46 protein-coding genes (2 of these 46 cut by a window edge) are annotated in these 57,671 nt (G+C 67.1%); 30 read left to right on the top strand and 16 right to left on the bottom strand.

The window, feature by feature from the left end; genetic code table 11:
• The 7 genes from IFT60_RS01630 to IFT60_RS01600 all read left to right on the top strand — a co-directional run.
• Positions 1-940, top strand: partial view of an extracellular solute-binding protein gene (locus IFT60_RS01630; protein WP_374001287.1) — the 3' portion only. Its footprint begins 365 nt before the window's first position; the window shows 940 of its 1,305 coding nt (coding positions 366-1,305); its start codon lies beyond the left edge, outside the window; the stop codon is at positions 938-940.
• A gap of 11 nt (positions 941-951) precedes the next feature.
• Complete coding sequence (locus IFT60_RS01625; RefSeq protein WP_192048755.1) at positions 952-1,866, top strand: carbohydrate ABC transporter permease; 915 nt, start codon at positions 952-954, stop codon at positions 1,864-1,866.
• On the top strand, positions 1,863-2,696 hold the full coding sequence (locus tag IFT60_RS01620; RefSeq protein WP_192048753.1) for a carbohydrate ABC transporter permease: 834 nt from the start codon (positions 1,863-1,865) through the stop codon (positions 2,694-2,696). The genes IFT60_RS01625 and IFT60_RS01620 overlap by 4 nt, the downstream gene beginning before the upstream one ends.
• Positions 2,697-2,715: 19 nt before the next feature.
• Entirely contained in the window at positions 2,716-3,858 is a 1,143-nt protein-coding gene (locus IFT60_RS01615; protein ID WP_192048751.1) for an ABC transporter ATP-binding protein, read from the top strand.
• A 160-nt stretch (positions 3,859-4,018) separates the two neighbouring features.
• Positions 4,019-6,784, top strand: a complete 2,766-nt coding sequence (locus tag IFT60_RS01610) for a TonB-dependent receptor (protein WP_192048749.1) — start codon at positions 4,019-4,021, stop codon at positions 6,782-6,784.
• Positions 6,785-6,855: 71 nt separating this feature from the next.
• Positions 6,856-7,815, top strand: coding sequence for a glycoside hydrolase family 43 protein (locus tag IFT60_RS01605; RefSeq protein ID WP_192048747.1), 960 nt, complete (start codon positions 6,856-6,858; stop codon positions 7,813-7,815).
• Between the two features lie 85 nt (positions 7,816-7,900).
• Positions 7,901-9,571: a phytoene desaturase family protein gene (locus tag IFT60_RS01600; RefSeq protein WP_192048745.1), complete on the top strand. Its 1,671-nt coding sequence runs from the start codon at positions 7,901-7,903 to the stop codon at positions 9,569-9,571.
• On the opposite strand, the gene IFT60_RS01595 is transcribed toward IFT60_RS01600, so the two are convergent.
• Positions 9,501-9,875 carry a group III truncated hemoglobin gene (locus IFT60_RS01595; RefSeq protein ID WP_192048743.1) on the bottom strand — a complete coding sequence of 125 codons (375 nt, stop codon included), beginning with the start codon at positions 9,873-9,875 and terminating at the stop codon, positions 9,501-9,503. The two genes, IFT60_RS01600 and IFT60_RS01595, sit on opposite strands and share 71 nt — an antisense overlap.
• Positions 9,876-10,030: 155 nt before the next feature.
• Here IFT60_RS01595 and IFT60_RS01590 point away from each other — a divergent pair, with 155 nt between their 5' ends.
• The 4 genes from IFT60_RS01590 (at position 10,031) to IFT60_RS01575 (ending at position 17,060) form a co-directional block, all read left to right on the top strand.
• Complete coding sequence (locus tag IFT60_RS01590; protein ID WP_192048741.1) at positions 10,031-11,821, top strand: FAD-binding oxidoreductase; 1,791 nt, start codon at positions 10,031-10,033, stop codon at positions 11,819-11,821.
• A gap of 69 nt (positions 11,822-11,890) precedes the next feature.
• Positions 11,891-12,652 carry a peptidylprolyl isomerase gene (locus tag IFT60_RS01585; protein ID WP_192048739.1) on the top strand — a complete coding sequence of 254 codons (762 nt, stop codon included), beginning with the start codon at positions 11,891-11,893 and terminating at the stop codon, positions 12,650-12,652.
• Positions 12,653-12,701: 49 nt separating this feature from the next.
• Positions 12,702-15,764: a peptidase domain-containing ABC transporter gene (locus tag IFT60_RS01580; RefSeq protein ID WP_192048737.1), complete on the top strand. Its 3,063-nt coding sequence runs from the start codon at positions 12,702-12,704 to the stop codon at positions 15,762-15,764.
• Positions 15,765-15,770: 6 nt separating this feature from the next.
• Entirely contained in the window at positions 15,771-17,060 is a 1,290-nt protein-coding gene (locus IFT60_RS01575; protein ID WP_192048735.1) for a sigma-54 interaction domain-containing protein, read from the top strand.
• Between the two features lie 331 nt (positions 17,061-17,391).
• Here IFT60_RS01575 and IFT60_RS01570 read toward each other — a convergent pair whose 3' ends face one another.
• From IFT60_RS01570 to IFT60_RS01520, 11 genes are all read right to left on the bottom strand, one after another.
• Positions 17,392-18,150 (bottom strand): PP2C family protein-serine/threonine phosphatase, encoded by a 759-nt coding sequence (locus IFT60_RS01570; protein WP_192048733.1) that lies wholly within the window; start codon positions 18,148-18,150, stop codon positions 17,392-17,394.
• A gap of 34 nt (positions 18,151-18,184) precedes the next feature.
• A complete protein-coding gene (locus IFT60_RS01565; RefSeq protein ID WP_192048731.1) occupies positions 18,185-18,469 on the bottom strand; it encodes a hypothetical protein in 285 nt (94 codons plus the stop codon).
• Between the two features lie 99 nt (positions 18,470-18,568).
• Positions 18,569-18,847: a hypothetical protein gene (locus IFT60_RS01560; protein ID WP_192048729.1), complete on the bottom strand. Its 279-nt coding sequence runs from the start codon at positions 18,845-18,847 to the stop codon at positions 18,569-18,571.
• Between the two features lie 51 nt (positions 18,848-18,898).
• On the bottom strand, positions 18,899-19,147 hold the full coding sequence (locus IFT60_RS01555; protein ID WP_192048726.1) for a hypothetical protein: 249 nt from the start codon (positions 19,145-19,147) through the stop codon (positions 18,899-18,901).
• Between the two features lie 73 nt (positions 19,148-19,220).
• The gene (locus IFT60_RS01550; protein ID WP_192048724.1) at positions 19,221-19,496 is read right to left on the bottom strand and encodes a hypothetical protein; all 276 of its coding nucleotides are present in this window, start codon (positions 19,494-19,496) and stop codon (positions 19,221-19,223) included.
• A gap of 59 nt (positions 19,497-19,555) precedes the next feature.
• Entirely contained in the window at positions 19,556-19,834 is a 279-nt protein-coding gene (locus IFT60_RS01545; protein WP_192048722.1) for a hypothetical protein, read from the bottom strand.
• A gap of 482 nt (positions 19,835-20,316) precedes the next feature.
• The gene (locus tag IFT60_RS01540) at positions 20,317-20,505 is read right to left on the bottom strand and encodes a hypothetical protein (protein ID WP_192048720.1); all 189 of its coding nucleotides are present in this window, start codon (positions 20,503-20,505) and stop codon (positions 20,317-20,319) included.
• A 254-nt stretch (positions 20,506-20,759) separates the two neighbouring features.
• Positions 20,760-20,963: a hypothetical protein gene (locus IFT60_RS01535; RefSeq protein WP_192048825.1), complete on the bottom strand. Its 204-nt coding sequence runs from the start codon at positions 20,961-20,963 to the stop codon at positions 20,760-20,762.
• A gap of 94 nt (positions 20,964-21,057) precedes the next feature.
• On the bottom strand, positions 21,058-21,309 hold the full coding sequence (locus IFT60_RS01530; protein WP_192048718.1) for a hypothetical protein: 252 nt from the start codon (positions 21,307-21,309) through the stop codon (positions 21,058-21,060).
• Between the two features lie 17 nt (positions 21,310-21,326).
• Positions 21,327-21,626, bottom strand: a complete 300-nt coding sequence (locus IFT60_RS01525) for a hypothetical protein (RefSeq protein ID WP_192048716.1) — start codon at positions 21,624-21,626, stop codon at positions 21,327-21,329.
• A 56-nt stretch (positions 21,627-21,682) separates the two neighbouring features.
• The gene (locus IFT60_RS01520; RefSeq protein WP_192048714.1) at positions 21,683-21,970 is read right to left on the bottom strand and encodes a hypothetical protein; all 288 of its coding nucleotides are present in this window, start codon (positions 21,968-21,970) and stop codon (positions 21,683-21,685) included.
• A gap of 338 nt (positions 21,971-22,308) precedes the next feature.
• On the opposite strand from IFT60_RS01520, the gene IFT60_RS01515 reads away from it, so the two are divergent.
• Positions 22,309-24,369: a serine/threonine-protein kinase gene (locus IFT60_RS01515; RefSeq protein WP_229510627.1), complete on the top strand. Its 2,061-nt coding sequence runs from the start codon at positions 22,309-22,311 to the stop codon at positions 24,367-24,369.
• Between the two features lie 25 nt (positions 24,370-24,394).
• On the opposite strand, the gene IFT60_RS01510 is transcribed toward IFT60_RS01515, so the two are convergent.
• Complete coding sequence (locus IFT60_RS01510; protein ID WP_192048712.1) at positions 24,395-25,498, bottom strand: formylglycine-generating enzyme family protein; 1,104 nt, start codon at positions 25,496-25,498, stop codon at positions 24,395-24,397.
• Between the two features lie 137 nt (positions 25,499-25,635).
• Here IFT60_RS01510 and IFT60_RS01505 point away from each other — a divergent pair, with 137 nt between their 5' ends.
• From IFT60_RS01505 to lldD, 8 genes are all read left to right on the top strand, one after another.
• Positions 25,636-26,160, top strand: a complete 525-nt coding sequence (locus IFT60_RS01505; protein WP_192048819.1) for a DUF4399 domain-containing protein — start codon at positions 25,636-25,638, stop codon at positions 26,158-26,160.
• 21 nt (positions 26,161-26,181) lie between these two features.
• Positions 26,182-26,622 carry a DUF4399 domain-containing protein gene (locus IFT60_RS01500; protein ID WP_192048710.1) on the top strand — a complete coding sequence of 147 codons (441 nt, stop codon included), beginning with the start codon at positions 26,182-26,184 and terminating at the stop codon, positions 26,620-26,622.
• A 6-nt stretch (positions 26,623-26,628) separates the two neighbouring features.
• The gene (locus IFT60_RS01495) at positions 26,629-28,593 is read left to right on the top strand and encodes an HD domain-containing phosphohydrolase (protein ID WP_192048708.1); all 1,965 of its coding nucleotides are present in this window, start codon (positions 26,629-26,631) and stop codon (positions 28,591-28,593) included.
• A 24-nt stretch (positions 28,594-28,617) separates the two neighbouring features.
• Positions 28,618-30,036 carry an efflux transporter outer membrane subunit gene (locus IFT60_RS01490; protein ID WP_192048707.1) on the top strand — a complete coding sequence of 473 codons (1,419 nt, stop codon included), beginning with the start codon at positions 28,618-28,620 and terminating at the stop codon, positions 30,034-30,036.
• 12 nt (positions 30,037-30,048) lie between these two features.
• A complete protein-coding gene (locus tag IFT60_RS01485) occupies positions 30,049-31,650 on the top strand; it encodes an FHA domain-containing protein (RefSeq protein WP_192048705.1) in 1,602 nt (533 codons plus the stop codon).
• Between the two features lie 10 nt (positions 31,651-31,660).
• On the top strand, positions 31,661-33,046 hold the full coding sequence (locus tag IFT60_RS01480; RefSeq protein ID WP_192048703.1) for a beta-barrel domain-containing protein: 1,386 nt from the start codon (positions 31,661-31,663) through the stop codon (positions 33,044-33,046).
• 372 nt (positions 33,047-33,418) lie between these two features.
• Positions 33,419-34,735, top strand: coding sequence for an MFS transporter (locus IFT60_RS01475; RefSeq protein WP_192048701.1), 1,317 nt, complete (start codon positions 33,419-33,421; stop codon positions 34,733-34,735).
• A gap of 296 nt (positions 34,736-35,031) precedes the next feature.
• Positions 35,032-36,165, top strand: coding sequence for an FMN-dependent L-lactate dehydrogenase LldD (gene lldD / locus IFT60_RS01470; protein WP_192048699.1), 1,134 nt, complete (start codon positions 35,032-35,034; stop codon positions 36,163-36,165).
• A 23-nt stretch (positions 36,166-36,188) separates the two neighbouring features.
• On the opposite strand, the gene IFT60_RS01465 is transcribed toward lldD, so the two are convergent.
• Both IFT60_RS01465 and IFT60_RS01460 read right to left on the bottom strand, forming a co-directional pair.
• Positions 36,189-42,593, bottom strand: a complete 6,405-nt coding sequence (locus IFT60_RS01465; RefSeq protein WP_192048697.1) for a YDG domain-containing protein — start codon at positions 42,591-42,593, stop codon at positions 36,189-36,191.
• Positions 42,594-42,660: 67 nt separating this feature from the next.
• Entirely contained in the window at positions 42,661-44,259 is a 1,599-nt protein-coding gene (locus IFT60_RS01460; protein ID WP_192048695.1) for a ShlB/FhaC/HecB family hemolysin secretion/activation protein, read from the bottom strand.
• Between the two features lie 421 nt (positions 44,260-44,680).
• On the opposite strand from IFT60_RS01460, the gene IFT60_RS01455 reads away from it, so the two are divergent.
• The gene (locus IFT60_RS01455; protein ID WP_192048693.1) at positions 44,681-45,223 is read left to right on the top strand and encodes an OmpA family protein; all 543 of its coding nucleotides are present in this window, start codon (positions 44,681-44,683) and stop codon (positions 45,221-45,223) included.
• Positions 45,224-45,325: 102 nt separating this feature from the next.
• Here the strand turns inward: IFT60_RS01455 and IFT60_RS01450 are convergent, their stop codons facing one another.
• Complete coding sequence (locus IFT60_RS01450) at positions 45,326-47,116, bottom strand: serine/threonine-protein kinase (RefSeq protein ID WP_192048691.1); 1,791 nt, start codon at positions 47,114-47,116, stop codon at positions 45,326-45,328.
• 359 nt (positions 47,117-47,475) lie between these two features.
• On the opposite strand from IFT60_RS01450, the gene tssA reads away from it, so the two are divergent.
• The 9 genes from tssA to tssH all read left to right on the top strand — a co-directional run.
• The gene (gene tssA, locus IFT60_RS01445) at positions 47,476-48,552 is read left to right on the top strand and encodes a type VI secretion system protein TssA (RefSeq protein WP_192048689.1); all 1,077 of its coding nucleotides are present in this window, start codon (positions 47,476-47,478) and stop codon (positions 48,550-48,552) included.
• A gap of 59 nt (positions 48,553-48,611) precedes the next feature.
• On the top strand, positions 48,612-49,118 hold the full coding sequence (gene tssB / locus IFT60_RS01440; RefSeq protein ID WP_192048687.1) for a type VI secretion system contractile sheath small subunit: 507 nt from the start codon (positions 48,612-48,614) through the stop codon (positions 49,116-49,118).
• 17 nt (positions 49,119-49,135) lie between these two features.
• Positions 49,136-50,623 carry a type VI secretion system contractile sheath large subunit gene (gene tssC, locus IFT60_RS01435; protein WP_192048685.1) on the top strand — a complete coding sequence of 496 codons (1,488 nt, stop codon included), beginning with the start codon at positions 49,136-49,138 and terminating at the stop codon, positions 50,621-50,623.
• A gap of 96 nt (positions 50,624-50,719) precedes the next feature.
• Positions 50,720-51,214: an Hcp family type VI secretion system effector gene (locus IFT60_RS01430; RefSeq protein ID WP_192048683.1), complete on the top strand. Its 495-nt coding sequence runs from the start codon at positions 50,720-50,722 to the stop codon at positions 51,212-51,214.
• A 153-nt stretch (positions 51,215-51,367) separates the two neighbouring features.
• Positions 51,368-52,216 (top strand): type VI secretion system accessory protein TagJ, encoded by an 849-nt coding sequence (locus IFT60_RS01425; RefSeq protein WP_192048681.1) that lies wholly within the window; start codon positions 51,368-51,370, stop codon positions 52,214-52,216.
• Positions 52,209-52,718, top strand: a complete 510-nt coding sequence (gene tssE / locus IFT60_RS01420) for a type VI secretion system baseplate subunit TssE (protein WP_192048679.1) — start codon at positions 52,209-52,211, stop codon at positions 52,716-52,718. The genes IFT60_RS01425 and tssE overlap by 8 nt, the downstream gene beginning before the upstream one ends.
• Entirely contained in the window at positions 52,715-54,592 is a 1,878-nt protein-coding gene (gene tssF / locus IFT60_RS01415) for a type VI secretion system baseplate subunit TssF (RefSeq protein ID WP_192048677.1), read from the top strand. The genes tssE and tssF overlap by 4 nt, the downstream gene beginning before the upstream one ends.
• A complete protein-coding gene (gene tssG, locus IFT60_RS01410) occupies positions 54,577-55,617 on the top strand; it encodes a type VI secretion system baseplate subunit TssG (RefSeq protein ID WP_192048674.1) in 1,041 nt (346 codons plus the stop codon). The genes tssF and tssG overlap by 16 nt, the downstream gene beginning before the upstream one ends.
• A 27-nt stretch (positions 55,618-55,644) precedes the next feature.
• On the top strand, positions 55,645-57,671 hold the 5' portion of the coding sequence (gene tssH / locus IFT60_RS01405; RefSeq protein ID WP_192048672.1) for a type VI secretion system ATPase TssH. 700 nt of this gene lie beyond the right edge of the window; the window shows 2,027 of its 2,727 coding nt (coding positions 1-2,027); its start codon is at positions 55,645-55,647; its stop codon lies off the right edge, out of view.

The raw sequence follows: 57,671 nt of genomic DNA, 5'->3' as shown, positions 1-57,671 counted from the left end.
CGATTACTTCCCGCGCCAGTGGGAAAAGTCGCACTACGGCGGCGCCAACTACGCGATCCCGCTCGACCTGCACCCGCTGGTCCTGTACTACAACAAGAACCTCGCAGGCCAGGCCGGGCTGCTCGATGGCGTCGGCACGTTGAAACCCATCGTCGGCTACGAGGCGCTCACCGCCGCGTTCAAGGGCGTGCGCGCGCGCACCGGCAAGGCCGGGCTGGCGATGGAATCGGGGCAGGGCTCGTACGCAATCTGGCGCCTGTGGCTGTCGCTGCTGGCCCAGCGCAAGGCGCCGCTGATCGAGAACGGCCGGTTCGCCTACGGCCGCGCCGGCGTCGAGGAGCTGGCCAAGGTCAGCGCCTGGTTCACGGACGGCTACGCGCCCGCCGGCCTCGATTACCCGGCCTCGACCAGCCAGTTCATGGGCGGCGGCGCCGGCTTCATGATCAACGGCGTGTGGGAAGTGCCGGAACTGGTGCGCGCCACAAAACAGGGCACGCTCGGCTTCGACTATGGCATCGTGCCGCTGCCGCGCCTGTACCGGGACGCCAGCGTCTGGACCGATTCGCACGCATTCGCGATTCCCGCCAACGAGGGCAAGCCGATGCCGCCCGAGCGGCTGCGCGCGGTGCTCGCCTTCATGGCCTACGTCAGCCGCCATTCGATGGGCTGGGCCGAGGGCGGCCACGTGCCTGCCTACCGCCCGGTGGCCGAGTCGGCCGCGGCGCGCGCGCTGATGCCGAATGCGCTGTATGCATCGGCGGCGCAAAACGTCGTCTACGACCCGGACGGCTGGTACATGGGGGCGGCCGGCCCGGTCGAGTCGATGGCGTCGAAATTCATGCCGGGCGCGCTGTCCGGCCAGCTGACCCCGGCCGAGGCGCTCGGGATGTTCGAAAAAGAAGCCTTGCGCCTGCTGCGCAAACGTCCACCGCGCTATTGAAGGAGATGCGGATGTCGAGAGAAGCCGCGCGTTTGAATCCCGCTGCATTGCCGCTTCCTGCCGCGGCACCGCCGCGCAGCGCCCGCACCGAGGGCTTGCCCGCCATGCTGCTGCTGGCGCCCTTCGTGCTCGCCTTTTTGCTGTTCTTCCTGGGACCTGCGCTGCAAACCCTGTATCTGAGCCTGACCGAAAGCAGCCTGACGCGCACCAGCGCCTTTGTCGGCCTGGCCAATTACGCGACGCTGGTTCAGGACCCCTCGTTCTGGGCTTCGCTCGGGAACACCTTTTATTTCGCCTTGCTGACCGTGATCCCGCTGACGGGCATCGGGCTGGTGATGGCGCTGCTGGTGCACCGCTTCGTGCGCTTTCAATCCTGGCTGCAGGGCGCCTTCTTCCTGCCCTACGTGCTGCCGATCTCGGTCATGACCCTGATCGCCGACTGGATGCTGCAACCCTCGTCGGGCATCATCAACCACCTGGTCGGCGGCCAGCGCGCCTGGCTGTCCGACGTGCACTGGGCGCTGCCGGTGGTCGCCATCGGCACCGTCTGGTGGACCGTCGGCTTCAACATGCTGATGCTGCTGGCCGGCCTGCGCAACATCCCGGCCGAACAGTACGAAGCGGCGGCGCTCGATGGCGCGCGCGGCTTCACGCTGTTCCGCGCGATCACCTGGCCGGCCCTGAAACCCGTGTTCGGCACCGCGCTGCTGCTGCAGCTGATCGCCTCGCTGAAGGTGTTCGGGCAGACCTATATCCTCACCAGCGGCGGCCCTTACAACACCAGCCGCGTCACGCTGCACTACATGTATGAAACCGCGTTTACCCAGAGCGACGCCGGCTATGCGGCCGCGGTCGCGATGGCCTTCATGTTCGTGGTGATTGCACTGACCTTGCTGGCGCGCCTGGTGGCGGGGAGGTCCTCGTGAAGCATCGTTCCCAACTCTGGTGGAGCATCGCCGCCGTCTCCTGCGCCGTGCTGCTGGCCGCGCTGTGGGCCTTCCCGCTGCTGTGGGCGGTGTCCACCGCGCTGCGCCCCGAACACGAAACGGTGTCCGCCACCTTCCACTGGCTGCCCCAGGTCTGGACCCTGGACGCGTTCCGCAAGACGCTCAGCGCCGGCAACCTGCCGCGCTGGCTGTTCAACAGCGCACTGGTGTCGCTGCTGGTGACCGTCGTGACGATGGCGATCAGCCTGGGCGCGGCCTACGCGTTCTCGCAGCTGCGCTTTCGCGGGCGCGGCGTCCTGTTCGCCCTCGCGATGCTTGCCTTCCTGCTGCCGTTCGAGGCCTTGCTGGTGCCGCTGTTTCGCACCATGCACCAACTCGGCATGATCAACAGCTACGCCGGGCTGGTGCTGCCGCAGGTGGTGTCGCCGGTCGTGATCTACGTGTTCAAGCAGTTCTTCGACGGGATCCCGGCGGACTTCCGCGAGGCCGCCGTCGTGGACGGCGCCAACCCGCTGCGGGTGCTGTGGAGCGTCTACCTGCCTTTATCCGGCAACATCGTGTGGGCGATGGCGATCGTGACCTTCATCGGGGCGTGGAACAACTTCCTCTGGCCCTTCATCATCGTCACCTCGAACGACATGATGACGATCCCGCTCGGCCTCACGCAAACCTACGACGCCTTTGGCGTGCGCTATGCGCAGCTGATGGCGGCGGCGCTGATCGGCGCACTGCCCGTGGGCCTGGCCTATGTGGTATTCCAGCGCCGCGTGACACAGGGTTTCCTCGCCGCGAGCGGACTCAAAGGCTAACTATTCAGGAGCAAGATACATGGCATCGGTCAGCCTTCGCGGCATCAAAAAGCAGTACGACAACAACAGCGTCCTCAAGGGCATCGACCTCGACATCGCCGACGGCGAATTCGTCGTCTTCGTCGGCCCCTCGGGCTGCGGCAAGTCGACCCTGCTGCGCATCATCGCCGGCCTGGAAGACATCAGCGACGGCACGCTCGAAATCGGTGGGCGCGTCAGCAATACGATCGAACCGGCACGGCGCGGCATCGCCATGGTGTTCCAGAGCTATGCGCTGTATCCGCACATGAGCGTGTTCGACAACATGGGCTTCGCGCTGAAGCTGGCCAAGGTGCCGAAGGCGGAGATCGCCGAGCGGGTAGGGCGCGCCGCCGAGATCCTGCAGATCGGGCACCTGCTCGATCGTAAACCCAAGGCCCTGTCCGGCGGCCAGCGCCAGCGCGTGGCGATCGGGCGCGCCATCGTGCGCAAACCCGAAGTCTTCCTGTTCGACGAGCCGCTGTCGAACCTCGACGCCGCGCTGCGCGGCCAGACCCGCGTCGAGCTGGCGCGCCTGCACCGCGAGCTGAAAAGCACCATGATCTACGTGACACACGACCAGGTCGAGGCGATGACCCTGGGCACGAGGATCGTGGTCCTGAACGGAGGGCGCATCGAGCAGGTCGGCACCCCCTTCGACCTCTACGAACGCCCGGCCAACAAGTTCGTCGCCGGCTTCCTCGGTTCGCCGCGCATGAATTTTTTCGAAGCCACGCTGGCCGGGCAGTCCGGGCGCAGCACCGCCGTGCTGCTGGCGGGCGGCGCGCAGGTGCAAGTGGCGGCCGACGTCGCGCGTGCGCAGGCGGGTGCGCGCGTCACCCTTGGTATCCGGCCCGAACACCTGCAGATCGGCCGCGCCGGCGGGCACGATGGCGCCATCGGCGCCATCGTCGCCCTGGTCGAGTACCTGGGCGACGTGACCCTGGTGTATGCCCACGTCGACGGCGTCGAAGCCGGCGACATGGTGGCGGTGAAATGCGATGCCGATACCGCGCCGCCGCGTCCGGGCAGCCGGGTCGAGCTGGTGTTCCCGGCCACGCGCGCCTTCCTGTTCGACGCGGAGGGCGAGGTGTTCGCGCCCGGATGGGTCGAGAGCACGGCGGCGCCGCTGTCCCAAGCTTGACACTCCAGGCATGACCCTGCATGCCATGACGATTTCGGATAGCTCTTGCGCGTTTCGTTATTGGTGACGGATCTGTTGCTCTCTTAATATGTGTAACGGCCCAAGCCGGCATTGACCGGCAGGCGGGTGACCACCTTCTTATAATATTCAGGAGACATGCATGACACGACTGAAAGTCAAGCCGATCTGCGCCGCCATCATGCTGATGACGGCCTACGGGGCGCCGGCGTTCGCCCAGACCACGGAAACCACCCCGGACGCGACGGCGGCCACTGAAGCTGCCGGGCAGGCACCGGCGGTGGTGCAGGTCACCGGCCTGCGCCAGAGCCTGCGTTCGGCGGAAGCGATCAAGCGCGACGCGGTGCAGGTGGTCGACGCCATCAACGCCGACGACATCGGCAAGTTCCCCGACCGCCAGGCCGGCGACGCCTTGCAGCGCGTGGCCGGCGTGCAGGTCGGGCGCGATCGGGGCCAGACCGATACCGTCATCATTCGCGGCCTGCCAGACGTCACCACTACCATCGACGGCAACGAAATCTTCACCGCCGCCGGGCGCCGCCTGTCCTACCAGGACTTGCCGGTGCAGTCGATCGGCGGCATGGAAGTTTACAAGTCGGCCACCGCCAACCAGTTCGAGGGCGGCATCGCCGGCGCCGTCAACATCCGCCTGCGCTCGCCCTTCGACGCAAAGGGCTTCACCGCCACCGGCTACATCGAGGACCGCTTCCAGAAGACCAACGGCAGCAGCGCCACCAAGGACCGGCACAATCCCGGCGGCGGCTTCCTCGTCTCGAACCGCTGGAACACAAGCGTCGGCGAGATGGGTGCGCTGTTCGACGTCGCCGTCAACCGCGAAAACTGGGCCTATCCGGTGCAGTGGGTCGACCGCCCGACCAACGTGTTTTCGGTGCGCCCGGACGGCACCGCGACCCGCCTTGGAGACCGCCCACCCTTCGCCACCGCCCCCGGCGAAGTGCTGGGCCAACTGCCCAACATCGGCGGCATCTACAACAGCGGCAAGCGCGAGCGCCAGAGCGTACACGGCGCCTTCCAGTGGAAGATCAGCCCACAGCTCCAGGCCAGCGCCCAATACCTCGGCATGGGCTATCAGGGCCGCAACGCGGTCAACTACATCCTCAACATCGTCACCTGGGCGCCGCGCCTGACGAACGTGGTGCTGGCGCCCCAGGGCAGCCATTGCAACACGCCGATGGGCGTAATCTGCCCGATCCTGTCGGCCAATGCGCCGGCGGCGCGCTTCGACGTCGGCCCCTACGACTTCGACCCCTACACGGCGACGAGCACCTGGGGCCAGGACGAGCGCACCACGACCCATTACCTCAATCTCGGCCTGCGCTACGCGAACGGTCCGCTGACGGTCAATTCGTCGCTCGGCTACACCCGTTCCAAGTTCGTCAACGACACCATCATCGTCGACCAGCAGGTCCCGAACGCCAGCTCCAGCGTCTTCGCCTATGGGGCCGACGGCCATGGCGGCTACACCTCGGTCAGCACGCCGGGCAGCCTCAACGCCCTGCGCGACCCGAGCCAGTTCGTCCTGCGCGGCATGGTGCAGAACTGGAACGAGCAGGCCGGCAGCCAGTTCCAGTGGCGTTCGGACGGCACCTACCGCCTGGGCGGCGACGGCCTGTTCTCCGCCATCCTGGGCGGCGTGCGCCTGTCCTCACGCAAGGCCAGCTACCACGGCGCCGACCGTCCGACCGATTTCAATACCGCCGTGCGCCCGACGCCGGTAGGCCTGTTCGGCCCGTCCTTCCAGCAGCTGGTGCCCGGCCTGGACCGCCTCGGCGGCCCATGGGTCACGCCTTCGTCCGACTACCTGCTCGATAACGCCGACGTCGTGCGCAACGCCTACGGCCTGCCGAGCGGCCGCCTGCCGGACGACCCGACGCGCCTGTTCGACCAGACCGAACGCAGCGCAACCCTGTACCTGTCGGGCCGCTGGAAGACCAAGGTGGCCGGCATCGACGTCAGCGGCGAAGCGGGCGCGCGCGTGGTGCGCGTGAACCGCGAGCTGCGCGGCCAGAACCGGATCGGCGACGTGATCTCGAACGTCGACCTGTCGACCTCCGAGACGAACGTACTACCGAGCATCTCGGCGGTGGTCGGCTGGACGGACGCCTGGCAGTCGCACCTGTCGGCAGGCAAGACGATTGCCCGTCCGGGCTTCCGCGAGCTCAATCCGGCGCTGTCGCTGGTGCCGCCCACCGTGAATAACCCGGGCAGCGGCAGTTCCGGCAACCCGGACCTCGAGCCGACCCGTTCGACCAACCTCGACGCCACTCTCGAGTACTATTTCGCGAAGAACGGCTACGCCCAGATTGCGCTGTTCCACCGCGACATCGACGGCTACCTGCAGAACTTCACCCAGGACGAAGTGATCAACGGCATCACCTACCGCGTCTCGCGTCCGCAGAATTCGGGCAAGGGCATGCTGCGCGGCGCCGAATTCGGCATCCAGAAGTTCTTCGACTTCCTGCCAGGCCCGTGGAGCGGCTTCGGAGCACAGTTCAACTACACCTGGATCGACGGCGAGAACGAGACCCGGACCACCTTCGGCAGCAACGTCTTCAGCAAGACCCAGCTCGTCGGCGTGGCAAAGAAGAACGTGAACCTGGCGCTGCTGTATGAAGGGAATGGCATCACCGGCCGCCTGGCTGCGACCCGCCGTGGCGACTACGTCGAGCAGATCGCCGAGCCACCATTCAACCAGGACCGGGTGGTGAAGGGCGCTACCTTCGTGGACCTCTCCGTCGGCTACGAATTGACGCCCAACCTGTCGTTGCACCTGGACGCGATCAACCTGACCCGCGAGAAGTTCGAGAGTTCGCTCGGGCCTTACCAGCCGCGCGATATCCGCTACAACCCGACCACCTATGGCGTCAGTTTGCGCTACAAGATGTAAGGCGGATGCAGATACAGACGTAACAGCAAGCCGCCCGCACGCGCGGGCGGTTTTCGTTTTCAGGAGAGACAATGCAGCGCACCTACCAGAACCCGGTCTACCCGGACACCATGGCCGATCCCTTCGTGCTGAAACACGAGGGCGCCTATTATGCCTACGGCACCGCGCCCGGCGGCGCCGATGGCCGCCAGATCCCGGTGCTGCGCTCGACCGACCTGGTCGACTGGGAGCCGCTCGGCCACGCGCTGATGCCGAACGGCGCCGAACACTACTGGGCGCCCGAAGTGGCCTTCCACGACGGCCGCTTCTACATGTACTACTCGTCCGGCTCCGCATCCGAAGGCACCGACCAGCAATTGCGCGTGGCCGTCAGCGACCATCCCGCCGGCCCGTTCGCCGACAGCGGCGGCATCCTGGTGCCCGATCAGTCGTTCTCGATCGACGCCCACCCGTACCGGCACATCGACGGCCAGTGGTACCTGTTCTACTGCGTCGACTTCCTCGAAGCCGAGGGCGAGCACCGCGTCGGCACCGGCATCGTGGTCGACCGCCTGCTCGACATGTGCACGCTGGCAGGCGAGCCGCGGGTGGTGGTGCGTCCGCACCAGGACTGGCACGTGTTCCGCAAGGAGCGGCCGATGTACGGCGGCGTCTACGACTGGCACACGGTGGAGGGCGCCTTCGTGCAGGTGTACGGCGGCCAGGTTTTCTGCTTCTACAGCGGCGGCGCCTGGGAGCGCGAGAACTACGGCATCAGCTATGTGGTGGCCGAGCATCCGCTCGGGCCCTACCGCAGTCCCGATGGCGGACAAGAGGCGCTGGTGATGCGCAGCCGTCCGGGCGCCGTCATCGGGCCCGGCCACAACTCGTTCACGACTTCGCCCGACGGCAGCGAGACCTGGATCGTGTACCACGCCTGGGACGTGGCACAGACCACGCGGCGCATGTGCATCGATCGGCTGGATTGGCAGGATGGGCGACCGGTGACGGCGGGGCCGAGCAGTGGGGCGCAGCCGGCGCCGTCGAGCTGAGCGGCGACGATACCTCACGATGTTGGCAGGTGCGCTTTTTGCCGGAGTAGCAGACAATGTCCCTGTGCCCTCGAGGAGAATGCGGATGCGCGATGCGATCATCATCGGCGGCGGCCACAACGGCCTGGTCTGCGCTTTTTACCTAGCCCGCGCCGGCTTGAAGGTGACGGTGCTGGAAGCGCGCGATGTCGTCGGCGGCGCTGCGGTGACCGAAGAATTCCACCCCGGCTTTCGCAACTCGGTCGCCGCCTACACGGTCTCGCTGCTCAACCCCAGGGTGATCGCCGACATGAACCTGGGCGCGCACGGCCTGCGCATCGTCGAGCGGCCACTGTCGAATTTCCTGCCGCTGGAAGACGGCCGCTACCTGAAGGTCGGCGCCGGCAAGACCCATGCCGAGGTGGCGAAATTCTCGCAGCGCGACGCCGACCGGCTCGACGCCTACAGCCAGAATCTGGACGCGGCGGCCGACCTGCTGCGCGACCTGGTGCTGCAGACCCCGCCGAACCGGACCGACGGCGGCTGGCTCGGCGCGCTGCCCGAACTGATCAAGGCCGGCAAGCTGGGCAACCGCATGCGCAAGCTGCCGCTCTCCGCGCAGCGCGAACTGCTCGACCTGTTCACCAAATCGGCCGGCGACTACCTCGACGGCTGGTTCGAGAGCGCGCCCATCAAGGCGGCCTACGGCTTCGACAGCATCGTCGGCAACTACGCCAGTCCATATTCGCCGGGCTCGGCCTACGTGCTGCTGCACCACGTGTTCGGCGAGGTCAATGGCAAGAAGGGCGCCTGGGGCCACGCCATCGGCGGCATGGGCGCGATCACGCAGGCGATGGCCAAGGCGGCGGAAGGCCTGGGTGTCGAGATCCGTACCGGTTGCGCGGTGCGCGAAGTGCTGCTGGCGGCGGGGCGGGCGGCCGGCGTCGTCACCGCCAGGGGCGAACGGCTCGATGCACGCGCGGTCGTGTCGAACCTGAACCCGCGCCTGCTGTACACGAAGCTGGTCGATCCCGCCGCGCTCTCAAGCGATTTCCTGCGCCGCATGGGGGCCTGGCGCTGCGGTTCCGGCACCTTCCGCATGAACGTCGCGCTGGCTGAGCTGCCGAGTTTCAGCTGCCTGCCCGGCAAGGAAGCGGCCGAGCACCACGGCAGCGGCATCATCATCGCGCCCAGCCTGGGGTACATGGAGCGCGCCTACCACGATGCGCGCGCGTTCGGCTGGTCGCGCGAACCGATCGTCGAGATGCTGATTCCCTCGACGCTTGACCCCTCGCTGGCGCCGCCGAACGGGCACGTGGCCAGCCTGTTCTGCCAGCACGTCGCGCCGCAGCTACCCGACGGCGCGAACTGGGACGCGCACCGCGAACACGTGGCCGACCTGATGATTGATACCGTCGACCGCCACGCGCCCAACTTCAAGCGTTCGGTGCTCGGCCGCCAGATCATGAGCCCGCTCGACCTGGAACGCACCTTCGGCCTGGTCGGCGGCGACATCTTCCACGGCGCGCTCGGGCTCGACCAGCTGTTCGCGGCGCGGCCGATGCTCGGGCATGCGGACTACCGCGGGCCGGTGGCGGGACTGTACACCTGCGGCTCGGGAACGCACCCGGGCGGGGGCGTGACCGGGGCGCCGGGGCACAATGCGGCCCGTGAGGTGTTAAAAGACTTCAGCAGGCGCAACGGCTTCAAGTCACCTCAACCCGCCCAAAATACCCATACTGCAAACTCGCCGCAATCCGCCGCGCCGCGGCCATGAACTCATCCGCCACCGCCGGCTGAAACAGCCGCCGCGCATGCGCCTCGAACAGCCCCAGCCAGCGCCGGAAGTGCTCGATCTCGACGCCCTGGATCTGCATGTGCTTACCATACACGTCACCCTTGAACTCGCCGCTGGCCAGCATCACCGAGCACCAGAAATCGACCATGCGTGCCAGGTGCGGTTCCCAATTGCCGCCGATGGCGCCGTTGAAGATGGGCGCCAGCAGGGCTTCCTGGCGGATGTCGGTATAAAAATCGTTGACCAGGGTGGCGATCGAGGCGCGGTTCAGTTCGGCGTACATATTGTTCGGTAGAGGAAGGGCCGGGCATATTGTGGCAGATCGCGCCACGGCGGGCCAAGCCGGGTCGAGCCAAATATCCTTTGTCCCGCGCTTGCAAAATTGCTATCCTCAAAGAAACTCGGCGCCAATAAGCCGCTAACAAGACAGGGGACGCGATGAAACGACGGGATCTGTTGGGCGTAGCAATGTCGACGGCGCTGCTGCAAGGCGTGCTGCCGGCTGGGGCGATCGCAAAGGGCGCAAGCCGTAGCCGGGCCCGTCCCGGCACGCCCGCATGGCCGAACGCCAAGGAGTGGCAAGCCTTGCGTACCCAAACCGGCGGCCGCCTGCTGGCCCTGAGTTCGCCCTTCGCCCGTGGCCAGAGCGAAGCCGTGCGCAACGAAGCGCTGGCCGGCCTCAAGAATCCGTATTACATCGGCGACCACCCGGCGCTGACCCAGACCAGCGGCTGGCAGGATGCCTGGACCTCGCGCGCCAGCACCTACGCGGTGGCCGCGCGCGATGCTGCCGACGTGGCCGCCGCCGTCAGCTTCGCGCGGCGCCACAACCTGCGCCTGGTGGTCAAGGGCGGCGGCCACAGCTACTCCGGCGCCTCGAACGCGTCCGATTCGCTGCTGGTGTGGACGCGCGCGATGAACCGGGTGGAAATGATCGACGCCTTTGTTGCCCAGAGCTGTCCGAAGGAATCTGCCCAGCCGGCCGTGCACGTCGGCGCCGGCGCCATGTGGGCCGACGCCTATGCCGAAGTGACGACCCGCGGCGGGCGCTATGTGCAGGGTGGCGGCTGCACCACGGTCGGGGTGGCCGGGCTGGTGCAGGGCGGCGGCTTCGGCAGTTTTTCCAAAGGGTTCGGCACGGCCGCCGCCAGCCTGATCGAAGCCGAAGTCGTCACCGCCGACGGCGCAATCCGCATCGCCAACGCCTACACCAACCCGGACCTGTTCTGGGCCTTGAAGGGCGGCGGTGGCGGCAGCTTCGGCGTCGTCACGCGCCTGACCTTGCGCACGCATGCGTTGCCGGCGTTTTTCGGCGCTGTGTTCGGCGAGATCACGGCCAGCTCGAACGACGCCTTGCGCGCGCTGCTGGCGCGCTTCGTCGACTTCTACCGCGCCAGCCTGTTCAACAAACACTGGGGCGAGGCGGTCTCGCTGCGCGACGGCAAGAAGCTGAAGCTGTCGATGGTGTTCCAGGGCCTGGACGAAGCGCAGGCGCGGGCCACGTGGGCGCCGTTCTTCGCCTGGGTACGCGACCGCAAGGAATACAGCTTTGCCGAGCCGGCCGTGATGGCGATTCCGGCACGCCATTTCTGGGACCCGCTTTTCTTCCAGAAGCACGCGCCCGGCCTGACGACGATGGATGGACGTCCCGGCGCCTCGCCCGACCACCATTTCTGGACCGGCGACGGCGAACAGGGAGGCTGGTTCATCCATGGCTACCAGTCGACCTGGCTGCCGGCCGCGCTGCTGGCGCCGCAGCGGCAAGGGGCGCTGGTCGATGCGCTGTGCGCCGCCGCCGCCCATTGGGATGTGGAACTGCACTTCAACAAGGGCCTGGCAGGCGCGCCGGCCGCGGCGCTGGCCGCCACGCGCGATACCGCGATGAACCCGGCCGTGCTCGATGCCTTTGCACTGGCCATCATCGCGGGCGGCGGCGGCCCGGCCTTTCCCGGCATGCCGGGTGCAACAGTGGACGAGGCCCGTGCGCGCCACGCGGCGGTGCGCATCGGCGCCGGGATCGACGCCTTGCGCACGGCCGCACCCGATGCCGGCACCTATGTCTCGGAAAGCGATTATTTCCAGGCGCGCTGGCAGGACGCCTACTGGGGCGTTAACTACGCACGCCTGGCGCAGGTGAAGAGGGCGGTCGATCCTGGCGGACTGTTCTTCGTGCACCACGGCGTCGGCAGCGAGGCGTGGAGCGCCGACGGGTTCACCAGGCGGGCCTAGCATCATCCAAGGAACAAATCGCCGGTACCGGAGTCCGATGCTTATGGAGCCACATGCCGAGGAGACCGTATGGCCGCGATCGTGCGCATCGACGATGAAGTCATCGATACCGATGTCTTCATCCGAACACTGAAGCTCACCGGGCAGTTCGAGGGACTTGTCGAGCAGCTGGTGCGCGAGAAGCTGGCCGTGCATGCCGCGAAAAAGGCGGGCTTGCCGATTGCGGCCGGCGACATCCAGGAGCGCGCCGACCAGTTCCGCCGCGCCCAGGGCCTGCACCGGGCCGCCGACATGAACCATTACCTCGACGCGCTCGGCGTCAGCCTGGACGAGTTCGAGGAATTCATCACCGACGGCCTGTACCACGAAAAAATGATGGAACAGGTCTGCAGCGAAAAAGCGGTCGAGCAGTACTTCAAGCTCAATTCGCCGCGCTTCGACAGCGTCGAGATCAGCCATATCGTGCTCGATTCGGAAGGCAAGGCCAAGGAGATGATGTCGGCCCTCGGCGACGATCCCGACAGTTTCGCCGAGATGGTGAGCGAGCACTCGGTCGGCGAGGCGCGCGAGAACGGCGGGGTGATCGGCAAGGTGCTGCGCGGTTCGCTGAAACCCGACCTCGAGGCACGCGTCTTCAATGCCGCGGCTGGCGACCTGCTCGGGCCGTTTCCCTCCAGTGACCGCGCGCTGTTCGAGATTTTCATGGTCAACGCCAGGCATCCCGCCGCGCTCGACGAAGACACCGCCGTCGAGGTGCGCCGCCTGTTGCGCGAGGAGTGGCTGGCGGCGCGGGCACAAGAGCACATCATCGAAGCCTGCCCCGCACGCTAGCGGGTCGTTACGCCAGGCGCATTCCAACCCGGCCTGGCCGCCACCCATCATGGAATCATCCGCGCAACAACACCATGCCTCGACCGAGTTCCTGTCCTCGGTCGAAATCCTCTCGGTCTTCACGCCCGAGGAACTGAACGGGCTGGCCGAGGCGATCGAAACGCGCGCCTATGCCTTTGGCGACACTATCTGCAGCGCCGGCGACGCGGCCGACGGGCTGTACGTCATCAAATCCGGTTCGGTGCGCGTGTTCGGCGAAGAGCACGGCAAGGAAATCAGCATGGGGGTGCGCAAGAGCGGCGAAGTGTTCGCCGAGATCGCCATGCTGCGCCCGTACCGGCACGAACTGTCGGCGCGCGCCGCCCTCAAGACCGAACTCTGGTTCATCCCGCGCGCGGCGATCGAGCCGCTGGTCGCGCGCAACGGCGCGGCGCTCGACTTCATCAACAACTACGTGGCGATCAGCTCGGCCGGCGGCCTGGTGGCGCGCCTGTTCGACTTGCGCGGCAAGGTGGATAAACCCGAACTGGAAGAGTTCGTGCGCAGCGTCGGCGTCAAGCGGGTCGGGCCGGACAAGGAAATCCTGCGCCAGAATGCGCGCGACGACCGCCGCCTGTATGTGGTGCGCCAGGGGCAGGTGCGGGTGGTGGTGCATGACGGCGACGACGAGTATGTGCTGGCCACGCTCGGCCCGGGCGAGATCTTCGGCGAAAAAGCGTGTTTGATGCGCCAGGAACAGCCGGCCAGCGTGGTCGCGGCGGGCGAGGCGGTGCTGTTGGTGATTCCGGAAAAGTCGGCGCATTTCATCCTCGAGCGCAATGCGAAGTTCCGCGAAGTGATCGAGGAGCGCGTCCGCTTTTTCGAGCGCGAACTGCACCGCCAGAAGCGCCTCGCCGAACGGCGCAAGCGCCCGGTGGTGCTCGACCTTGCCTCGCAACCGAAAGCCGGCGAGAAGATCATCAAGCGCTTCGCCCTGGTCGAACAGGCCGAGGAAATGGATTGCGGCGCCGCCTGCCTGGCGATGCTGTGCCGCCACTACGGCATCAACATGACGCTCGGTAAGCTGCGCGAACTGGCCAACGTCACCACGCAAGGCGCCACGCTCGACAGCCTGGCGCGCGCCGGCGAGGCGCTCGGTTTCGGCGCGCGCGGGGTGCAATGCACCTTCGACGCGCTGCTCGGCTTCGAACTGCCCTTCATCGTGCACTGGGAGGGCTACCACTACGTGATCGTGTACGGCGTCTCGGCCAGCCAGGTGTGGATGGCCGACCCGGCGGTGGGTTTCAGGAAGATGAGCGTGGAAGAATTCGAGCGCGGCTGGAGCGGCACCTGCCTGGTGTTCACGCCGGGCCAGCAGCTGGTGCATCTCGAGGCCGCGCGCTCGCCCTGGCTGCGTTTCGTCAGCTACCTGCGGCCCTATAAAAAAATCCTGCTGCAGCTGTTCCTGGCGACGTTTGTCATCCAGATGCTCGGCATCGTGCCGCCGATGATCATCCAGAACATCCTCGACGGCGTGCTGGTGCACCAGAACCTGGGGCTGCTGCACCTGCTGATCCTGGGGCTGGTGATCTCGACCGTGTTCAGCCAGGTGATGTCGACGCTGCGCGCCTACCTGTCGAACTACATGGTGCGCAACCTCGATTTTTCGATGATGGCGCAATTTTTCAAGCACACGATGTCGCTGCCGTATTCGTTTTTTGCCAAGCGCAAGACCGGCGACATCCTGGCGCGCTTTTCCGAAAACCAGACCATCCGCGCCTTTCTGACCGAGTCCACCGTCACCACCTTGCTGAATCTGCTGATGGTGTTTATCTACTTCACCATCCTGTTCCTCTACAACGTCAAGTTGACGCTGCTGCTGATCGGCTTCGTCATCCCGATCATCGCGCTTACGGTGCTGGTGACGCCGAAGATCAAGGATTACGCGCGCGACGTGTTCAATGCCTCGACCGACGCCCAGTCCTTCCTGATGGAGGCGCTGGGCGGCATCGAGACGGTAAAGGGGATGGGCAGCGAGCGGCCGGTGCGCCTGAAATGGGAAAAGAAATACGTCAAGGCGCTGGAAGTGCAATACCGCTCGCAGCAGTTCAACATCCTGGTCGGCCTGGCCAGCCAGGTCCTGAACTCGGCGACGACCATCGTCATCCTGTGGGCCGGCGCCACCCTGGTGCTGGCGCGCGAACTGACCATTGGCCAGCTGATGGCCTTCAATGCCCTGATGGGCAGCGTGCTGGGGCCGCTGATGGGTCTGGTCGGCCTGTGGAGCCGCATGGCCGACGCCACCGTCGCCATGGAGCGCTTGGGCGACGTGCTCGACATCGAGCCCGAACAAAAGCCGGGCGACCTGGCCGCGCGCGTGGTGCTGCCCGACCTGCAGGGCGAACTGAAGCTCGAACGCATGTACTTCCGCTACGGCGGCGAGGACACGCCCTGGGTGCTGGAAGACATCAGCATCGACATCAAGCCGGGCGAGCTGGTGGCGATCGTCGGGCGCAGCGGTTCGGGCAAGACCACGCTGGCCAAGCTGCTGGTGGGCTTCTATCCGCCGAGCGACGGAAAAATCATCGTCGACGGCTACGAGATGAGCACGATCGACAAGGATTATTACCGCGCCCAGGTCGGCTACGTCATGCAGAGCAACCTGCTGTTTTCCGGGACGATCGCCGAGAACATCGCCAGCGGCGACGACAGCCCCGACCGGCGCCGCATCGAGGAAGTAGCGAAGATGGCCGACGCCCACGCCTTTATCTCCAAGATGCCGCTCGGGTACGAGCAGGTGGTGGGCGAGCGCGGCGTGGGACTGTCCGGCGGCCAGGTGCAGCGCCTGTGCATCGCGCGCGCCCTCTACCACGATCCGCGCCTGCTGGTGTTCGACGAGGCGACGTCCGCGCTCGACACCCAGTCCGAGAGCAATATCATGGCCAACATGGAAGCGATCCTGGCCGGACGCACGGCCGTGATCATCGCGCACCGCCTGAGCACGATCATGCGCGCCGATAAGATCGTCGTGCTCTACGAAGGCAAGATTGTCGAGCAGGGGCGCCACGAAGAATTGCTGGCGCGGCGCGGGATGTACTACGAGCTGGTGCAGAAACAGCTGGGATCGGGATAAACTGCGATGAAACTCTACAATCCCGGCGGCGAGCGCGGCTCGGCGATGTCGTACGCGGCCCTGCTCGAAAAGATCGAGATCATGCGCTCGACCCTGCGCTGGGCGACGCGCATCGAGCGGCCCGACATCGACAAGCTGCTGCGCCAGGCGAACACGCTGCGCGACGAAGTCATGGGGCTGTCGCACAAGGAGCGCTTCGTGCAGGCGATCGGTACGGAGCGCCGCACGGAGACGACGGCCGAACCGGCACCGCTCGAGCTCTCGACGGGAGAACGGCGCCAGGCGCTGCTGGCGCGCAGCTTCGTGTTCGAGGGCACCTTCGGCGACAACCCGAAGCTGCTCGACGCCCTCGAGATCGCGGAAAAGGCGGCGCCCACCGACTTGCCGGTGCTGGTCGACGGCGAAAGCGGCACCGGCAAGGAGTTGATGGCCAAGGTCATCCACGCCAACGGCGCGCGCGCCGACAAGCCCTACATCTCGGTCAACTGCGGCGCGATTCCCGACAACCTGCTCGAATCGGAACTGTTCGGCCACAAGCGCGGCGCGTTCACCGGCGCCGACAAGGACCGCAAGGGCAAGTTCGAAAGCGCGCACAAGGGGACGATCTTCCTCGACGAGATCGGCGAGTTGCCGCTGATCGGACAAGTCAAGCTGCTGCGCGTGCTGCAATCGCACGAGATCCAGCGCGTTGGTTCCGACGAAACGATTTCGGTCGACGCGCGCATCGTCGCCGCCACCAACAAGAACCTGCGCAAGCTGATCGAAACGGGCACCTTCCGCGAAGACCTGTTCTACCGCCTCAGCGTGATCCACGTGACGCTGCCGCCGCTGCGCGAGCGCCGCGACGAGATCCCGCTGCTGATCGCCTGGTACGGCGACGAATCGGCCGAAGCGCTGAAACGGCGCCCCGTGGCGCTGACGCCGCGCCTGCGCACCTTCCTGCTCGGCTATGGCTACCCGGGCAACATCCGCGAACTGCGCAACATCATGTACCGCATCTCCTGCCTGGCCGGCGAGACGGCCGACCTGGCGCACCTGCCGGAAGACATCCGGCCCGCGGCGCCCGGGGCCATCGCAAGGCCCGATGGGGCGGTATCGGCGGCAGGCATTTCCATGGCCGAAGCGAAGCGGGTCGCCAGCGACGAAGCCGAACGCAGCTGCCTGGAACGCGGGCTGCAGGAAGTCGGCGGCACGGTGGCCGAACTGGCGCGGCGCTGGGACATGAACCGCTCGCACCTGCAGATCCTGCTCAAGAAGCACGGGTTGCATTCGAAGGATTTTCGCAAGGAGCATTGATGAGCAGTGCCGGATGCGCTGTACGGTGGGCATGCCCACGCGTTACGGACGTCTCTTGTGTAGGTGACGATGAACATGAGTAACGTAGGGTGGACTCCTGAGTCCACGCGTTACGTGCGCCTCATACCGACGCAGCGGTGATCGTGCGTGGTACGAAACCATAGTGACAAGCACCAGACATATCGTTGTCGGATACTGTGCTCGTGGAGATTCAGCCGAGCCGACGAAAGGATGTGCACGTAACGCGTGGACTCAGGAGTCCACCCTACGGTAAGCGGCGGCTAACGAGAGCGCCGAGCGAGAGCGACGAGCCGGCATTCGCCTGGCCGCCTCACAACGCCGGATTCACTACCGTCTTGTCCCCCGACTGATCCTCCGCCCGCGCCACCACCACTGTGATGTTGTCGCGCCCGCCATTCGCCAGCGCCAGCGCGATCAGTTCGCCCGCGGCGCGGGCGCAGTCGCCCGGCGCCAGCGTGGCGGCGATCGCCGCTTCGTCGACCGGGGTGCTGAGACCGTCGCTGCACAGGAGGAACACGTCGCCGTCGCGCACCGGCAGCGTGGTGACGTCGAACTCGATGGTGTCCGCCGCCCCGACCGCGCGCGTGATCATGTTGGGGCTGGCCAGGGTGGTGGTTAGGTCGGCGCCGCTGTCTTTCAGGGCTTCGAGCTGGCTGTGGTCGCGCGTGAGTTGCTGCAGGCGGCCCTGGCGGAACAGGTAGCTGCGGCTGTCGCCGGCCCACAGGCAGGCGGCTTCGTTGCCGCAGGCGTAGAGGGCAACGACGGTACTGCCGATCATCGGCACCAGGCGCGTGCGCGCTTCCAGGCGCAGCGCTTCGTTGACCCGCTCCAGGCGGTCGCGCGCCAGCGCGATGAAATCGGCCAGGTTGGCCGGTGGCGGCAGGCCGGCGAGCGCGTCGACCACGGCGGCGCTGGCGAAGTCGCCGAAGGCATGGCCGCCCATGCCGTCGGCCACCGCCCACAGGGTGTAGCGCGGGTGCACCAGGTGGGCATCCTCGTTGCGCTTGCGCACGAGGCCGACGTCGGTGCGTCCAACGGAGGTCCAGAGCAACTGACTGTCGAAGTCCATCGCATCGTCCCGCTGGTGTGCTCCTCGAGACTATCTAGGGCAGCAGCGCATTGTTGACGCTGCTCTCGTCCACGACCACGTTGAGGGTCGCGCCGTTGCCGGCATTGTTCACCGAGACCGTCTGGAACTGGTTGATCAACTGGTCGGCGAAATTATTGATCTGGTAAAAATTGATGACCGGGACCTGGCTGGGCGAGGCGGCGACAAAAGGCCGGATCCAGCCGAATACCCAGGGCGCGCCGGCGCCGCGGATCGCGCACATCGCCTTGCGGTCGAGCACGGCGCTGGTCGGCAGGTCGCCGATGGTAATGCTGGCCATGATGCGTCTCCGTAGTCGGAAAAAAACGAGGGGAAGATCCACACTGGAGAGACAGGGGCTCCTCTCTCCAGTGTAGATCAAGTTTGCGCACTTGGCAGGTCAGCGCCGCACGATCTTGTTTTCGCCGTGCTGGTCGACCTTGCTGTCGACGTGCACGCCGTCGACAAAGGCCGCGCCGTTGGCGCTGGCGCTCAGGACTTCCTGCATCTGCCCCAGGCTCTGGGCGGCGTCGATCGACGAGTCGAAGCTGCCGCCCAGCTTCACGTCGCCGAACGAATAGGCGGGCGACGCCATTTTCCAGCCGCCGCGCACGGCGGCCATGGTCGGACGGTCCAGCTGTTCGGTGCGGGCCAGGTCGGTGATGGTCAAGGTGTTCATGTGATTCTCCTGAAAAGTGAGTGTGCTTGTACGGCGAGGCTGGTGCTACGGTCAGAACACGGCCTTGTTCTCGGCCCAGAGTGCGGCGGCAACAGCGATGTCCGGACCCTTGAAGCCGGCGCCGATCACGCCGTTGTTGTTGAGGACATTGATGCCGATCTGCTGGAACTGGGCGATCTGCTGGTTGACGTCGACATTGACGTTGACGTTGGGGAAGGCGTTGCCGCCGCGGACCAGCGCCATGGCGCCCTGGTCGAGTGCTGCGTTGCGGGCCAGGTCGCGGATGATGATGGAAGACATGGGTTTCTCCTTGGGTGTATGGTCGCTGCACGGCGGGCGGGCCGCCGCGCAACTGCGGCATGGTGTGGATACCTTAGCCGACGATCTTGTTTTCGCCGTGCTGGTCGACGTTGCTGTTGACGTGCACGCCTTTGACGAAGGCCGAGCCGTTGGCGGTGGCGGTGACCACGTTTTGCTGTTGCAGCAGGTTCTGCACGGCGTCGATTGACGAGTCGTGGCGTGGCGCGTAATTCACGTCGCCCAGCTTGTAGGACGGTGCGTACATGCTCCAGCCGCCGCGCACTTGCGCCATGGCGCCGCTGTCGAGTTGTTCGGTACGGGCCAGGTCCTTGATGGTCAGGGTTTTCATGATGATGCTCCTTGAAAGATTGGATTAACGTATGAATGATGCGATTCTGTCTGGACGGATCAGCGGCGGATGATCTTGTTTTCGCCGTGCTGGTCGACGTTGTTGTTGACGTGCACGCCGTCGATGAAGGCCGAGCCGTTGGCGGTGGCGGTCAAGACCTCCTGCATTTGCCCCAGGCTCTGGCTCGCCTTGATCGACGAGTCGAAGGAAGGGGCGTAGTTCACGTCGCCGAACGCGTAGCCGTAGCCACCCATCTTGAAGCCGCCGCGCACGGTTGCCATCGCTGCGGAGTCGAGTTGTTCGGTGCGGGCCAGGTCGGTGATGATCAAGCTTTTCATGGTGATTCTCCTGAAGTGGTGGTTTGGTTGGTTGAGGCATTTGGTTTGCGCTCATTGGACATATAGCGAAAGGTGTGCCAGGTAGTGCGTGCAGATGGTTATCGCCGCTCAAGTCATTGAATATAAACGGTTTATATTTGAAATGCCCAGCAGTTGCGTGGAAATTCCTGCGATCGAAAACAGCCAGCGATGACGGGAAAAATCCAACAGTTGTGTGCAGCTGTATGGCACCAAGCAACAGACCACGGCGTACACGTCGGTCGTTGGGGTGGGCATGCCCACCGTTACGCACGGTCGCGTCGCCGGAAATACACCCGGAATACACCGGAGCTGCACGGCATGCCATCGGGTCTTGCAGGGAGTAGAGGGGAATGCCCGCAATGGGGCAGGAAGAACAGGAAGACGGGAAGGGTCCAGCTCAGGAGAGAACGCTAATCACAACCACAGGCAGCCGCGCATTGCACGCGGCCGCCTGTCCGCGCTCAAGCACGCGGCAGCGTCGGCGCACGCACGACAATCGCCCGCGCATCCGGCACGGCGTCGCGCGTCACTGCCGCCGACTTGCCGGCGTCCGCCTGCGCCTGCGGCAGGCTGTCGAACGCGAAGGTACCGACGCCGATGACCGCAAGCGTGGCGACGAAGATGGCTTCCATGTGCTTGTGCATGTTCATGATGTTCCCCTTGATTGGCTGGTGTCGAAAGGTGCGGGCGTATCGCCCACGACTTCGATAGAGCATGCGGCGTGCCAGACCTGGAAAAGGGGGAAAAGCGGGGAAGGGCGCACTGCACGCGGCGAAACCGTCGGCCTGCGCCCAACAGCCCGCGCTGACGTGTCGCTCTCCGTCCAACACCGGTTTCCTACAGCACGGACGAAAAAAAACCGTCCAGTGGTCGACTGGACGGTCTGTCGTGCAGTGCACGCTCTTCAGCGCGGCTGCGGGTGCGGCGCCGGCCGATCGGCGGTGCTGCCCGGCGCAAGATCGAACAGGCGCACTCGCCGCTGACTGGCGCGGGTGAGGGCGGCGCCGGCGCCGCCCGAACGAAAGCGCGAGCCGCCGGCAATGGCGTGCATCGCCTGCCGATCGAGTTCGCTGCTTTCCGGTAAATCATGGATCACGATGGTAGCCATAGGAACTCCTGGAAAAGTGAAACGTTAACGGAATCCATCCCGTTGCCGGGATGGAGGTAAGATTGCGAAGGCGCAGTAAGAATCGGAGTCAGGGTCAGAATATCACCTTGTTCTGTGCCCGCAGCGCGGCGGCGACGTCGATGTTCGGCCCCGTGAAGCCGGCGCCGATCACGCCGTTGTTGTTGAGGACGTTAATGTCGATCTGCTGGAACTGGCCGATCTGCTGGTTCAGCTCCACGTTCACATTCACGTCCTGGCCAAAGGCGCTGCCGCCTCGTACCGCCGACATTGCGCGGGTGTCCAGTTCGGCATTGTGTGCCAGGTCGGAGATGGCGATGGATGACATGGTCGTAATCCCCTGGTTTAGCCGATGATCTTGTTTTCGCCGTGCTGGTCGACGTTGCTGTTGACGTGCACGCCGCCGACGAAGGCCGAGCCGTTGGCGGTGGCCGTGGTAACGCTTTGCTGCTGCAGCAGGGTCTGCGTCGCGTCGATCGACGAATCGAACGAAGGCGTGTAGCTCAGGTTGCCCGCCTTGTAGCCGGGCGAATACGCGGCCAGGTAAGCCGGCGAGACCATGCTGAAGCCGCCGCGTACGGCGCCCATGGCGCGGCCGTCCAGTGCTTCGGTGCGGGCCAGGTCCTTGATGGTCAGGGTTTTCATGATGATGCTCCTTAGTGAAAGTAATTGAGTGAATCAAATGAAGGATGAAAGCCGGATCACACAGCCGAGCGGCGGATGATCTTGTTTTCGCCGTGCTGGTCGACGTTGTTGTTCACGTGCACGCCGTCGATGAAGGCCGAGCCGTTGGCGGTGGCGGTCAGCACCTCCTGCATCTGCCCCAGGCTCTGGCTCGCCTTGATCGACGAATCGAAGGAAGGGGCGTAGTTCACGTCGCCGAACGCGTAGCCGAGGCCACCCATCTTGAAACCGCCGCGCACGGTTGCCATGGCTGCGGAATCGAGTTGTTCGGTGCGGGCCAGGTCGGTGATGATCAAGCTTTTCATGGTGATTCTCCTGAAGTGTGGTTTGGTTGGTTGAGGCATTTGGTTTGCGCTCGATGCACATATAGCGAGAGGCGTGCCAGGTCCACGTACGTGCCAGTGGTGCAGGGGCAAGTCCTTGAAAATAAACGGTTTACCCTGTAATCGCGGCGTCGCGCAGGATGGGCTCGCCAAAGCCCGCGTGGGACCAGGTGAACGGCCGCTCCCACCATGCGGGAGGCAGGTGTTGGGTCGCAGCAATCAGTCCGTGTGGCCCGGTCGGATTGAGATGCCGCAAAGGCTTGATCGGTGGCCGCTTCATGCTAATCTCATAAGAAGCCCGGGATTCAACCACGCACACCATGGACAGTTTCGCGCATACGCTCCAGCAGTTGCAGAGCGGCGCCTTGCAGCATTCCGCGTTTCTGGCACAGCTCGACCGGGTGCTGGAAGACGCGCCCGAGAGCCCCGGCCGCCTGCTCGAGCTGCTGAGCGAGGAGCACGCGCGCCACCCGCTGCCGGGCGACGTCTACCGCGAGGTGCAGGTGCGCATCGGGCGCCTGATCGCGGCGCGCCAGCGCCTGGGCGGCGACGATACCTTTGTCCAGACCCGGCCCGGCGCGCATGCCGGCCCCGGCGGCCCGCCACCACCCGCAAGGCGCCAGGCCGACCAGGCCGGGCAAGGGGGAGGCGAACCCGAGCGCATGAAAGGCGTCGGCGAAACCCTGAACGGCCGCTTTGTGCTGGAAGAGTGCGTCGGTTTCGGCGGCATGGGCACCGTCTACAAGGCGCTCGACCTGCGTAAACTCGAGGCGTCCGACCGCAATCCTTACATCGCCATCAAGGTGCTCAACGTGCAGTTCCGCGGTCATCCGAAGTCGCTCATCGCGTTGCAGCGCGAAGCGCGCAAGGCGCAGGCGCTGGCGCACCCGAACATCGTCTCGGTCTACGACTTCGACCGCGACGGGCCGATGGTCTACCTCACCATGGAATACCTGCAGGGCAAACCGCTGAGCCAGGTGCTGCGCGCTCCCGGCTTCAACGGCTTGCCCTACGTCCAGGTGCTGCCGATCGTCATCGGCATGGGCAATGCGCTGTCCTATGCGCACGGGCGCGGCTTCGTCCATTGCGACTTCAAGCCCGGCAACGTGATCGTCACCAATGCCGGTGTCGCCAAGGTCATCGATTTCGGCATCGCGCGCGTGTTCCACAAGACCGAGACCGACGTCGACGCGACCGTCTTCGACCCCGGCAGCCTCGGGGCGCTCACGCCCGCCTACGCCAGCCCGGAAATGCTGGAGCAACGCGATCCCGACCCGCGCGACGACATCTACGCACTGGCCTGCATCACGTATGAGCTGCTCACCGGCCACCATCCGTTCAACCGCATGTCTTCGGCGCAGGCGCGCGGCACCGGCATGAAGCCCTTGCGCCCGCCCAACCTGGGCCGCAGCCAGTGGCAGGCGCTCAAATGCGGGCTGGCGCTCGAACGCGACGCGCGCACGCCGACGGTGGCGCGCTTCCTCGCCGAGTTCAGCGCCGGCGGCCTGATGTCGCGCCCCGCGCTGCTGGCGGCCTCGTGCGCCGGGGGCGCCGCGCTCGGCGCGCTGGTGCTGGCGGGCTGGTATTGGGTGGTGCGGGCACCGGCGACCCCGGAGACCGCCTCCCGGCCCACCGCGGTTGTCGACGAGGCCGCACCGGCGCCCGCCGCGCCCGGCGCCGCTCCCGTCGCCGCACCCAAGGCGGCGGCCATCGCCGCCGTCCTCGGGCGCATCCCTTGCTCCGCGCTGGCTGGCAAGGTCAAGGCCAACAGCGTGACGGTGCAGGGATTGGTATCGCGCGCGGGCGGCGCCGCCGCCGTCAGGCAGCCACTGCTGGCGCTGCCCGGCGTGACGGCGGTCGAGCTCGACGTGCGCGAGGTCGACCCCGCCACCTGCCCGGTGATCGCGACCTTCGCGCCCTACTGGATCGCGCACCGCCAGGCCGGCGGCGGCGCCGCGCTGCGCCTGGCCGGCGCAACGGCCGGGGCCGCGGCCCTGCGCGAGGGCGATTCGCTGATGGTCGAGGTCAGGACACCGGGCGCCGTGTCCTTCATGACGGTCGACGCCTATTCGCCGGACGCCAGCGTGATCCACCTGCTGCCGAATGCGCTGGCCTTGAACAACCGGGCGCCGCCGAACCACCGCGCGACGGTCGGCCAGCCGGGCGACTGGCGCATCGGCACGTCCGCGGGATCCGGACTGCTGGTGGTGCTGGTGACGACGCCGGAGCCGCTGTTCGGAACGCTGCGGCGCGAGGCCGAGCCGAGCGCCGACTACCTGGCCAGCGTGGCGGACAACCTGCGCAAAATCCGCGTGCGCAGCGGCGCCCGCGCCATCGGGGTCGAGTTCCTGGCGGTCGACATCCGCGGGCGCGGGAAGTAGAGCACACTGCAAGGGTACACTGCGCTCATTTGATGCTGCGCGCCACCCTGAACCCATTTTGCGACTGGCGCACGCTGGCGTCGTAGCGAAAACGGGTCGAGGTGACCATGTAGGCGGCGCCTTCGCGCCAGGAGCCGCCACGGATCACCCGCACCCGGCAACCGGGCTCGTCCCAGGTGCGCGCGTCCGCCGGCGCATCCTTGTAATTGTTGTGCCAGCAGTCGGCCACCCATTCCCACACGCTGCCGCTGGTGTCGTGGATGCCGTAGCCGTTGGGCGGGTACGAACCCGCATTCGCCGGGCGCTCGCTGTTCCAGGGCTGGCCGCAATCCTTGCAGTTGGCCTTGCCCTGCGCCATCTGCGCGCCCCACCAGTACGGCGTGGCGGCGCCGCCGCGCGCGGCGAATTCCCATTCGGCTTCGGTCGGAAGGCGGTACGGCTGGCCGCTGATCATGCCCAGCCATTTGACGTACTGCTGCGCATCGTCCCAGCTGAGGTCGCGCATCGGCGCGCTCGCGCTGGTCTCGGGCGACAGCGGCACGCGCGGGCAGCCGTTGGCGGTCACGCAGGCAGTCCATTGCTGCACCGTGACCTCGAATTTTCCGATCGCAAACGGCGCGCCGATGGTGACCTTGTGCGCCGGCCGTTCGCTGGGGTCGCTGGTGTTGTTCCCCATGGTGAACGACGCGGTGGGCAGGGCGACCAGGGCCGGGCAGGACTGGCAATCCCTGATTTCGCCGCCGTTGCGGGGCGCGGTCGCCGGGCTTGCCGGCGCCGGCGCCGGCGCCACCGGCTTCGGCGGCGTTTTCGCGGCGGGCGGCGCGCTTCCCGTCGCGTGGGACTGGGTTGCCAGCGGCGGCGGGGCACGCAGGCGCGCCAGCCGCGCCTGCGCCAGGGCCGCGAAGCGGCCCTTCGGATACGCCTTCAGGTAGGCCTCGTAATCGCTCGCGTGCGGGCTGTCCTTGATCGAATTCCAGAACGCCAGCTCGAACTGTTCCGGACTTGCGCGGGGAACAATGCCCGGCGCCTGCATGTCGGGCGCGGGCCGATCCGCAGGCGCCGCCGCCAGCGCGCAACACGCAAAAGCAGGCCCAGCCAGTACAAACACCACCAAGCGCTCGTGCCACATGACCGGCTCCTCATCCGTACTGACTTCGACAGGATTTGACTTGCGATCTGAGTCAGAGTGTGACAGATTGAGATGGTTCGATGCGCACATCCATACGACCTCGGCTGGAGTTTTCGATCATGCGCCACACCGCCTCCATGTTCGCGTTGCTGGTGGCAGTACTGCAGGCCGCAGCATCCGCGGCGTCCGCGGCGCCGCAAGCGGCAGCGCAAGCCGCGGCGCCGGCCTTGACGCCGGCGCCGACGCCGGCTGCAAACCAGGCAGCGAAGCCCGCCCCGCAAACTGCTGCGCAGCCTGCTGCAAAACCTGCGCCAAATCCCGCCAGCCCCCAGGTCTATTTCATCTGGCCCTACGACGGCACCGTCATCAATGGCGGCAAGTTCTGGCTGCGCATGGGCCTGCGCAACATGGGCGTTGCGCCAAAAGGGGCCGACGTGCCCAATACCGGCCACCACCACGTGCTGATCGATACCGAGCTGCCGTCGATGACCGAGCCGATCCCGAACGACCGCAACCACCTGCATTTCGGCGCCGGCGAAACCGAGGCGCGCATCGAGCTGCCGCCCGGTACCCATACGCTGCAACTGCTGCTGGGAGACAAGGACCATGTACCGCACAAGCCGCCCGTGGTGTCGAAAAAGATCACGATCACGGTGCGCTAGACCGCGCTCACTGGAAAAATCATGCGCAAGCTTTTCGCCACCTTCTCCATGACGGCCCTGGTCGTGCTGCTGGCCGGCGCATCGGTTAACCTGCCGGCCGGCGCCGCCAACGCGCCGGCGAACGCCTACTGCTACATCGGCTGGCCCAACAATGGCCAGGTGCTGGAGGCGAACAAGCCCTTCCGCGTGTGGTTCGGCCTGCGCCACATGGGCGTGGCGCCGAAAGGCGTCGCGATTGCGAATACCGGCCACCACCACCTGCTGATCGACACCGACCTGCCGCCGGCGGGGCAACCGATCCCGAACGACCGTAACCACCTGCACTACGGCGCCGGCGAGACCGAAACCACCATCGAGCTCCCGCCCGGCAAACACACGCTGCAACTGCTGATGGGCGACGAAAACCACGTGCCGCACACGCCGCCCGTGACCTCGAAAAAAATCACGATCACCGTCAAGTGAGCCGGCATGGAACCGCATCCCGCATTTCCCGCAGCCCTGTCCAGTCCAGCTTCCGGCCAGGGCGAACCGGTCAGCGCCTACCTCGAATGGTTGAACGCACTGGAGCCGGGGCCGGGCGTGTTCGCGCTGCACGACGAAGCGGTGCTGGGGCGCGACCACCAGGATGCGCTGGCCTCCGACAAATACATCTGCATTCCCGAGCAAACCATCAGCCGCCGCCACGCCCGCATCCGCCGCCGCGGCGCGAATTATTTTGTCGAGGACCTGCACTCGCGTAACGGCACCTTTGTCGGCGGCGAGCGTCTCGCGGCCGGGGCCTGGCACCTGCTGCGCGACGGCGACGCGCTGGCGCTGGCCTCGGCGCAGCTGGTTTTTCACTCGCTGATGCTGCCCGAGCATGGCCACACGCCGACCGTCATCACCGGTTCGGTCGACGCCACCTGTTTCGCGCCCGTGGTCGACGCCCGGAATGCGGCCCGCACCGACCTCGAGAAGACCGTGCACCGGCTGCACGCGATGGCCCAGGTCAGCATCGCGCTCGGCGCCGTCACCGACCAGGCCACGCTGGTCGAAAAGATCATGAACTTCATTTTTGATTTGTTCCCGCCGGCCGAGCGCGCCTTCATCATGCTCGGCAACGAGCACGACCCGCCGCGTCCGGTCGCCGCACGCCGCCGCGGCGGCGGCGCCGAAGACCTGGCGCAGGTACGGGTGTCGCGCACCATCGTCGACCAGGTGCTGGTGAAAAAGCGCGCCGTCCTCTCGGTCGATACCCTGGCCGACCGCAATTATTCGGCGCACGAATCGATCGTCGCCCAGGCCATCCTCTCGGTCATGTGCGTGCCGCTGATCCTGGGCGACGACGTGCTCGGCCTGATCCAGGTCGATACCTCGTCCGACCCGCACGCCTTCCAGGAAGCCGACCTGGAAATCCTCAGCGGCGTGTGCGCCGAGACCGCGGTCGCGCTGAAGAACTTCCAGCTGTATTCGGACATCAAGGGCCTGTTGGATGGCTTCGTGTGCGCTTCGGTGCAGGCGATCGAGGAACGCGATCCGGTCACGGCCGGCCACTCGTTCCGGGTCGCCGATTACGCCGAAAGCCTGGCGATCGCCATCGAGCGCGCCGACGACGCCTCGTTGCGCCGCGCCGCCTTCACGCCGGCCCAGCTGCGCGAGATCCGCTACGCGGCGCTGCTGCACGACTTCGGCAAGGTCGGCGTGCGCGAACACGTGCTGCGCAAGGAGAAGAAGCTGCACCATGCCGACATGCGCCTGCTCGAGCAGCGCTTCCGCTACGCGCGCGCCTGCCTCGAACGGCGGGCCTGGCGCGATCTGGCGCAGCAGCACCTCAAGGGCGAACTCGGCATGGGCGCATTCCGCCGCGCCTGCGAGCGCATCGAGGACGAGCTGCGCGAGGAGGGCGCGCGCCTCGACGCGTTTTACGCGACGATCGTGCGCGCCAACGAGCCCTCGGTGTCGCACACCGATCCGCTGCACGAGCTCGAAGCGATCCGCGGCCACGCTTGCGCCGGGCACGACGATGCCAGCTTCCGCCTGCTGAGCGACGACGAATTCGCCGCGCTCAGCATCGGCAAAGGATGCCTGACGCCCGACGAACGGCGCCAGATCGAAGCGCACGTGGCCGATTCCTATTCCTTCCTGATCCTGATTCCCTGGACGCGCGAACTGGCGGGCGTGCCGGCGATCGCCCACGGCCACCACGAAAAGCTCGACGGTTCGGGCTACCCGATGGGCTTGAAGGGGAGCGAAATCAGCCTGCAAACGCGGATCCTGACCATCAGCGACATTTTCGATGCACTGACCGCGCGCGACCGTCCCTACAAGGAAGCGGTGCCGGTCGAGCGCGCGCTCGACCTGATCGCCGAGGAATGCCGCGCCGGGCACCTGGATGCGCGCCTGTTCAAGGTATTTGTCGATGCGCGGGGATGGGAGGCGCGGGCCCACGCCTGAGGGGCTGGCCGACGAGGTGGCATCATGAATTCACATATCGACTCGACAGGCAGGGCCGCGCTGGCCGCCACACTGACTCTACTGCTGACGGCCTGCGCCGACGTCAGCATGAAGCCCTATCGCACGCCCGACAGCCCCGGTAAATCGGCCTGGTCGAGCCAGCAGGGTTTGCCGGTGGCGCCGGCCGAGATGATCGCGCCGGACTGGTGGAAGCAGTTCCGCGACCCTTACCTGGACGGCCTGGTCGAGCGTGCGCTCGGTTCCAACTTCGACCTGAAAGTGCTGGCCGCGCGCATCCGCGTCGCCGGCGCGGAAATCGGCGAAGCGCGCGCTGGCGCCTTGCCGACGCTGGACGCCGGCGCCGGCGCCAGTTTCGAAAAGAGCACCGGGCAGCCGTTCAGCAAGCAGTTCAACCTGGGCACCCAGGTCAACTGGGAGATCGACGTCTGGGGCCGCGTGACCAAGGGCGTCGAGGCCCAGACCGCCGAGTTCAATGCCACCGAAGCCGACTGGCGCGCCGGCTACCTGTCGCTGGTGTCGGACGTCTCGACGACCTATTTCCAGATCATGCAGTTCGACGAGCAGATGCGCCAGCAGCAGCAGACGCTGGAAAAGAACAAGGCGATCCTGACGACTTTCGAAGCGATGATGGGGCAGGGCTTGCTGCCGCAAACGCGCGTCCTGCAGCAGCGTGCCGAAATCAACCAGTTGAGCCGCGACCTGATCGAGCTGGGGCGCCTGCGCGCGCTTGCCGGCAATGCATTGGCGACCCTGCTCGGCACGCCTGCCGGCGAATTAACGGTGCCGCCCGGCGCGCTGCAGGGGCGGGTGCAGCTGCCGACCGTGCCGGAAGGCCTGCCCTCGCAACTGCTCAAGCGCCGCCCGGACGTGGTCGCCGCCGAGTACCGGGTGCTGGTGGCCTACGACCTGGTCGGGCAGGCCAAGCTGGCGCAGCTGCCCTCGATCAGCCTGACCGGGCGCGGCGGCTCGTCCAGTTTCGCGCTTGGTTCGCTGTTGAAGTCGTTCACCTTCGGCCTCCTGCCCAGCATTAACTTCCCGATCTTCGACCCCAGCGTCAAGGCGCGCCTGAAAACCAGCGAGGCGCGCACCGAGGTCGCCGAGAACGAATACCGGCGCGTGGTCATGGCGGCCTTCGAGGAAGTCGAGAACGCGCTGGTCAATCTCGACGCCCACCGCCGCCAGCGCGTCGAACTGCAGCAGCAAGCCGAGCGGCTCGGGGTGGTTGCGGCCCAGGTGCAGGCGCAGATGAAGGAAGGAATGGTGTCGCAACTGGAGGTGTTCGAGTCAGAGCGTACGCTGCTGGCCGCGCAGCTGGCGCTGCTGGCGAACCACCAGCAGATCCTGTCCGATACGGTGACGCTGTACAAGGCGCTGGGCGGGGGCTGGCCGCCGGTGGAAGTAAAGAATGCATCAGCGCGCTGAACGGAGCGCGTCATGACGGCGTCCGATGCGATGCCGGCCGCCGCGCGCGCGGCGCCGGCAGGGCGCCTGAAGATCGTGTTGGTTCCCGTGTCGCATCCCGACCTGGCGCCGATCCAGATCCACGAGTCGCTGTTCGCCATCGGCCGCACCGAAGCGCCGTTCGACGCCTATCCGGCGACGCTCGCCGCCGACCTGTCGCGCCGCCACGCGCGTATTTTCTGCGAACACGGCGCCGTCTATTTTGCCGAGTTGGGCAGCAAGAACGGCAGCACCGTCAACGGCGTCGCCGTGCGCCAGACGATCGTCACGCTGCAGGATGGCGACCTGCTAGGACTGGGCAAGACGCTGAATTACAAGGTGCAACTGGACGCCGCCGCACGCGCGCCCGAGCCGCCGCAGGCGCGGCTGGCCAGCATGACGCTTACCCCGGAAGACGGCGCCGCCAGCCTGCAGCCGATCGTCGTCACCGAATTCCCCTTCATGGTCAGCAAGGCCGACGATACCTTTGCGCGCTACAAGGACGTCGATCCGGCCCAGGTGAACTACCTGTCGCGCCGCCACGCGCACATCTTCCTGCGCGGCGGGCAGCCGCACATTGAAGACCTGGGCAGCACCAACGGCAGTTTCGTCAACGGCGTGCGCCTCGACGAACATGCGCTGGCCCTGAACGAGGGCGACGTGCTCGCCTTTGGCGGGCGCCATTTCGTCTACCGCATCTCCCTGGCCTGGGACGCGAGCGCGCGCGACCCGACGCTTACGCGTATCGGCGTTTTCGCCCAGCCGGCGCTGGACGCCGACCGCACCACCTTTGTCGCCGCCGCCGACTCCTTCCTCGACATCTTTTGCGTCGATGCCGCGCCGGCCGCCGACGCGACGCCCAGGGCCGATGCGGCGCCGGCGGACGCGCCGGACGGCGCGGACCGGCCTGCCCAGGGCAAGGCCGCCGTCATGCTGGCCGGCCTGCACGCGGCGCTCGGCGGCAAGCGGCCGCTCGACCTGCGCCGCCTGCGCTTCTACGGGCTGGGCACGCTGGCGGCCGCCGCGCTGCTGGCGTGGGCGGTGCTCGGCATCGGCGGCGCCGAACGCGAGATCGAGGGTCTGCTGGCCGAGCGCGCCTACGTGCAGGCGGCGGCGCGCGCAGGCGAGGCGCTCGCGGCCGACCCGGGCGACAGCCGCCTGCGCGCGCTGGACACCGAGGCGCTGTTGAAGGCCACCCTGCCGGGCTGGATGGCGGCGCTGAAGGCGGGGCGCTTCGACGCCGCGGCGCGTCAGGTGGCGGCCCTGCGCGGCCGCGCGCGCAACAACCCGGAACTCGCGCCCTTGCTCGACCAGCTCGACTGGATCGTCGCCCTGCAAGCTTTTGTAGCCGGCCGCGGCGGAGCGCAGGCGCCCAGCCGCGATGCCCGGGACGGCGCGCGCATCGCACAATTCCTCGCGCAGTGGGAAGCGCGCAACGAGAGTTATCAGCGCGCCTTCGAGACCATGTCCGCGCACGTGCCGGCCTACCGCGACGCCTATGCCGATGCGCTCAGCAATATCCGCGGGCTGGCGCTGGCGCGCAGCCAGCCGGCGCAACCAGGCTACGAGGAACCGGCAGCGAGGAGCGACCCATGAGGAGTTGGCAATGAAACGTGACTGGATCAAACCGCAGGGCCTGACGCCGCTGGCCGAAGCGCTCGAAGAACACAGCGCGGAAGGCATCTCGATCCTGACCGCCAATCCCTGGCGCTTCACGCGCGCGCTGGTGTATTCGATGGTGGGGCTGGTGCTGGCCGCCCTGGTCTGGTCCTTCTTCGGCCATGCCGACGTGCTGGTGACGGCCAACGGCACGCTGGCGCCGGCATCCGAGGTGCGCCGCCTGTACGCCCCCATCGACGGCGAACTGAGCAACATCTATATCGCCGCCGGGCAGCCGGTCAAGGCGGGCGACGTGGTGGCGCGGATCTATGCCCGTGGCGCCATCGAGGCGGCGCGCAACGCGCTGGAAGCGCGCCTGCGGCTCGAGGATGCCGAGCGCGAGTGGAAGGAATTCCCCGAAAAGAAAGCGCTGATGGAACGCAACGCCGCCGCGCTGCGCGAAGCGACCGAGATCGAGGAGCGCCAGCACCGGCGCCGCTTGGCCGAAGGCACCAGCCGCCTGGCGCAGGGCCAGGGCGCCCAGCAGCAGGAAGCGCGCACCAACCTGGAAGATGCCCGCCGCGCGCGCGACGCCGCCCGGCTCGAGGCCGACAAGTTCGCGCGCCTGTTCGCGCTGCCGGGCGGCGGCGGGGTCTCGCAGCTGCAGGTCGAGGGCAAGAAGAACGCGCTGCTGGCGGCGGACAACGCAGTCCGTGTGGCCGAGGCGCGCATTGCCGAGCTGGCCGCGCGCCAGGGTCTGGAATCGACCCAGGCGCGCGCCGAACTCGAAACCAGCGGCCAGGAACTGGATAAACTGCGCCTGCAATCGGAGTCGGCCAACCGCGAGGTCGCGAATGCCGAGGACAAGCTGCGCCTGCAGGTGCAGACCGCGCGCCTGGTGGCCGACGCGGCGGCGCGCATCAAGTTCGAGAACATCGACAAGGAAAACTTCCTGCGCATCGTCGCGCCGGTCGACGGCGTGATCACCGAGGTGACCTCGACCCAGCCTGGCGACAAGATCCAGGCCAACGCGCCGCTGGGCGGCATCGCGCCGCGCAACGCGAAGCCGATCCTGAAGCTCGAGATCGCCGAGCACGACCGCGGCTTCCTGCGCGAGGGCCAGGCCGTGCAGCTGAAATTCAACGCCTTTCCCTACCAGCGCTACGGCCTGATCCGCGGCACCCTGCAATTCATCTCGCCATCCACGCGGCCGTCGCTGGCGACCAAACAACCGGTGTACGAGGGCCGCGTCTCGCTCGACCGGACCCAGTACACGGTAGGGGAAACCACGTACCCGCTGCGCTACGGGATGACGGCCGTGGCCGAGATCGTGGTGCGCGAGCGCAGGTTGATCGACCTGGCGCTGGATCCGTTCAGGAATATCGGCGGGTGAGGGAGGCTCGCCGCACCACCAGGGTGTGCGTGCGCTGCAGTGCCGCAGGCGTTGCGGTATGCATGGGCACGAACGGTGGACATGTCCACCCTACGTCATACCCCAGTCCGTGGCCGTCGTGCACCGTAGGGTGGGCTCTGCCCACGCGGTTCACCATCCGCACATCGGCGACTTCGAGTCCGGCCACGGCGCCAAGGAAATAAAAGCGACCACGCTTGCATTTTTGTTCTCCATCTGTTCCCCATTACACTGTTCTCAGCCGAGCTTTTATGCACACTCCACGCAACACCACGTTCTGCCGCGCGTACCTGATTAAGCTGCGCTTAACGAACGGGCCAAACGATTAAAAAAATTCAACTTAAAGGAAACAGGATGTCGACATCACCCGTCACGGTAGAACAAGGCATACAAACCGCCGGGGTCGGCAGGTTCCAGTACCGCCTGTTCGCGATCTTCGGCCTGGTGTGGATGGCCGACGCCATGCAGGTGCTGTCGATCGGCTTCAGCGCGCCTTCGATCGCCAGGACCTTCGGCATCGGCGTGCCGCAGGCGCTGCAGACCGGGACGCTGTTCTTCGTCGGCATGCTGGTCGGCGCCTTCGCCTTCGGGCGCCTTGCCGACCGCATCGGACGCCGCCCGGTGCTGATGATGGCGGTGGTGATCGATGCCTGTTTCGGCGTCGCCTCCGCCTTTGCGCCGGATTTCACCTGGCTGCTGGCGCTGCGCTTCCTGACCGGCATCGGCGTCGGCGGCACGCTGCCGGTGGACTACACGATGATGGCCGAATTCCTGCCCAGCGACCGGCGCGGGCGCTGGCTGGTGCTGCTCGAATCGTTCTGGGCGGTCGGCACCATCGTGCTGGCGGTGCTGGCCCTGGTGGCGCTGCGCTGGGGCGACGACGCCTGGCGCGTGATCTTTTTCGTCACCGGCCTGCCGGCGCTGGTCGGCGTGGTGCTGCGCCTGTTCGTGCCCGAGTCGCCGATGTATCTCAATCGCAGCGGCAAGCCGGAAGCGGCACGCGCGGTGCTGGCGCGCGTCGCCGCGACCAACCGCCGCGACGTCACGATCCCCGCGCTCAAGCCCGAGATCCCCGTCAGGCGTTCGCTCGGCGCGCTGTTTTCCGGCGCGCTGCGCCGCCGCAGCCTGGCCCTGGGCGTGGCCTGGGCGCTGATCTCGATCGCCTACTACGGCATCTTCGTCTACCTGCCGGTGAAACTGAGCGGCGAAGGCTTCGGCTTCATGCGCGGCCAGGAATTCCTGATCCTGCTGGCGGTGGTGCAGTTGCCCGGCTTCGCGCTGTCGGCCTATGGTGTCGAGCGCTGGGGCAGGAAGCCGACGCTGATCGGCTTCCTGCTGCTGAGCGCCGCCGGCTGCATGTTCTACAGCCTGGGCAGCGCCACCGCGGTGGTAGTCGGCTCGACCCTGCTGATGAGTTTCGCGCTGCTCGGCACCTGGGGCGCGCTGTACGCGTTCACGCCCGAGGTGTATCCGACCGAACTGCGCGCCAGCGGCATGGGCATGGCCGGCGCCGTGGCGCGCTTCGGCGGCCTGTTCGCGCCGACCATCGTGGCGCCGGTGATGGCGAGCCGGTTCACGCTGTCGCTGGCGATGCTGGCGGCTTTCCTGGTCGTGGGCGCGCTGGCGATTGCGTGCGTCGACGTCGAGTCGCGCAACCGGGCGCTGGAGTAAGGTGATTTCGGACGGCGTGTCCAATCACCGTTAGCCGACGCGTAACGTAGGGTGGGCACTTGTGCCCACGCGTGCGGCAGATGCACATCGATTGCGCGTGCGAACGAAGGGGCAGCATGCTTTGTCGGCTACGCTTAGCGGTGCATCGTATTAAGGCGTGATCCGCGTGGGCACAGGTGCCCACCCTACGTTACGCGGCTGCCGCAGGATATCGGTACCGCCCATTCGGATTCTTTTTGTTGCCAGACGGTTACGTGTTACCGTAAGCTGAACCCTCATCCGATTCGCTTACCGCCATGATCATTTCGTCCGCAACCGATTTCCGCGAAGCCGCCCGGCGCAAGCTGCCGCCGTTCCTGTTCCACTATCTCGACGGCGGCGCCGGCGCCGAGCAGACGCTGCGCAGCAACGTCGACGACCTGCAGGCGGTCAGGCTACGCCAGCGCGTGCTGCGCGGTTCCGAGCAGCTCGAACTCGGCGTCGATTACTTCGGCGAGCAGTACGCGCTGCCGATTGCGCTGGCGCCGATCGGCCTGGCCGGCATGTATGCGCGCCGCGGCGAGGTACAGGCGGTGCGCGCGGCTTGCGGGCGTTCGATTCCCTTCATCCAGTCGACCGTATCCGTGTGTTCGCTGGCCGAGGTGGCGGCGCAGGCGTCGAAGCCGATCTGGTTCCAGCTGTACGTGCTGAAGGACCGCGCCTTCATGCGCGACGTCATGCGGCGCGCCTGGGAACTCGGCGCGCGCACGCTCGTCTTCACGGTCGACATGCCGGTGCCGGGCAACCGCTACCGCGACGCCCACAGCGGCATGAGCGGCGAAAACGGGCCACTGCGGCGCGTGCTGCAGGCCATGCTGCATCCGCGCTGGGCCTGGGACGTCGGCGTGCACGGGCGCCCGCACGACCTCGGCAACATCACCGCCTACCGCGGCCATGCCACCGGGCTGACCGACTACATCGGCTGGCTCGGCGCCAACTTCGATCCGGACATCGCCTGGCAAGACCTGCAGTGGATCCGCGACGAATGGAAGGGCAGGCTGATCCTGAAGGGCATCCTCGATCCGATTGATGCGCGCGATGCGCTCGCCTTTGGCGCCGACGGCATCGTGGTCTCCAACCACGGCGGGCGCCAGCTCGACGGCACCCTGTCCTCGGCGCGCGTGCTGCCGGCGATCGCGGCGGCGGTGAAAGGGAAGCTGGCGATCTTCGCCGACGGCGGCGTGCGCACCGGCACCGATGTGTTCCGCATGCTGGCGCTGGGCGCCGACGGCGTCCTGCTCGGGCGCGCCTACATCTATGCGCTCGCCACCGGCGGCCAGGCCGGGGTCGAGCGCCTGCTCGCCATCATGGAAAAGGACCTGCGCACGAACATGGTGCTGACCGGCGTGAAGTCGGTGCGCGAGATCGGGCCGCACCTGCTGGCCGACTGAACCCGCGTGCACCGACGAAGCGGCTAACGCAGTTCGAACAGGTAATCCCCGCCGCGCTGATGGCCGGCCGCCGTCACCGACCCGTATTTCGGCGTCTGCGGGAATTCCTTTTTCACGCCGGCCTGGACCTCGGTGAAGATCGAGCTGCCCGGCTTCCATTTCGACACCGAGTTCACGACCTGCATCAGGTTCCAGGCGAAGATCGAGTGATTGTCCTTGCCCTCGTCGGCCACCGGTTCGTCGCCGCCCGAGGAGAGCACCACCACCGAGCGCTTGGTGAGCACGTCGTCGGCGCTCACGTTGACGCCGACCGCATCCATGCCGTCGCGCGCGAAGGCGCCCGAATAGCAGCTGTCGGAGATGAGCGCCATTTGCTGCGAGCGCACGCCGGCCAGCAACTGGGCAATGTCGCCGTTCGAGATCCACTTGCGCGGATCGCTCGCCAGCGCATCCGCCGGCAGCCAGTAGCCGGCGCCATCCTTCTCGAGCGAATAGCCGTGTCCCGCGTAATACACGACGACGCTGTCGGAGCTGCCGACTTCGAGCGAGAGCTGGTTCAGGCTGCGAACGATGTCAGCCTTGCCGGGGTTGCGCAGCACCTGCACTTCGTAGCCGAGCTTGTCGGCGAACAGGCGGGCGAGGGCGTCGACGTCGGGCAAGGCATTCTCCAGGCGGGGAATGGTGTTGTCCTGGTATTCGTTGATGCCGATGAACAGCGCGATCTTGCGTTCGATCTGCGGCAGGTTGGCATTTCTGGTGCTTTTCCTGGTCGGCGCGGCGGGCTGCGCCTTGCCGGCCTGGGCAAGGTCGAGCTGGGCGCGCGTGATCCGGCAGGCGCCGCTCGCCGCCTCGACGACGGTGGCGCAGGGCTGCACGTTCGCCAGGCTCGGGTCGATCTCGAGCTTGTAGATCGCATCGGCGAACAGCTTGCGCTTGAAGTCGCGGCGCGCGTCGAGCATGGCCGCCAGTTCGTTCTGGTTCATCGACCCGATGCGCACCGGGGTAAAGCCGCGCCCTGGGGGCCCTCCCGAGATGTCGAACACGCCGCCGGCGATGCCCGGCGGGTCGATCGCGGCGACGGCCGCGTGCAGCGCCGTGTTGAAGGAGGCGGTGTTGCTTTCGCGCGCGATCGCGACGGGCGCCGCCACTAATGGCGGGACCGACTCTGGCGGCACGACGGGTGGCACGACGGGAGGAAGGACGGGAGGAACTACCGGCGCGGCTTCGAGCAGCAGCGCGTTGACGTTGCCCGGCGCCTGGGCGAACACATAGTTCGCCGCCGCCAGGCCGCTGCCGTCGATGGCGTAGCGGCCCGGCGGCGATTGCGGCGTGGCGGCGCCGCTCCAGAGCAGCGTGCCGGTGGTGGCCGTCCCCAGCGTATCCGCGCCTTGCAGCCCGGTCACGCTGCCGTCGAAACCCGACAGCGGCAGGCCGGCAGTGCGCACCGCGGGCGCGGCCTGGTAGAACAGGGTAGCGGGGGTAATGGCCCCCACATTGCCGCTGGCCGTGGCCGCCACCGCATTTGTGCTGCCCAATGCGCTGCCCAGGTCCACGGCGCCGATGCGGTAGTTGCGCGCATCGGCGCCGCCGACGGCGAAGTTGCCGCTGACGGTGACGCCTTTCTGCTGGCCGACGTTCGGCGAGTCGTAGACGCCCTGGGACGGGCCGCTGACCGTCAGCACGTCGTTGGCGACCGCACCGTTCAACAGGTACTGGTCCGCGCGCAGGCTGGCGCCAGTGCCGGCGTCGTACACCTTGCTGACCGGGCCGGCGATCCCGATCTCGAGCGCCCGCGGGGTGATGGATCCGCGCGCGGTCAGTGGGCCGACCAAGACGTAATTCGGAGCGTCCGCCCCGGTCATGATGCTGCTCGTGAACGTGATGAGCTTGTTCGTGCCGACGTTCTTGTCGTCGAAGAGGATGTCGCTGGTACCGAACTTCAGGTCGTCGTCGCCGAGCCGGCCGGCGAACACCGAGCTGGCGGAAAGAAATGCGCGCTGCGTGCCGTCGTAGACCTTGTCGGCCCCGACGATGCCCTCCGCGGTGATCGGTCGCGGAGCGATGTCGGCGGTCGTGGTGGCCGGGGTGGCCGGAGTGGCATCAGGCAGCGTGTAATTGCCCGCATCGGCGCCCCGCAGGGAGCCGACCGTGACGGCGACGGTTTTGCCTGTCCCCGCGTTCTTTGTATCGAACAGGCCGGCCAGGCCGTCCAGCGCGACATCGTCGCCCGCGACCACGTTCGCCAGGCCAGCGCGCACCGTCGCCGCCCTGGTGGCGTCGTAGACCTTGTTGTCGGCGCCGAGGTTGGACAGCGCCAGGGCGCGCGGCGTGATCGAGCCCGTGGCAACCAGGTTACCGCTGAAGACGTAATTCGGCGCGTCGGCGCCGCCCAGCCTGCCCGTGAAGGTGATCTGCTTGTTGGTACCGACGTTCTTGTCGTCGAACAGGGCGTCCCCCGTGCCGACCGTAATGTCGTCGCCCTCGAGCACGCCCGAGAAGCTGCCGCCGGCCACGGTGGCAAGGCGTGTGCCGTCGTAGACCTTGCCGCTGCCGACGATGCCCTGCGCGGTGATCGGCCGCGGCGTGATGTCGGCGCGGGTGGTGGCGTCGGCCAGCGTGTAATTGACTGCGTCGGCGCCGCGCAGCGAGCCGGCAGTCACCGCCACGGTCTTGCCGATCCCCGCATGCTTCGTATCGAACAGGCCAGTCAGGCCGCCCAGCGCGACGTCGTCGCCCGCGACCACGTTCGACAGGCTGGCGTTCACGGTGGCGGCCCTGGTGGCGTCGTACACCTTGTTGTCGGCGCCGAGGTTGGCCAGGCCCAGCAGGCGTGGCGTGATCGAGCCCGTGGCGACCAGGTTGCCGGCGAAGACATAGTTCGGCGCGTCGGCCCCACCCAGGCTGCCCGTGAAGGTGATGCGCTTGTTCGTACCCACGTTCTTGTCGTCGAACAGGGCCTCGCCGGTTCCCAGCGTCACGTCGTCGCTGTCGAGCGCGCCCGAGAACGTGCCGCCGGCAACGGTGGCCAGGCGGGTGCCGTCGTAGACCTTGTCGCTCCCGGCCACGCCCTGTACGGTAATCGGCCGCGGCGTGATGTCGGCGCTGGTGGTGGCCCCGGGCAGCACGTAATTCGAAGCGTCGAGACCCTGCAGGGGCGCGGCGGTGACCGTCACCGTCTTGCCGATTCCTGCGTTTTTCGTGTCGAACAGGCCGGCCAGGCGCCCCAGCGCGAGATCGTCGCCCGCGACCACGTTCGACAGGCCGGCGTTTACGGTGGCTGTCCTGGTGCCGTCGTAGACCTTGTCGTCGGCGCCGAGGTTGGACAGCACCAGCGTGCGCGGCGTGATCGATGCCGTGGCGCTCAGGTCGCCAACGAGGACATAATTGCGCGCGTCGATGCCGCTCAGGCTGGGCGTGAAAGCGATGGGCTTGTTGGTGCCGACGTTCTTGTCGCCGAACAGGGCCTCGCCGATGACGAGCGCCAGGTCGTCGTCGCCCAGGACGCCCGAATAGGTGACGCTCGAAATGGCTGCGTCCCGCGTGCCGTCGTACACCTTGTCGGCCCCGACCACGCGCCCTACGGTAACAGGGGCCGGCGTGATGTCGGCCGTGGTGGTAACCGGTCCGGGCAGGGTGTAGTTGAAAGCGTCGGCGCCCTGCAGGGAAGAGGCGGTGACCACCACGGTCTTGCCGGTTCCGGCATCTTTCGTGTCGAACAGGGCGGCAAAATCGCTCAGCACGAGGTTGTCGCCCTCGACCACGTTCGACATGGCGAGGTTGTTGACCGTGCCCGTCCTGGTGGTGTCGTAGACCTTGTCGTTGACGACGACGTTGGACAGCGCCAGCGGGCGCGCCGTGATGTCGGCGACGAGGGAGGTGTCGGCGCCGTAGACCGGAGCGCCGGTGGACGTCACCAGGCGGAAGGGGAGGCTCTCGCCGTCGTAGCCGACAGGTTTGTCGCTGCCGACGTTCTTGTCCTGGAAGCGGCCGTTGACGAAGAAAGCGCCGTCGCTGCCGGTCTCGTAGCGAAACCCGAAGGGCGCGTCGCTGGCCAGCACTTCGCTGAAGCGCGCGTCGGTGCTGCCGTCGTATTCGCGGCCGGCATCGACCCTGGCGCGCACAGCGAGGGAATCGGCCATCACGACGCCGTTCCCGCCGAAGCCCGGCCCTGTCTCCGGATCCAGATTCACTTGCACGAAGTCGGGAGCGAGGTCGGCCAGTGAGTCGGCGCTGAAATTCGCACCGCTCGCCAGCGACATCAGCCAGCGCCCATTGTTTGCCGTCAGTGTGCTGCCGGTGCTGGAGAATTCACGCGCTGTGATGTAGATGGCGTCGACCCCGGATGCGGCCGAGCTGAGGCTGGCATTGTCGAGTTCCAGCGACGTCGAGCGGATATCGATCCATCCTGTGCCGGTATCGATGTCGCCGCCGATGACGACGCTTGGCACCGGAACGAAGGATTCGGATTGGCGCGAAGTGCCGGAGAGCCGGACATGGCCGCCGGCCGTGGATATCCTGCTCCCTGCACCGAGCTGGATGCTGCCATCGTCGTTCGCATCCATGTCCTTGAGCAGCGAGACATACAACGGCGCCGCGTTACTCTCGATGCTCACCCCGGGGGCCAGGGTAATGGCGTTGTACGCCTCGAGATAGAGGGATGCACTGGACCGGGCGTCGTCCGCGAAGATGTTCGAAGCAACCAGGATGTTACCTGGCTGGATTGCCGGCGGGCCCGCCTCGCGTGCGAATCCGGCGCGCAGCGTGACATCAGCCCCGTCCGTCAAGGCCTCGGAAACCAGCGCGGCCGTTACGCTGCCGCCTTCGAGCGTCGCCGGGATAGCGAAATCGGGCGTGTCCGCCGGCGTGGTGGCGCTGGCGGGGGCAAGCGTGATGTTGCCGGCGTTCACCGTCCAGCTGCCGCCGAACTGGCCCTGGCCGCGCAGGTTGATTCGTTGCGGCCGCACGTCGACGAACTGCCCCGATGTTTGCACCGAGCCACCGTAACTCTCTACTCCCGCGCTCACATCGAGCGTTCCGTAGATGCGGGTAGCGTCGCTGTTGCGCCCGATGTCGATGCTGCCGCCGCCGCCGTCGTCGGCGTTTGCCTGGAGCAGTGCATTCGGGCCGATATAGACCGAGGAGGTGGCACCCGCCGGCGTTGCCGCGGCGCGGTCGATGGTCATGCTGCCGCCGGAGGCGTAGCCGGAAACATCGACCACGGCCTGGCCATGGATGCCGACGTTCCTGCCCCTGATCTCGATGTTGCCGCCGCTGCCCGTGATGCCGGATGCGGACAGGCCGCCCTGGACCAGGACCACGCCGTCCGGCGCCTCGACGCCCAGCGTGCCGCCGTTTGCAAACCCGGCAACGGACAGCTCGCCGTCCGCCGTCACGGTGACGGATTTCCCGCGTACCAGCAGCGTTCCGCCGTCGCCCAGGAAGCTGTCGTCGTCGCCGCTGGCAGCGCTGATATGACCGGCGACCGTGACCGTGCCGTTGGCCGATTCGACCGTGACGGCGCCGCCGGATGGGTTTTCGCTGCCGAGGCGGCCGCCGTTCGCATCGGTCCGGCTCTGGCTGGCGAGCGTGACGCCCTCCTGGCCCCGGATCGATACCCGGCCCGCCGTGAAGGAAGTCAGGATCTCGGCACGGACGATCCCTTCCTGGTTGACGATCCCGCCGAGCACGTCGATCGTCCCGCCGTCCGGGGCCAGCAGGGAACCGAGGTTGGTGACCGTGTTGGCGGCGCCGGTGATCCGCACCGTGAGGTTCGGGACGCCCGAATCGACGAGGTCGACGCTCGAGGCCGCGGCGAGGGCGGTGTGGCCGCCCGTGGTGCTGATGGTGCCGCCGTTGTCGATCGAGGCCCCGATCAGCACCACGTGGCCGCCGAAGCTGGTGCCGATTTCGCTGCCGGGTTCGGTCCGGATCGGCGCCGTGCCGCCGCCGCCGAACCGGTACTGGCCGGCCAGGAAGTCGGACGTCGACAGCGGCAGCGTCGATGCGACCAGGCCGGCGACGTTCACCCGCGCGCCGCTGCCGAACAGCATGCCGTTGGGATTGATCAGCCAGACGGCGCCGTTCGAGCTCAAGCTGCCGAAGATGTTCGACGGGTCGGTGCCGACGACCCGGTTGAGCACCTTGCTGGCCGCGCTCTGCTGCTGGAAATGCACGCCGTACTCGGCGCCGATCGAAAAGCTGTTCCAGTCGATCACCGCATTCGGCGAATTCGTCACCGTCATCTGGCCGTTGCCGGTGCTGATGCCGGCCGTGCCGCTGACGACCTGCGCACCCGTCGGCAACTGCGGCACCTGCGCCCAGGCCGGCGCAACCGCCGTGCCGAAGGCGGCCGCGATCGAGGCGGCGAGCGCATGGCGGGCCAGGCCGGGGCGCGGGCTAAAGGCGGGCAAGCTGGAACACTGTTTCATGATGAGCCTCGAAGATCGGTGGCGTTGGCAAGCGTTGGCAAGCGTTGGTAAACGTTGAGGACGGCGGTCAGAACAGCAGGTTGATGGCGACGTGCCCGCGCACTTCGTCCTTGGCGGTGGCGAAGCCGCGTTCGAGCGCGCGGCCGACGTCGAGGCTGGCGCTGGCGTTGCGCCGGAAGCCGAAGCGGGCGCCGATGCCGGCCGCGCTCAGGCTGCAGGAGCCGGTGCTGACGTCGCGGCAGGGCGTGCCGCCATGGTTCCTGACCCGGCCGTGATCGAGGAACAGGTAAGGGCGCAGGCGCATGCCTTCGCTCAGGTCGGGCACGGCCATGGAGGCTTCGACGCGCGCCAGGTAGCCGAGGTCGCCCGAGAATTCGCGCTCCAGGTAGCCGCGCACGCTGGCGGCCCCGCCGATGCCGTAGCGTTCGGGCGCGATCAGCCGGTGCGGGGTGTACTGCATGTCGAAGCGCGCGTTGACGGCCACACCGCCGGCCAGCGCCTGGTCGACGTAGCCGGTAAAGCGCGCGACGGCGTAATGGCGGCGGGCGCCGGCGCGTGCCGCCTCGAAAGCGGCGCGCGCGCTGCCGCCGGCATTGACCGCCAGTAGCGCGTTGATGCCATAGCCGCGCTTCGCGCCCTGGCGCTGGCCGACGTAGGCAATGCTGAGCGGCGCGGTGGTGAGGTCGAGCGCGGCGGCGCCGCAGCCGGCGGCGCCGAAATCGCCCACCGAGCACTGGTCGTCGTAGTCGCGGCGGTCGACGCCGAAGGTGAGGTGATGGTCGTATTCGCCCCTGCGGTCGAGGTGGCGGTTCGCGCGCAAGCCGGCGACGCTGCCCCTGCCGCTGAAGTTCAGGGGGCCGGCGACCGTGGCCGTGGTGCCGATGCTCACCGTCGAACGGGCATAGAAGGCGTCGAACGAGGCCGCCCACGCATACAGGGGAATGCGGTAGCCGGCGCTATAGATGCGTACGCGATCCGGATCCTCGGGCGAGGTCTGGTATTGCAGGGTGCCGACGTGATCGCGGTTGAACAGGTTGGCATGCTGGACGCCGACGCTGATCCGGTGGCGGCCGGTGCTGCGGGTGCCGGTATTGTTGTAGCCGGCCAGGAACTGGATTGGATTGCTGTCGCTGACGCCGACGTCGGCATCGATTTCGCCTGGCCGCGCGCCGGCGGTCAGCGTCACCTTGACCTGCTTGGCGGGGCTGTCGTTGGTCAGCTGGATGTCGCGGTCGATCGCGGTGACCCGCGGTGTCGCGCCCTGGCGCAGATTGGGCAGGCCGGCGCGCACGTTGGCGGCGTCGTAATGGGTGTTGCCCTTGACCCTGACGGCGGCGAGCCTGCCTTCCACCACCCGCACCACCACCGTCCCCTGGTCGCTTTCCTGCGGCGGCACGTAGGCGACGACGCCGCCGTAGCCGGCCGTCCGGTAGGCTTGCTGGATGCGGGCCGCGAGCGCATTCAGGTCGGCCAGGCTGCGCTGGCTTCCGGCCACGCCTTCCGTGAGCGCGCGCAGGGTCGGTTCGGGAAGCAGGGTATTTCCTTCGACCCGAATCGCGGTCACCGTCAGTGTCTGCGGCTGGCCCGCCGCAGGCGCAGGAGAGAACAGGCCGGCTGCGCCGGCAACGGCGAGCCAGATAACGGATGTGCGAAGACACGTGGTCATTAATTTCCCCTGCGCAAGGCGATGCGATGATGCGAAACGACGGTCGGAGACGGGTAGATTGGGAAGACGAAATGGATTGCGCATAAGTGCACATACTGTTTACACTATTATTGACCAAAAAATTGTATAGAAACTATTATTTATTTCGCGTGTGGTGTACGTACAACCTCTAGCATGGACGTGGCACGCCGCCGGATTGCGCCGGGCATACGCTGTCGACCCGGCTGTTCACCCAGCCGTTGAGCCGCAGCACACCAGTGGTATTTGTGCAACTGGCCGGCGCCGCGCCGAAGCGGCGTTGAAGAATGGGTCGGGCTCGGTTAGGATTTGCCGGTGTCCGCGCAGATGGTCGGTCCTTGCCCGATGTCGGTCGTTGCCGATGCCTGTCCAGTTCCTGAAACTATTTACCGAGGAGTCAGAAATGAAAGCACGTTCGCTGCTGGCGGTTTGCATCATGGTCGCTGCGCTGCCCGTCATGGGCCAGGAGGGTCCGCTGTTGAAGGAAGGGCAGGTCGACGCCAACGCGCTGGTCGACGCGCTGGCGCCGAAGCCGCCGGTCCGCACCCGCAGCCTGCGCATCGTGCGCGACGACGTCGGCACGCCGGCCGTCTCGCCGAAGCAGGCGAAGGCCCACCTCCTGATCACCTTCGACACGAATTCGGCGAACCTGACGCCGGCGGCGAAACAGGCGCTCGACGTCGTGGCCCAGGCCATGTCGTCCGAACGGCTGGCCGCGGCCCGCTTTGCGATCGAAGGACACGCCGACCCACGCGGGCTGGCCGCCGCGAACATGAAGCTGTCGCAGTCGCGTGCCGAGTCGGTGCGCGACTACCTTGCCGGCAACGCGCACATCGACCGGGCGCGGCTCGATGCGGTGGGAAAGGGCGACAGCGAATTGATTAATAAGGCGGTTCCGAGTGCGCCCGAAAACCGGCGCGTCACCCTCGTCAACCTGTCGCGCTAGCACTGGCCGGGACCGGTCAGGTCCCGGCCAGTGCGCGTAGGGTGGACTTCGTCCACGCGTAAACGCCGCACACCACCTGCTGCGATGTGCGTGCGTTAGCTCTTATTCGTACTCCTCGACCGTGAACCCTGCCGCGCCGTAGGCGCCTGGACACAGCGGCCTGCTGCAGCTCGGTATGCCGGCAAACAGCGGCGTCGCGCCGGTGTACTCGCGTTGCAGCGTGGCGGCGCGTGCGGCGGGAAAATCGCTGAACAGCTCGCTGGTTTCGAGACCGGCGCTGCGGAAGTCGCGCGGCGACTCCGACACCATCACCAGAAAATGGTCGACGCCGGCCGGGCCGGCGGCATCGAATTTCCAGCGCGAGCGTGGCAGGTTCAGCACCCCACCGGGGTTGATGACGTTGAGCTTGTCGATCGCGTTCGGGAACAACAGCTGGAAGTCGCCCGCGGTACCGACCATGTACAGGTAGACATAACCCGCATGCGAGGAGCGGATCGAAAAGCTGGCGCCCCTGTGACCGATCTGCACCCGTGCGCTGTCCACCCGCACCGTCACCTTGCGTTCGGGACTGGCGGCGGCGAGAATGGCGTCGAGGGCTGCGACCGGGTTGTAGGCGGGGGCGGCGGGCGGCGCCGCGACAGCGGGCGCGCGGGCAACCGGCGCGTCGATCGCCGGGGCGGACGACGGGGCGGAAGACTGCTCGGCCGGCGCCGCGCTGTCGCGGTTCATCCACGCGAACAGGCCGGCGCCGGCGAGGGCGACGGCGGCGGCGCCGGCCACCAGCACGGTGCGGCCCGGGGTGCGGCCCGGGGTGCCTCCCTCTTCGGCTTGCGCCGCCGGCGGGCGCGCCGCCTGCGTGGCCGCGGCGCTCGCCGCCGCTGGGGCCACGGGGGCGCCAGCGGTGGCCGAGGTGGCCGCGGTGGCACGTGCGGCGGCTGCCGCGGCCGGATCGAGTCCGAGCAGGGTACGCATGGCGCCCACGCTCTGTGGCCGGTGCTCGGGCCTGAAGGCAAGCGCGCGGTCGATCGCCGCCAGGAAAGCGGGGCTGTAGCGGTCGGCAAAGCGGCTGGCCAGCGGCACGTAAGGGTCGGACAGCATGCGGCTCACTGCCTGCGGCGGCGCAGTGCCGGCAATGGCGAAGTGCACCACCGAAGCGAGCGCATACAGGTCGGTCCAGGCGCCCTGGCTCATGCCCGGCATCTCGGCGTACTGCTCGATGGGCGCATAGTTCTGCTTCAGGATCACCGTGAAGGCCTGGTTCATGCCGCTGATCGCGCGCCGCGCCGCGCCGAAGTCGAGCAGCAGCGGCCGCCCTTCGTCGAGCATCAGGATATTGTCGGGCGCGATGTCGCGGTGATAGCAGTGCTGCTGGTGGATCACGTCGAGCGCATCGAGCAGCGGCGCCAGCAGCGCCTTCAGCCAGGCTTCGTCGGGCGGGGTGGGGCGCTCGCGCAGCACCTGCTTCAGGGTCGGGCCGCGATAATAGGGCATGACCATGTAGGCGGTGCCGTTGGCTTCCCAGAAGCGGTAGACCTTCACCAGCGACGGATGGTCGAACTGGGCCAGCATGCGCGCCTCGTTGATGAAACTGCGCAGGCCCGCTTCGAAGCTGTCGGCGTTCTCGTTCGACTTGACGCTGACGTGGGCCTGGGTCGAGCGCCAGGCGAAGGACGGCATGTATTCCTTGAGCGCGACCTGGCGTTCGAGCGAGGTATCGTGTGCGCAATACACGATGCCGAACCCGCCTTCCCCGAGCACGCCCGTGATCTCGAACTCGGACAGGCGCGTGCCTTTTGGCAGCGCATGCTCGCCGCCTTGCGCGAGTCCGGTGGCAGGTCCCGGCATGGCGCCGGAGGAAAGCATCGTGCGGTCGTCGTCAGGAGGATGGCTCATGGGAGAGGTCGCTGGCTGGAGTGCTCATTATCGTCCGATTGCTTGCGCGTTGCCATAAATTTATCACGCATTTATACCGCGGCGGCCCCGTTGGGGCGGGCCCTCGCGCGCGATCGGATGGCTGCACGCATGGTGCATGGGGCATGTTCGAATAAACAACTCGCGCTTCAAAAAAACGATAATTTTTCTATATTTTTTGTTGATAGTTAGTTTAGTATTACCTGTCCCGAACATCACGGCAAAGCGTCCACGCCTTGCCGCGCTTCACGGAGGTAGCGCACGCCTCGCCGTTCGCAGGTGCGCAGTGGTTACGCCGTTTCAGTCATGTTTTGCTAACGCAGCATGTTGTCGGAGTACGGATGAGCACGATCGACGTCGAAGCCCTGATGCGGGAGATCGAACCCAGCGCGCCCTGCGGGCCGAACCTGGAATACGACCCGGCATTTCTCGCCCTTGAACAGGAAGCCCTCGGCAAGCCCGAGGTGCAGTACGGGACGACCATCACGCCCGCCGTTCCGCCCGACTGGAAAGCCATCCGCCGCATGACCGGCGAACTGCTCGAACGCAGCCGCGACCTGCGCCTGGCCGTGCACCTGGTGCGCGCCAGCCTGGCGCTCTCCGGTGTCGCCGGCCTGGCCGACAGCGTCACGCTGATCGAACGCCTGCTCGACCAGCGCTGGGACAGCGTGCATCCGCTGCTCGATGCCGAGGACGGCAACGATCCCACCCTGCGCATCAACTCGCTGGCCATCCTGGCCGATACCGGCACCCTGGTGCGCGAACTGAAAGACGCGACGCTGGTCACGCTGCCCGGGCTCGGCCCGCTCACCATCAAGATGCTCGAGATCGCCAACGGCGAACTGGCGCCCGCACCGGGACAGGAAAAGATCGCACTCGCGTCCATCGAGGGCGCGCTCGCCGACTTGGCGCCGGCCACGCTGGCGGGCGCCGTCGACGCCCTGGCGCGCGCGCTGGCGGCGGTGGTGAACATCGAGCTGATCCTGGTGCGCCAGGTCGGCAGCTCCCAGGCGCTGAATCTCGATGCCCTGACCCGGCCCCTGAAAAAAGCCCACGAATTCCTCGCCCGCCAGCAGACCGGGGACGCCGCTGGCGGCACCGCTGCCGACGGCGCCGGCGCCGCGGCGCACGGTGCACCCATCGTGCTGGCGGCCGGCGATGCGCCGGCGCGCGCCGCGCGGGCCGGCATCAGCGGCGACATCGCCAGCCGCGACGACGTGCTGCGCATGCTCGACAAGCTGGTCGAGTACTACGACCGCCACGAGCCGTCGAGCCCGATCCCGATCCTGCTGGCGCGCGCCAAGCGCCTGGTGCCGATGAACTTCTTCGAAATCATGCAGGACCTGGCGCCGGACGGCGTCGCGCAGTTGACGGTGATCCGCGGACCCGATGGTTCGAAGACCGACGACGAGTACTGATCCGCAGCCAATGACAAGAACGCAGGACAACATGTTGTTCAATCAAGGGGGTGTCAATCGTGGGCAAAGAAAGCAGCCAGAAGTTCATCGCACGCAACCGCGCGCCGCGCGTGCAGATCGAGTATGACGTCGAGGTCTACGGCGCGGAGAAGAAGATCCAGCTGCCGTTCGTGATGGGCGTGATGGCCGATCTGTCGGGCCAGCCGGCCGATCCGCTGGCCCCGGTGGCCGAACGCAAGTTCCTCGAGATCGACGTCGACAATTTCGACGAGCGCCTGAAGGCGATGAAGCCGCGCGTCGCGGTGCAGGTGCCCAATACCCTCACCGGCGAGGGCAATCTCTCGGTTGAAATGACCTTCGAGAGCATGGACGACTTCAGCCCGGCGGCCATCGCGCGCAAGGTCGGCTCGCTCAACAAGCTGCTCGAGGCGCGCACCCAGCTGTCGAACCTGATGACCTACATGGACGGCAAGACCGGCGCCGAGGACCTCATTTCCAAGCTGCTCGCCGAACCCGCGCTGATGCAGGCCCTGACTTCGGCGCCGAAACCACAAGAACAATCCTGAACCGAGCGGAGACGACGATGGCCGAACTACAGACACAACCGGAACAGGGCGCCGCCACGCTCGAAGTGAGCGACTTCGGCAGCCTGCTGCAAAAGGAATTCAAGCCGCAATCGGACAAGGCCAAAGAATCGGTCGAGAACGCGGTGCGCACGCTCGCCGAGCAGGCCCTGCAAGGGGCCAACATGGTCTCGGGCGACGTGCTGGCCACGATCGAAGGCCTGATCGCGGCCCTCGACCAGAAGCTCAGCGAACAGATCAACCTGATCCTGCACACGCCCGAATTCCAGTCGCTCGAAGGCGCCTGGCGCGGCCTGCACTACCTCGTCAACAATACCGAGACCGACGAGATGCTCAAGATCCGCGTGCTCAACATCTCGAAGAACGACCTCGGCAAGACCCTCAAGAAATTCAAGGGCACGGCCTGGGACCAGAGCCCGATCTTCAAGAAGATGTACGAGGAAGAATTCGGCCAGTTCGGCGGCGAGCCCTACGGCGCGATCGTGGCCGACTACTACTTCGACAACAGCGCGCCCGACGTCGAGCTGCTGTCGTCGATGTCGAAGGTCGCCGCCGCCGCCCACGCCCCCTTCATCGCCGCCGCCGCGCCGTCGGTGATGCTGATGGAATCGTGGCAGGAGCTGGCCAACCCGCGCGATCTCACCAAGATCTTCCAGACCCCGGAGCACGCCGCCTGGCGCTCGTTCCGCGAGTCCGAGGATTCGCGTTACGTCGGCCTGGCCATGCCGCGCTTCCTGGCGCGCCAGCCCTACGGCGCACGCACCGATCCGGTCGAGGAGTTCGATTTCGAGGAAGACACCTCGGCGCCGGGCAGCAAGAACTACACCTGGGCCAACGCGGCCTATGCCATGGCCGTGAACATCAACCGCTCGTTCAAGGAATACGGCTGGTGCTCGCGCATCCGCGGCATCGAATCGGGCGGCGCGGTGGAGGGCTTGCCGGTGCATTCCTTCCCCACCGACGACGGCGGGGTCGACATGCAGTGCCCGACCGAGATCGCCATTTCCGACCGGCGCGAGGCGGAACTGGCCGCCAACGGCTTCATGCCGCTGGTGCACAAGAAGAACACCGACTTTGCCGCCTTCATCGGCGCCCAGTCGCTGCACAAGCCGGCCGAATACGACGATCCGGACGCCACGGCAAACGCCAACCTGGCGGCGCGCCTGCCGTACCTGTTCGCCACCACGCGCTTCGCGCACTACCTGAAATGCATCGTGCGCGACAAGCTCGGCTCGTTCAAGGAGAAGGACGAGATGCAGCGCTGGCTGACGAAGTGGATCATGCAGTACGTCGACGGCGATCCGGCCAGTTCGAGCGAGTCGACCAAGGCCAAGAAGCCGCTGGCGGCGGCCGAAGTCGTGCTCGAGGAAGTGGAGGGCAATCCCGGCTACTACACCTCGAAATTCTTCCTGCGGCCGCATTACCAGCTCGAAGGCCTGACCGTGTCGCTGCGGCTGGTTTCCAAGCTGCCTTCAGCAAAAGCCTGATTGTTTTCATTTGTCCGCGCGGGCGGGTAGGCCGTCCGCGCATGGGGTGTGCAACCACGCCGGGCCGCTTGCGCCCGGCAATAACCGGAGAGTGACATGGCATTGGATATGTTCATCAACATGGGCGCCATCAAGGGCGAGTCGCGCGACAAGACGCAGGGCAAGGCGGGGGACATCGACATCCTCGCCTGGAGCTGGGGCATGAGCCAGTCCGGCACCACCCATACGGGCGGCGGCGGCGGCGCCGGCAAGGCCAACTTCCAGGACCTGTCGTTTACCAAGTATATCGACGCTTCGTCGAACGCCCTGATGAATGCGCTGGCCAAGGGCAGCCACATCGACAAGGTGATCCTGATGGTGCGCAAGGCCGGCGAGGGCCAGCAAAAATACATCCTGATGACGATGGAAGAAGTGCTGGTGACCTCGATCTCGACCGGCGGCAGCGGCGGCGAAGACCGCCTCACCGAAAACGTCACGCTCAACTTCGGCAAGGTGACCTTCGCCTACACGCCGCAGGACAGCAAGGGCACGGTCGCCGGCGACAAGACCTTTACCTGGAATATCGCCGAGAACGACGGCAACGTGGCCTGATTTCCTGGCCGGCGCTGCGCTCCCGTGCGCGTGCGGGAGCGCAGCGCGCCGCTTCGCCAGCCCGTCCCGAGGCCGCCTGCGGCCGCGGGGCGCTCGCCGGCACCCGCTGTGACCATCCAACCGTTGCGCCGCCACGCGGCCGGGAGCACTCGAATGCTTGCGCAAGAACTCGTTCGTGAGGGGAAGCTCGGCGCCGCGCTCGGCGCGCTGCAGGATGCGGTGCGCAAGGACGCGGCCGACGTCAAACTGCGCATCTTCCTGTTCCAGCTGCTGGCCGTGATGGGCCAGTGGAGCCGTGCGCTGACCCAGCTGAACGTGGCCGGCGAACTCGATGCCGCCACGCTGCCGATGGTGCAGACCTACCGTGCGGCGATCCAATGCGAGGCCCTGCGCGTCGACATCTTCGCCGGCAAGCGTGCGCCCCTGGTCTTCGGCGAGCCGCAGCCCTGGCTGGCGCAGCTGATCGAAGCCCTGAAATACGACGCATCCGATCCGGCCCAGGCCGCGGCCATGCGCGCACGAGCCTTCGAGGACGCGCCCGCATCGAGCGGCAACATCGACGGCGTGGACTTCGCCTGGCTGGCCGATGCCGACGCGCGCATGGGTCCCGTGCTCGAAGCGATCGTCAACGGCCGCTACTTCTGGATTCCGCTGGCGCGCATCGCCCGCATCGAATTCGATGCCCCGAGCGACCTGCGCGACACCGTCTGGAGTCCGGCCACCTTTACCTGGACCAACGGCGCCAGCACCGTCGGCCTGGTGCCGACCCGCTACAGCGGCACGCTGCAGGGCACTGGCGTCGACGACAGCCTGCTGCTGGCGCGCCGCACCGAGTGGGTGGGCGACGAGATCCGCGGCCAGCGCATGTTCGTCAGCGACGCCGGCGACCATCCGCTGATGAACGCGCGCCTGGTCGCCTTCGACGCGAGCGGCGACGCCATGGGGGACGACCCGGACGGCCCGGACGACGCTGGCGGCGATGCTGCGGTGAACAATGGCTGAACTCGCACCCAGGGAGCGGCTGCAGCCCTCGCTGCTCGACCGCCTGACCGACGACGAACCGAACAAGACGGCCGAACCGCGCGAACGCCGGGTGCTGTCGCTGCGCAGCCTGCGCGAAGGCGTGCTGCGCGACCTGGCCTGGCTGCTCAACACCACCAGCCTGCTGTCGGTGGTGGAGCTGGACACGCTGCCGCACGTGGCCAATTCGGTCCTCAACTACGGCGTACCGCATTTGTCGGGCCATTCGATCGTCAACCTCGACCTGTCGCGCCTGGAACGCGCGATCCGCCAGGCCATCTGGGACTTCGAACCGCGCCTGATCCGCTCGACCGTGACCGTCAGGGCGGTGGCCGGCGGCAGCGCCGAGCACAACAAGCTGACCTTCGAGATCGAGGCGGACATGTGGGCCCAGCCTTACCCGGAACGCCTGTTCCTGAAAACCGAGCTCGATCTCGAGGCAGGCGCCGTGACGCTGGTCGACACCGCCCGGAGCGGCGCATGAACCCGCGCTTCCTGCGTTACTACAGCCAGGAACTGCAGCACCTGCGCGAGATGGGCGGCGAATTCGCCCAGGACTACCCGAAGATCGCCGGCCGCCTCGGCCTCGACGGCTTCGACTGTACCGATCCGTACGTGGAGCGGCTGCTGGAAGGCTTCAGTTTCCTCGCCGCGCGCGTGCAGATGAAGCTCGATGCCGAATTCCCGCGCTTTACGGGGCACCTGGCGGAACTGGTGTACCCCCATTTCCTGGCCCCGACGCCATCGATGGCGGTGGTGCAGCTGCAGCCCGATCTCACCAATCCCGCCCTGCAGAAAGGCTTCACGGTCGCGCGCGGCAGCGCCATGCGCAGCGTGCTCGGCAAGGACGACAACACCGCCTGCGAATACCGCAGCGCCCACGACCTGACCTTGTGGCCGGTCGAACTGGCCGAGGCCAGTTTCGTCACCATCAGCGGCGCCCAGACCGGCGTTACCCTCCCGCCCGCGGTCAAGGCCGGCATCCGCCTGCGCCTGAGGACGAGCGGCGCGGCGTTTCGCGACTTGCCGCTCGACCGCCTGTGCCTGCACCTGCGCGGCGCCGACGCGCTGCCGGTGCGCATCTACGAAATGCTGTTGGGTAGTATCGAAGGCGTGCTGGTCATGCCGGGCGCACGGCCGGCCGGCTGGCATGCGCTGTTGCCGAAGACGGCGCTGCGCCCGCGCGGCTTCGGCGCGGACGACGCGCTGCTGCCCGCGGGGGGGCGCAGTTTTGCCGGCTACCGCCTGCTGCAGGAATATTTCGCCTTCCCGCAGCGCTACCAGTTCGTCGACCTGTGCGGCCTGCGCGCTAGCCTGGCGCGCTGCGCCGGCAAGGAAATCGAGATCACGATCCTGCTCAACCGCGCCGATGCGCAGCTCGAAAAGACGCTCGACGCCAGCCACTTCGCCCTGCATTGCACGCCGGTGGTCAACCTGTTCGAACGGCGCGCCGACCGCATCAGCGTCTCGGGCGAACAGTTCGAGTACCACGTGCTGGTCGACCGCACCCGGCCGCTCGACTACGAAGTGTTCCAGGTCGCCGCGGTGACCGGTTATGGCAGCGGGCCGGGCGCGGAGCAGGCCTTCCGCCCGTTCTACACGGCGCGCGACCTTGGTGGCCGCGGCGGCCACGACGGCGGCCAGGCCTATTTCCAGATCCGCCGCGAGCCGCGCGTGCTGTCGCAGCGCCAGCGGCGCGACGGGCCGCGCTCGAGCTATGTCGGCAGCGAAGCCTTCATCTCGATCGTCGACGCGGCGCGCGCGCCGTACAGCAGCGACCTGCGCCAGCTCGGCCTCACGGTGTGGTGCACCAACCGCGACCTGCCGCTGTCGATGCCGCTCGGCGTCGGCAAGACCGATTTCCTGCTCGAGGCGGGCGCGCCCGTGACCGCGGTGCGCTGCCTCACCGGGCCGAGCCAGCCGCATCCGTCGTTCGCCGAGGGCAGCGCGGCCTGGCGCCTGCTGAACCACCTGTCGCTGAACTACCTGTCGCTGCTCGATACCGATCCGGCGCAGGGCGCGGTTGCGCTGCGCGAGATGCTGGCGCTGTATTGCCACCCGGGCGACCTGCACAGCCAGCGCCAGGTCGAGGGCGTGCGCTCGATCGCATCGAAAGCCATCACCCGGCGCATGCCTTCGCCGGGGCCGATCACCTTCGGCCGCGGTATCGAGATCAGCGTCACCTTCGACGACGCCGCCTTCGAAGGCACCGGCGCCTTCCTGCTCGGCGCGGTGCTGGCCGAGTTCTTTGCCGAGTATGTCTCGATCAATTCGTTCACCGAAACCGTGATCAAGACGCTCGCGCGCGGCCAGATCATGCGCTGGCCGGCCAGGGGAGGCACATGCGCGATCCTGTAGCGCTCGAGGCCGAACTGGAGGCGCGTGCGGCGCGCATGGATTTCTTCCAGGTGCTGCGCCTGATCGAAAACGCCTATCCGGCACTGCCGCGCATCGGCACCTCGCTGCGCCCGCGCGACGACGCGGTGCGCCTTGGACAGGATCCGGCGCTGACCTTCCATCCGGCCGCGCTCGGCGCCTTCATGCGCACCGGCCCGCAGGCGCGGGCGCGCCTGGCGGTGAATTTCTTCGGGCTGCTGGGCGCCAACGGACCGCTGCCGACCCATCTCACCGAATACGTCCGCGACCGCCTGCGCCACGGCGGCGACCCCACCTTGCGCGCCTTCCTCGACGTATTCCACCACCGCATGCTGTCGCTGTTCTACCGCGCGCGCGCCAGCGCCGAGCCGGCCATCAGCCTCGACCGCGCCGACGGCGACCGCTTCTCCAGCTTCGTCGGCAGCCTGTTCGGCATCGGCGCTCCGGGTTTGCGCGAGCGCGACGAGATCGGCGACTTCGCCAAGCTGCATTTCGCCGGCCTGCTGGCCAACCGCGCCCGTCCGGCGTCCGGCCTGGCCTGCATCCTGCGCGACTATTTCAGGCTGCCGCTGCACATCGAGCAGTTCGCCGGCCACTGGATGGCCTTGCCCGAGGAAGTCCAGAGCCGCATCGGCATGGCGGGCGCCGCCAGCGAGGGCAACCGCCTCGGCGATTCGCTGGTACTGGGGCGCAAGGTCTGGGATTGCCAGAACAAGTTCCGCATCGTGATCGGACCGGTCGGCTATGACGATTACCGCCGCTTCATGCCGGGCGGCGACAGCCTGCGGCGCCTGCTGGCCTGGGTCCGCACCTATTGCGGCCTGGCGCTCGACTGGGAGGTGCGCCTGATCCTCGACAGGCGCGAGATGCCGCCGCTGCGCTTGGGCGGCCCGACCCGGATGGGCTGGAGCAGCTGGCTGGCCAGCGCCCCGCCGTGCCACGATCCGGACCAGATGCGCATCAGCCGCAGCAGCATCGAAGCGCAACAGGCAAAACAACATTCATAACGACGCTGGTAACAAAAGGGGATGATCATGGCCGACATCAGTCGTGTGGCATTGTTTGGAAAGCTGAACAGCCTGTGCTACCGGGCAATCGAAAGCAGCACCGTGTTCTGCAAATTGCGCGGCAATCCGTATGTGGAAGTGGCGCACTGGCTGCACCAGATCGTGCAGCTGCCCGACTCCGACCTGGTGCGCATCGTCAAGCAGTACGAACTCGATGCGGCGAGCCTGGCGCGCGACCTGACCGCCGCGCTCGACCGCCTGCCACGCGGGGCGACGTCGGTGACCGACCTGTCGTCGCAAGTCGAAGAGACGGTCGAGCGCGCGTGGGTCTACGGCACGCTGATGTTCGGCGAATCGCAGGTCCGCTCGGGCCACCTGGTGGTCGGCATGCTCAAGACCACCGGCCTGAGGAACGCCCTGTACGGCATGTCGAAGCAGTTCGAGCGCATCAAGCTGGAACACCTGAGCGACAATTTCGGCAAGCTGCTGGCGTCGTCGCCGGAAGCGCAGATGGCGGCCACCGATGGATTCATGGGGAACAGTGCGGGCGGCGGCGCCGCGCCCGGCGAGGCCAGCGGCGCGATCGCCCCGGCGGCGATGGGCAAGCAGGAAGCCCTGAAAAAATTCACGGTCGACCTCACCGAACAGGCGCGCGCCGGCAGCATGGACCCGATCGTCGGGCGCGACGACGAAATCCGCCAGATGGTCGACATCCTGATGCGGCGGCGCCAAAACAATCCGATCATGATCGGCGAAGCCGGCGTCGGCAAGACCGCCGTGGTCGAGGGCTTTGCCCAGCGCATCGCGCGCGGCGACGTGCCGCCTTCGTTGAAGGACGTCGAATTGCGCACGCTCGACGTCGGCCTGCTGCAGGCCGGCGCCAGCATGAAGGGCGAATTCGAGCAGCGCCTGCGCTCGGTCATCGACGAAGTCCAGGCCAGCCCGCGGCCGATCATCCTGTTCATCGACGAAACCCATACCCTGGTGGGCGCGGGCGGCGCGGCCGGCACCGGCGACGCCGCCAACCTGCTGAAACCGGCGCTGGCGCGCGGCACCCTGCGCACCATCGGCGCCACCACCTTCGCCGAATACAAGAAGCACATCGAAAAGGATCCGGCCCTGACCCGGCGCTTCCAGAGCATCCAGGTCGACGAGCCGGGCGAGGAACGCGCGATCCTGATGATGCGCGGCGTCGCCTCGACCATGGAAAAACACCACAAGGTGCAGATCCTCGACGAGGCGCTGGAAGCGGCGGTCCGGCTCTCGCACCGCTACATCCCGGCGCGCCAGCTGCCCGACAAGTCGGTGAGCCTGATCGACACCGCCTGCGCGCGGGTGGCGGTCAGCCTGCATGCCACGCCGGCCGAGGTCGACGACAGCCGCAAGCGCATCGAGGCGCTCGAGACCGAACTGGCCATTATCAAGCGCGAAGGCGCGATCGGCATCGACACCGGCAAGCGCGCGCTTGATGCCGACGGCCTGCTCGGCGCCGAGCGCACCCGCCTGGCCGCGCTCGAGGCGCGCTGGGAAGAGGAACGTGGCCTGGTCGACCAGTTGCTGGCGCTGCGCGCCCGGCTGCGCGACGGCGCCCAACCGGTCGAGGGTACCGGCAGCAAGCTCGAAGCCGCGGCGGACGCGCCGGCCGCCGGCCTCGCGCCGGAACAGCGCACCGAGCTGATGGCGCAACTGCGGGGTGTGCAGGCCACGCTGGCCGCGCTGCAGGGCGAGACGCCGCTGATCCTGCCCACGGTCGACTACCAGGCGGTGGCCGCCGTGGTCGGCGACTGGACCGGCATCCCGGTCGGGCGGATGGCGAAGAACGAGATGGAAACCATCCTGAACATCGCGTCCACCCTGAGCGAGCGCGTGATCGGCCAGGACCACGCGATGGAGATGATCGCCAGGCGCATCCAGACCTCGCGCGCCGGCTTGGACAACCCGAGCAAGCCGATCGGCGTGTTCATGCTCGCCGGGACCTCGGGCGTGGGCAAGACCGAAACCGCGCTGGCGCTGGCCGAAGCGCTGTATGGCGGCGAGCAGAACCTCATCACGAT

Origin of the sequence: Massilia sp. CFBP 13721 (genome assembly GCF_014842025.1) — a bacterium.
Classification (GTDB): Bacteria; Pseudomonadota; Gammaproteobacteria; order Burkholderiales; family Burkholderiaceae_D; genus Telluria.
Note: the sequence above shows the minus strand (reverse complement) of the source record. Positions and strands in the feature narration are given on the sequence as shown.

Coding starts and splice junctions, on each gene's coding strand:
- IFT60_RS01490 (WP_192048707.1), top strand. CDS start 28,618: ATGAATTCACATATCGACTCGACAGGCAGGGCCGCGCTGGCCGCCACA.
- IFT60_RS01565 (WP_192048731.1), bottom strand. CDS start 18,469: ATGGCCAGCATTACCATCGGCGACCTGCCGACCAGCGCCGTGCTCGAC.
- IFT60_RS01480 (WP_192048703.1), top strand. CDS start 31,661: ATGAAACGTGACTGGATCAAACCGCAGGGCCTGACGCCGCTGGCCGAA.
- tssC (WP_192048685.1), top strand. CDS start 49,136: ATGGCCGAACTACAGACACAACCGGAACAGGGCGCCGCCACGCTCGAA.
- IFT60_RS01605 (WP_192048747.1), top strand. CDS start 6,856: ATGCAGCGCACCTACCAGAACCCGGTCTACCCGGACACCATGGCCGAT.
- IFT60_RS01455 (WP_192048693.1), top strand. CDS start 44,681: ATGAAAGCACGTTCGCTGCTGGCGGTTTGCATCATGGTCGCTGCGCTG.
- IFT60_RS01500 (WP_192048710.1), top strand. CDS start 26,182: ATGCGCAAGCTTTTCGCCACCTTCTCCATGACGGCCCTGGTCGTGCTG.
- IFT60_RS01505 (WP_192048819.1), top strand. CDS start 25,636: ATGTTCGCGTTGCTGGTGGCAGTACTGCAGGCCGCAGCATCCGCGGCG.
- IFT60_RS01600 (WP_192048745.1), top strand. CDS start 7,901: ATGCGCGATGCGATCATCATCGGCGGCGGCCACAACGGCCTGGTCTGC.
- IFT60_RS01585 (WP_192048739.1), top strand. CDS start 11,891: ATGGCCGCGATCGTGCGCATCGACGATGAAGTCATCGATACCGATGTC.
- IFT60_RS01615 (WP_192048751.1), top strand. CDS start 2,716: ATGGCATCGGTCAGCCTTCGCGGCATCAAAAAGCAGTACGACAACAAC.
- lldD (WP_192048699.1), top strand. CDS start 35,032: ATGATCATTTCGTCCGCAACCGATTTCCGCGAAGCCGCCCGGCGCAAG.
- IFT60_RS01570 (WP_192048733.1), bottom strand. CDS start 18,150: ATGGACTTCGACAGTCAGTTGCTCTGGACCTCCGTTGGACGCACCGAC.
- IFT60_RS01530 (WP_192048718.1), bottom strand. CDS start 21,309: ATGTCATCCATCGCCATCTCCGACCTGGCACACAATGCCGAACTGGAC.
- IFT60_RS01460 (WP_192048695.1), bottom strand. CDS start 44,259: ATGACCACGTGTCTTCGCACATCCGTTATCTGGCTCGCCGTTGCCGGC.
- IFT60_RS01625 (WP_192048755.1), top strand. CDS start 952: ATGTCGAGAGAAGCCGCGCGTTTGAATCCCGCTGCATTGCCGCTTCCT.
- IFT60_RS01555 (WP_192048726.1), bottom strand. CDS start 19,147: ATGTCTTCCATCATCATCCGCGACCTGGCCCGCAACGCAGCACTCGAC.
- IFT60_RS01485 (WP_192048705.1), top strand. CDS start 30,049: ATGACGGCGTCCGATGCGATGCCGGCCGCCGCGCGCGCGGCGCCGGCA.
- IFT60_RS01475 (WP_192048701.1), top strand. CDS start 33,419: ATGTCGACATCACCCGTCACGGTAGAACAAGGCATACAAACCGCCGGG.
- IFT60_RS01590 (WP_192048741.1), top strand. CDS start 10,031: ATGAAACGACGGGATCTGTTGGGCGTAGCAATGTCGACGGCGCTGCTG.
- IFT60_RS01545 (WP_192048722.1), bottom strand. CDS start 19,834: ATGAAAAGCTTGATCATCACCGACCTGGCCCGCACCGAACAACTCGAC.
- IFT60_RS01525 (WP_192048716.1), bottom strand. CDS start 21,626: ATGAAAACCCTGACCATCAAGGACCTGGCCCGCACCGAAGCACTGGAC.
- IFT60_RS01595 (WP_192048743.1), bottom strand. CDS start 9,875: ATGTACGCCGAACTGAACCGCGCCTCGATCGCCACCCTGGTCAACGAT.
- IFT60_RS01575 (WP_192048735.1), top strand. CDS start 15,771: ATGAAACTCTACAATCCCGGCGGCGAGCGCGGCTCGGCGATGTCGTAC.
- IFT60_RS01425 (WP_192048681.1), top strand. CDS start 51,368: ATGCTTGCGCAAGAACTCGTTCGTGAGGGGAAGCTCGGCGCCGCGCTC.
- tssE (WP_192048679.1), top strand. CDS start 52,209: ATGGCTGAACTCGCACCCAGGGAGCGGCTGCAGCCCTCGCTGCTCGAC.
- IFT60_RS01510 (WP_192048712.1), bottom strand. CDS start 25,498: ATGTGGCACGAGCGCTTGGTGGTGTTTGTACTGGCTGGGCCTGCTTTT.
- IFT60_RS01450 (WP_192048691.1), bottom strand. CDS start 47,116: ATGAGCCATCCTCCTGACGACGACCGCACGATGCTTTCCTCCGGCGCC.
- IFT60_RS01465 (WP_192048697.1), bottom strand. CDS start 42,593: ATGAAACAGTGTTCCAGCTTGCCCGCCTTTAGCCCGCGCCCCGGCCTG.
- IFT60_RS01515 (WP_229510627.1), top strand. CDS start 22,309: ATGGACAGTTTCGCGCATACGCTCCAGCAGTTGCAGAGCGGCGCCTTG.
- IFT60_RS01610 (WP_192048749.1), top strand. CDS start 4,019: ATGACACGACTGAAAGTCAAGCCGATCTGCGCCGCCATCATGCTGATG.
- tssG (WP_192048674.1), top strand. CDS start 54,577: ATGCGCGATCCTGTAGCGCTCGAGGCCGAACTGGAGGCGCGTGCGGCG.
- IFT60_RS01535 (WP_192048825.1), bottom strand. CDS start 20,963: ATGGCTACCATCGTGATCCATGATTTACCGGAAAGCAGCGAACTCGAT.
- IFT60_RS01550 (WP_192048724.1), bottom strand. CDS start 19,496: ATGAAAACCCTGACCATCAAGGACCTGGCCCGTACCGAACAACTCGAC.
- IFT60_RS01580 (WP_192048737.1), top strand. CDS start 12,702: ATGGAATCATCCGCGCAACAACACCATGCCTCGACCGAGTTCCTGTCC.
- IFT60_RS01540 (WP_192048720.1), bottom strand. CDS start 20,505: ATGAACATGCACAAGCACATGGAAGCCATCTTCGTCGCCACGCTTGCG.
- IFT60_RS01495 (WP_192048708.1), top strand. CDS start 26,629: ATGGAACCGCATCCCGCATTTCCCGCAGCCCTGTCCAGTCCAGCTTCC.
- IFT60_RS01560 (WP_192048729.1), bottom strand. CDS start 18,847: ATGAACACCTTGACCATCACCGACCTGGCCCGCACCGAACAGCTGGAC.
- IFT60_RS01520 (WP_192048714.1), bottom strand. CDS start 21,970: ATGAAAAGCTTGATCATCACCGACCTGGCCCGCACCGAACAACTCGAT.
- IFT60_RS01430 (WP_192048683.1), top strand. CDS start 50,720: ATGGCATTGGATATGTTCATCAACATGGGCGCCATCAAGGGCGAGTCG.
- tssF (WP_192048677.1), top strand. CDS start 52,715: ATGAACCCGCGCTTCCTGCGTTACTACAGCCAGGAACTGCAGCACCTG.
- tssA (WP_192048689.1), top strand. CDS start 47,476: ATGAGCACGATCGACGTCGAAGCCCTGATGCGGGAGATCGAACCCAGC.